The 57,671-nt window shown below is 71.4% G+C and carries 45 protein-coding genes, 1 pseudogene and 1 riboswitch (1 of these 47 running past the window's edge); of the genes and pseudogenes, 30 read left to right on the forward strand and 16 right to left on the reverse strand.

Annotation, left to right across the window (positions count from 1 at the left end; genetic code table 11):
* Together ABZ016_RS21265 and ABZ016_RS21270 are read right to left on the reverse strand one after the other, a co-directional pair.
* A partial coding sequence (locus ABZ016_RS21265) for a maltotransferase domain-containing protein (protein ID WP_356918205.1) occupies positions 1-1,139 on the reverse strand: 1,139 nt, incomplete at its 3' end.
* A gap of 215 nt (positions 1,140-1,354) precedes the next feature.
* Positions 1,355-2,575 (reverse strand): S8 family peptidase, encoded by a 1,221-nt coding sequence (locus ABZ016_RS21270; protein ID WP_356918206.1) that lies wholly within the window; start codon positions 2,573-2,575, stop codon positions 1,355-1,357.
* A gap of 286 nt (positions 2,576-2,861) precedes the next feature.
* Here ABZ016_RS21270 and ABZ016_RS21275 point away from each other — a divergent pair, with 286 nt between their 5' ends.
* A complete protein-coding gene (locus ABZ016_RS21275; protein WP_356918207.1) occupies positions 2,862-5,480 on the forward strand; it encodes a glycosyltransferase family 1 protein in 2,619 nt (872 codons plus the stop codon).
* Positions 5,481-5,530: 50 nt separating this feature from the next.
* Here ABZ016_RS21275 and ABZ016_RS21280 read toward each other — a convergent pair whose 3' ends face one another.
* From ABZ016_RS21280 to ABZ016_RS21300, 5 genes are all read right to left on the reverse strand, one after another.
* The gene (locus tag ABZ016_RS21280; protein ID WP_356918208.1) at positions 5,531-6,070 is read right to left on the reverse strand and encodes a DUF1990 domain-containing protein; all 540 of its coding nucleotides are present in this window, start codon (positions 6,068-6,070) and stop codon (positions 5,531-5,533) included.
* Positions 6,071-6,129: 59 nt separating this feature from the next.
* Complete coding sequence (locus ABZ016_RS21285; RefSeq protein ID WP_356918209.1) at positions 6,130-7,779, reverse strand: M4 family metallopeptidase; 1,650 nt, start codon at positions 7,777-7,779, stop codon at positions 6,130-6,132.
* 216 nt (positions 7,780-7,995) lie between these two features.
* Entirely contained in the window at positions 7,996-10,056 is a 2,061-nt protein-coding gene (locus tag ABZ016_RS21290; RefSeq protein WP_356918210.1) for a M4 family metallopeptidase, read from the reverse strand.
* Between the two features lie 237 nt (positions 10,057-10,293).
* Positions 10,294-12,198: an ABC transporter ATP-binding protein gene (locus ABZ016_RS21295; RefSeq protein ID WP_356918211.1), complete on the reverse strand. Its 1,905-nt coding sequence runs from the start codon at positions 12,196-12,198 to the stop codon at positions 10,294-10,296.
* Complete coding sequence (locus ABZ016_RS21300; protein WP_356918212.1) at positions 12,195-13,994, reverse strand: ABC transporter ATP-binding protein; 1,800 nt, start codon at positions 13,992-13,994, stop codon at positions 12,195-12,197. The genes ABZ016_RS21295 and ABZ016_RS21300 overlap by 4 nt, the downstream gene beginning before the upstream one ends.
* A gap of 222 nt (positions 13,995-14,216) precedes the next feature.
* Here ABZ016_RS21300 and ABZ016_RS21305 point away from each other — a divergent pair, with 222 nt between their 5' ends.
* From ABZ016_RS21305 to ABZ016_RS21320, 4 genes are read left to right on the forward strand one after another with little or no spacing between them, the layout of a single operon-like run.
* Entirely contained in the window at positions 14,217-15,128 is a 912-nt protein-coding gene (locus ABZ016_RS21305; protein ID WP_356918213.1) for an ABC transporter ATP-binding protein, read from the forward strand.
* Entirely contained in the window at positions 15,125-15,874 is a 750-nt protein-coding gene (locus tag ABZ016_RS21310) for an ABC transporter permease (RefSeq protein WP_356918214.1), read from the forward strand. Before ABZ016_RS21305 ends, ABZ016_RS21310 begins: the two co-directional genes overlap by 4 nt.
* A 44-nt stretch (positions 15,875-15,918) precedes the next feature.
* Complete coding sequence (locus tag ABZ016_RS21315) at positions 15,919-17,172, forward strand: sensor histidine kinase (protein ID WP_356918332.1); 1,254 nt, start codon at positions 15,919-15,921, stop codon at positions 17,170-17,172.
* Complete coding sequence (locus ABZ016_RS21320) at positions 17,165-17,809, forward strand: response regulator transcription factor (protein ID WP_356918215.1); 645 nt, start codon at positions 17,165-17,167, stop codon at positions 17,807-17,809. The genes ABZ016_RS21315 and ABZ016_RS21320 overlap by 8 nt, the downstream gene beginning before the upstream one ends.
* Here ABZ016_RS21320 and ABZ016_RS21325 read toward each other — a convergent pair.
* Both ABZ016_RS21325 and glgX read right to left on the reverse strand, forming a co-directional pair.
* Positions 17,806-18,414, reverse strand: a pseudogene (locus tag ABZ016_RS21325) (sulfatase-like hydrolase/transferase); the annotation flags it as partial. The gene ABZ016_RS21320 and the pseudogene ABZ016_RS21325 overlap by 4 nt on opposite strands.
* Positions 18,415-18,547: 133 nt before the next feature.
* Entirely contained in the window at positions 18,548-20,797 is a 2,250-nt protein-coding gene (gene glgX / locus ABZ016_RS21330; protein ID WP_356918216.1) for a glycogen debranching protein GlgX, read from the reverse strand.
* A 186-nt stretch (positions 20,798-20,983) separates the two neighbouring features.
* On the opposite strand from glgX, the gene ABZ016_RS21335 reads away from it, so the two are divergent.
* The 7 genes from ABZ016_RS21335 to ABZ016_RS21365 all read left to right on the forward strand — a co-directional run bounded on the left by ABZ016_RS21335 (position 20,984) and on the right by ABZ016_RS21365 (position 27,946).
* On the forward strand, positions 20,984-22,228 hold the full coding sequence (locus ABZ016_RS21335) for an Ig-like domain-containing protein (protein WP_356918217.1): 1,245 nt from the start codon (positions 20,984-20,986) through the stop codon (positions 22,226-22,228).
* A gap of 153 nt (positions 22,229-22,381) precedes the next feature.
* Positions 22,382-23,608, forward strand: coding sequence for an Ig-like domain-containing protein (locus ABZ016_RS21340; RefSeq protein WP_356918218.1), 1,227 nt, complete (start codon positions 22,382-22,384; stop codon positions 23,606-23,608).
* Between the two features lie 252 nt (positions 23,609-23,860).
* Positions 23,861-24,628: an enoyl-CoA hydratase-related protein gene (locus ABZ016_RS21345; protein ID WP_356918219.1), complete on the forward strand. Its 768-nt coding sequence runs from the start codon at positions 23,861-23,863 to the stop codon at positions 24,626-24,628.
* Positions 24,629-24,902: 274 nt separating this feature from the next.
* Positions 24,903-25,406, forward strand: coding sequence for an ATP-binding protein (locus ABZ016_RS21350; RefSeq protein ID WP_356918220.1), 504 nt, complete (start codon positions 24,903-24,905; stop codon positions 25,404-25,406).
* Between the two features lie 111 nt (positions 25,407-25,517).
* On the forward strand, positions 25,518-26,696 hold the full coding sequence (locus tag ABZ016_RS21355; protein WP_356918221.1) for a hypothetical protein: 1,179 nt from the start codon (positions 25,518-25,520) through the stop codon (positions 26,694-26,696).
* Between the two features lie 61 nt (positions 26,697-26,757).
* Positions 26,758-27,672 (forward strand): MerR family transcriptional regulator, encoded by a 915-nt coding sequence (locus tag ABZ016_RS21360; RefSeq protein ID WP_356918222.1) that lies wholly within the window; start codon positions 26,758-26,760, stop codon positions 27,670-27,672.
* A 61-nt stretch (positions 27,673-27,733) separates the two neighbouring features.
* Positions 27,734-27,946 (forward strand): EF-hand domain-containing protein, encoded by a 213-nt coding sequence (locus tag ABZ016_RS21365; protein WP_356918223.1) that lies wholly within the window; start codon positions 27,734-27,736, stop codon positions 27,944-27,946.
* 56 nt (positions 27,947-28,002) lie between these two features.
* Here ABZ016_RS21365 and ABZ016_RS21370 read toward each other — a convergent pair whose 3' ends face one another.
* Positions 28,003-28,794: an ATP-binding cassette domain-containing protein gene (locus tag ABZ016_RS21370; RefSeq protein ID WP_356918224.1), complete on the reverse strand. Its 792-nt coding sequence runs from the start codon at positions 28,792-28,794 to the stop codon at positions 28,003-28,005.
* On the reverse strand, positions 28,791-30,506 hold the full coding sequence (locus ABZ016_RS21375; RefSeq protein WP_356918225.1) for a 2-isopropylmalate synthase: 1,716 nt from the start codon (positions 30,504-30,506) through the stop codon (positions 28,791-28,793). The genes ABZ016_RS21370 and ABZ016_RS21375 overlap by 4 nt, the downstream gene beginning before the upstream one ends.
* 209 nt (positions 30,507-30,715) lie before the next feature.
* Here ABZ016_RS21375 and ABZ016_RS21380 point away from each other — a divergent pair, with 209 nt between their 5' ends.
* On the forward strand, positions 30,716-31,414 hold the full coding sequence (locus ABZ016_RS21380) for an FCD domain-containing protein (RefSeq protein ID WP_356918226.1): 699 nt from the start codon (positions 30,716-30,718) through the stop codon (positions 31,412-31,414).
* Positions 31,415-31,439: 25 nt separating this feature from the next.
* Here the strand turns inward: ABZ016_RS21380 and ABZ016_RS21385 are convergent, their stop codons facing one another.
* Complete coding sequence (locus ABZ016_RS21385; protein ID WP_356918227.1) at positions 31,440-31,997, reverse strand: GH25 family lysozyme; 558 nt, start codon at positions 31,995-31,997, stop codon at positions 31,440-31,442.
* Positions 31,998-32,637: 640 nt separating this feature from the next.
* On the opposite strand from ABZ016_RS21385, the gene ABZ016_RS21390 reads away from it, so the two are divergent.
* Genes ABZ016_RS21390 through ABZ016_RS21430 form a run of 9 tightly spaced genes read left to right on the forward strand, consistent with a single transcriptional unit; the run spans position 32,638 to position 44,147 of the window.
* On the forward strand, positions 32,638-34,392 hold the full coding sequence (locus ABZ016_RS21390) for a hypothetical protein (protein WP_356918228.1): 1,755 nt from the start codon (positions 32,638-32,640) through the stop codon (positions 34,390-34,392).
* Between the two features lie 3 nt (positions 34,393-34,395).
* A complete protein-coding gene (locus tag ABZ016_RS21395; RefSeq protein ID WP_356918229.1) occupies positions 34,396-35,616 on the forward strand; it encodes an ATP-grasp domain-containing protein in 1,221 nt (406 codons plus the stop codon).
* Positions 35,613-36,398 (forward strand): gamma-glutamyl-gamma-aminobutyrate hydrolase family protein, encoded by a 786-nt coding sequence (locus ABZ016_RS21400; RefSeq protein WP_356918230.1) that lies wholly within the window; start codon positions 35,613-35,615, stop codon positions 36,396-36,398. The genes ABZ016_RS21395 and ABZ016_RS21400 overlap by 4 nt, the downstream gene beginning before the upstream one ends.
* Positions 36,395-37,255: a hypothetical protein gene (locus ABZ016_RS21405; protein ID WP_356918231.1), complete on the forward strand. Its 861-nt coding sequence runs from the start codon at positions 36,395-36,397 to the stop codon at positions 37,253-37,255. The genes ABZ016_RS21400 and ABZ016_RS21405 overlap by 4 nt, the downstream gene beginning before the upstream one ends.
* Positions 37,252-38,409 (forward strand): hypothetical protein, encoded by a 1,158-nt coding sequence (locus ABZ016_RS21410; RefSeq protein WP_356918232.1) that lies wholly within the window; start codon positions 37,252-37,254, stop codon positions 38,407-38,409. The genes ABZ016_RS21405 and ABZ016_RS21410 overlap by 4 nt, the downstream gene beginning before the upstream one ends.
* Positions 38,406-39,074 (forward strand): hypothetical protein, encoded by a 669-nt coding sequence (locus ABZ016_RS21415; protein WP_356918233.1) that lies wholly within the window; start codon positions 38,406-38,408, stop codon positions 39,072-39,074. The genes ABZ016_RS21410 and ABZ016_RS21415 overlap by 4 nt, the downstream gene beginning before the upstream one ends.
* Entirely contained in the window at positions 39,071-40,384 is a 1,314-nt protein-coding gene (locus ABZ016_RS21420) for an MFS transporter (RefSeq protein ID WP_356918235.1), read from the forward strand. The genes ABZ016_RS21415 and ABZ016_RS21420 overlap by 4 nt, the downstream gene beginning before the upstream one ends.
* On the forward strand, positions 40,381-42,873 hold the full coding sequence (locus ABZ016_RS21425; RefSeq protein WP_356918236.1) for an ATP-grasp domain-containing protein: 2,493 nt from the start codon (positions 40,381-40,383) through the stop codon (positions 42,871-42,873). Before ABZ016_RS21420 ends, ABZ016_RS21425 begins: the two co-directional genes overlap by 4 nt.
* Before the next feature lie 2 nt (positions 42,874-42,875).
* On the forward strand, positions 42,876-44,147 hold the full coding sequence (locus tag ABZ016_RS21430; protein ID WP_356918237.1) for an ATP-grasp domain-containing protein: 1,272 nt from the start codon (positions 42,876-42,878) through the stop codon (positions 44,145-44,147).
* A gap of 2 nt (positions 44,148-44,149) precedes the next feature.
* On the opposite strand, the gene ABZ016_RS21435 is transcribed toward ABZ016_RS21430, so the two are convergent.
* The 4 genes from ABZ016_RS21435 to gcvT all read right to left on the reverse strand — a co-directional run bounded on the left by ABZ016_RS21435 (position 44,150) and on the right by gcvT (position 48,485).
* Complete coding sequence (locus ABZ016_RS21435; protein WP_356918238.1) at positions 44,150-45,517, reverse strand: L-serine ammonia-lyase; 1,368 nt, start codon at positions 45,515-45,517, stop codon at positions 44,150-44,152.
* An 86-nt stretch (positions 45,518-45,603) separates the two neighbouring features.
* Positions 45,604-46,866: a serine hydroxymethyltransferase gene (gene glyA, locus ABZ016_RS21440; protein ID WP_356918239.1), complete on the reverse strand. Its 1,263-nt coding sequence runs from the start codon at positions 46,864-46,866 to the stop codon at positions 45,604-45,606.
* A 14-nt stretch (positions 46,867-46,880) separates the two neighbouring features.
* Positions 46,881-47,258 (reverse strand): glycine cleavage system protein GcvH, encoded by a 378-nt coding sequence (gene gcvH, locus ABZ016_RS21445; RefSeq protein ID WP_003993100.1) that lies wholly within the window; start codon positions 47,256-47,258, stop codon positions 46,881-46,883.
* Between the two features lie 105 nt (positions 47,259-47,363).
* Entirely contained in the window at positions 47,364-48,485 is a 1,122-nt protein-coding gene (gene gcvT / locus ABZ016_RS21450) for a glycine cleavage system aminomethyltransferase GcvT (RefSeq protein ID WP_356918240.1), read from the reverse strand.
* 164 nt (positions 48,486-48,649) lie between these two features.
* Positions 48,650-48,749: riboswitch (glycine riboswitch) on the reverse strand.
* Positions 48,750-49,115: 366 nt separating this feature from the next.
* Here gcvT and ABZ016_RS21455 point away from each other — a divergent pair.
* The 8 genes from ABZ016_RS21455 to ABZ016_RS21490 form a co-directional block, all read left to right on the forward strand.
* Complete coding sequence (locus ABZ016_RS21455) at positions 49,116-49,784, forward strand: AAA family ATPase (RefSeq protein WP_356918333.1); 669 nt, start codon at positions 49,116-49,118, stop codon at positions 49,782-49,784.
* Between the two features lie 193 nt (positions 49,785-49,977).
* Positions 49,978-50,766, forward strand: coding sequence for an enhanced serine sensitivity protein SseB (locus ABZ016_RS21460; RefSeq protein WP_356918241.1), 789 nt, complete (start codon positions 49,978-49,980; stop codon positions 50,764-50,766).
* A gap of 164 nt (positions 50,767-50,930) precedes the next feature.
* Entirely contained in the window at positions 50,931-51,731 is an 801-nt protein-coding gene (locus tag ABZ016_RS21465) for an enhanced serine sensitivity protein SseB C-terminal domain-containing protein (RefSeq protein WP_356918242.1), read from the forward strand.
* A gap of 342 nt (positions 51,732-52,073) precedes the next feature.
* Positions 52,074-53,072, forward strand: a complete 999-nt coding sequence (locus tag ABZ016_RS21470; RefSeq protein WP_356918243.1) for an ABC transporter permease — start codon at positions 52,074-52,076, stop codon at positions 53,070-53,072.
* An 8-nt stretch (positions 53,073-53,080) separates the two neighbouring features.
* Positions 53,081-54,847 carry an ABC transporter substrate-binding protein gene (locus ABZ016_RS21475; RefSeq protein ID WP_356918244.1) on the forward strand — a complete coding sequence of 589 codons (1,767 nt, stop codon included), beginning with the start codon at positions 53,081-53,083 and terminating at the stop codon, positions 54,845-54,847.
* A gap of 90 nt (positions 54,848-54,937) precedes the next feature.
* Complete coding sequence (locus ABZ016_RS21480) at positions 54,938-55,948, forward strand: ABC transporter permease (RefSeq protein WP_356918245.1); 1,011 nt, start codon at positions 54,938-54,940, stop codon at positions 55,946-55,948.
* Positions 55,945-57,027, forward strand: a complete 1,083-nt coding sequence (locus tag ABZ016_RS21485; protein ID WP_356918246.1) for an ABC transporter ATP-binding protein — start codon at positions 55,945-55,947, stop codon at positions 57,025-57,027. The genes ABZ016_RS21480 and ABZ016_RS21485 overlap by 4 nt, the downstream gene beginning before the upstream one ends.
* Positions 57,024-57,671, forward strand: the 5' portion of a protein-coding gene (locus ABZ016_RS21490; RefSeq protein ID WP_356918247.1) for a dipeptide ABC transporter ATP-binding protein. Its footprint extends 486 nt past the window's final position; 648 of the gene's 1,134 nt are visible here — the first part of the coding sequence; the start codon lies at positions 57,024-57,026; the stop codon falls past the right edge of the window. The genes ABZ016_RS21485 and ABZ016_RS21490 overlap by 4 nt, the downstream gene beginning before the upstream one ends.

Raw genomic sequence — 57,671 nt, forward strand, 5'->3', positions numbered from 1 at the left:
GCATAGGCGATGGTGCCGTCGGGGCGGTGGTGGAACCACTCGGGGTGTTTGTGCACCCAGGGGTGGTCCGGGGAGCACTGCAGGGCGAAGTCCAGGGCCACCTCCAGGCCCAGGTCACGGGCCTGCTCCACGAAGCGGGTGAAGTCCTCCAGGGTGCCCAGGTCGGGGTGGACGGCGTCGTGGCCGCCCTCGGGCGAGCCGATCGCCCAGGGCACGCCGACGTCGTCGGGCCCGGGGGAGAGGGTGTTGTTCTTGCCCTTGCGGAAGGTGGTGCCGATGGGGTGGATCGGGGGCAGGTAGACCACGTCGAAGCCCATGGCGGCGATCGCCGGCAGCCGCCGGGCGGCGGTGGCGAAGGTGCCGTGGGGCCGGGCGGCCGTGCCCTCGGAGCGGGGGAAGAACTCGTACCAGGAGCCGTACAGGGCCCGTTCCCGCTCGACCAGCAGCGGCAGCGGCTCGGAGGTGGTGACCAGGTCCCGCAGCGGATGCCGGGCCAGGACCGCCACCACCTCCGGCGCCAACGCCGCCGCCAACCGCGCCGACGCCGGGCGCTTCTCGTCCCGCAGGGCGTCGACGGCGGCCGCGATCACGTCCCGCGGGCCGTCCTCGGGCACACCGGCGGCCGCGCGCTCGTACAGGCGCGCGCCCTCCTCCAGGACGATGTCGGTGTCCATGCCCGCCGGGATCTTGATCTCGGCGTGGTGGCGCCAGGTGCTGATCGGATCGCCCCAGGCCTCCACGGTGAACGTCCACAGGCCGGGTTCGCCGGCGGTGACCTCGGCGCCCCACCGGTCCGTTCCCGGGGCCAGCTCCCGCATCGGCGTCCACGGCCCGGGCCGGCCCTCGGGGTCTCTCAGGACGGCGTTGGCGGCGACCGCGTCGTGCCCCTCCCGGAACACGGTCGCCGAGATCTCGAAGGTCTCGCCGGTCACGGCCTTGGCCGGCCGGCGCCCCTGCTGGACGACCGGGCGGACGTCGAGGACGGGTATGCGCCCGACGGCGGTCGCCCCGCCCGCGGGGGGTGGTTGCGGGGCCGGTGGACCGGCGTCGGCCGGGCGCGCGGGGTGAGCTCCGCCGCCGGGCGCGCGCGCCCCGGTGCGGCGGGTCGGGGGTGGTGACGAATGGTGCTTGGCGGGCATGACCGCTCCTGTCCGCGTCAACGTGGGTGGGCGGATGTCTGTGGGGAGGTGGGTCCTGCGTGGTGCTCCTGAGAGGGGTACCCGGAGGAGCCTTCCCACCCTATTCGGGTGGGCAATCCGGCACTTTGTTAACTACTCAGGGGTATGTCGACACACAAGACCGGCCTCGTCCGTCACGGACGAGGCCGGCCCCTGGGCATGCCCGCGGCTTCGTCCTACCCGCCCGGCACCCGCAGCAGTTTGTCCGGCGAACCGGGACCCCCGCCGGAGATCCTCTTGGTCGCCGCCGACGCGGTCAGAGCCCTCCCGACCTGGTACGGAGTGGCCTTCGGATGATCCGCCAGATACAGCGCGGCCGCGCCGGCGGCGTGCGGGGACGCCATCGAGGTGCCCGAGTAGGTGGCCTGCGCGGTGTCGCTCGCGGCGGACGCGGAGGTGATGCCGACGCCCGGGGCGAACAGATCGAGGGCCGGGCCGTCATTGGAGAAGGCCGGTTTTGTATCCCTCCGGTCGGTCGCGCCGACCGTGATCGCCTGCTGGACGCTCGCGGGCGAGTACAGGCCGGCGGGCCGGCCGTCGTTGCCCGCGGCGACCGTGTACGTGACGCCGGAGGCGATGGAGGTGCGCACGGCGGCGTCCAGCTGCGCGTTGCGGGAGCCGCCCAGGCTGAGGTTGGCGACCGCGGGTTTCCTGGCGTGCCGGGTCACCCAGTCGATCCCGGCGATCACCCGGGCCGTGGTGCCCCCGCCCGCGGCGTCGAGGACGCGCACGGAGACGATCCTGGCCTTCTTGGCGACACCGTGGGTCCTTCCTGCGACCGTGCCCGCGACATGGGTGCCATGGCCGTTGGCGTCCGCCGCGACCCCGTCGTCCCCGACGAAGTCCCAGCCGTGGCTCGCCCGGCCGCCGAAGTCCCGGTGGGTCGTCCGGACGCCGGTGTCGATCACGTACACCGTCACCCCGGCACCTGCCGACGCGGGCGAGGTGTAGACGCGGTCCAGCGGCAGACCGGGCTGGTCCACCCGGTCCAGGCCCCAGGACGGCGGGTTGAGCTGGGTGCGCTGCTCGCGCCGGGTGCGCTCCAGGCCGACCCGGGTGTCCTGGACGACCGAGGCGACCCGGGGGTCGGCGGCGAGCTGCCGTGCCCGTCTCGCGTCCGCCCTGATCGCGTAGCCGTTCAGCACGATGCCGTAGGTGTGGCTGATGTCCACCCCGTACCGCTCGGCGAGGCTCGTTCCGGCCGCCGACCGAGCCGGGGTGCCCTTCTTCAGTGTGACCAGATAACTGCCCTGCACGGAGCCGGGCTCTCCGGCGCCGAGTATCCGTCCCTGCGGAACGGCGTGCGCGGGCGGGGTGATGGCCGAAAACGCCGCGGCGCAGACCGCCGCGGCCAGGCCCCCCGTCCAGCGCAGACGCCGGGTGCGCGTCCGTGCCATGCTCCGAGTTCCCCTCCTCGACTCGGCGTACCGGCCCCGGGCGCCGCCTGCGACGGGCGCGGGCCGGGCACGCCAGAGGCAGCCTCTCGTGGCGTGCGAAGCACCACAAGGACGCCTATGGGGGCGGAATCGGCCATATCCGGGATGGGCCGGTTCCGGCCGATCGGGCGTCCGGCGGCGGAGCCTCAGCGGCGGCGGGGCCGACGCCGGTACTGTCGTAGGAGACGTCGATGAAGCCCTGTGTCAAAGCCCTGCGTCAACCAGCGAACGCGCCGAGGTGGAACCCGTGAAGGCGATCCGTCGATTCACCGTCCGACCCGTTCTCCCCGAACCCCTCCGGCCGATCGGCGATCTGGCCCGCAACCTGCGCTGGTCGTGGCACGCGGAGACCCGTGACCTGTTCCAGTCCGTCGATCCCGAGCGGTGGGCCGTCTCCGGGGGCGACCCGGTCCGGCTGCTGGGCAGCGTGCCGCCCGCCCGCCTCGCCGAGCTGGCCCAGGACCGCCGGTTCCTGCGCCGCCTCGCCGCGGTCGAGGGCGATCTGCACGACTACATGACCGGCGACCGCTGGTACCAGACCCAGCCCGACGAACTCCCCGCCGCCATCGCCTACTTCTCACCCGAGTTCGGCATCACGGCCGCCCTGCCGCAGTACTCCGGCGGCCTCGGCATCCTGGCCGGCGACCATCTGAAGTCCGCCAGCGACCTCGGCGTCCCGCTGATCGGCGTCGGGCTGCTCTACCGGCACGGCTACTTCCGCCAGACCCTCTCCCGGGACGGCTGGCAGCAGGAGCACTACCCCGTCCTCGACCCGAACGAGCTGCCCCTGGTCCTCCTCGAGGAGCCCGACGGCACCCCCGCCCAGGTCGCCATCGCCCTGCCCGGGCAGAAACAGCTGCGCGCCCGGATCTGGCAGGCGCAGGTCGGCCGGGTCCCGCTGCTGATGCTGGACTCGGACGTCGAGGAGAACGACCTCGGCGAGCGCGGCGTGACCGACCGGCTCTACGGCGGCGGCAGCGAGCACCGGCTGCTCCAGGAGATGCTGCTCGGCATAGGAGGGGTGCGGGCGGTGCGCACGTACTGCCGGCTGACCGGGCACCCCGGACCGGAGGTGTTCCACACCAACGAGGGTCACGCCGGGTTCCTCGGCCTGGAGCGGATCGCCGAGCTCTGCGCCGACGGTCTGGACTTCGACTCGGCGCTGGAGGCGGTGCGCGCCGGGACCGTCTTCACCACCCACACCCCCGTCCCGGCCGGCATCGACCGCTTCGACCGCGCGCTGGTCGCCCGCCACTTCGGCCCCGAGGCCGAGCTGCCGCGCATCGACGTCGAGCGCGTCCTCCGGCTCGGCATGGAGACCTACCCCGGCGGCGAACCCAACCTGTTCAACATGGCCGTGATGGGCCTGCGCCTCGCCCAGCGCGCCAACGGTGTGTCGCTGCTGCACGGCAACGTCAGCCGCGAGATGTTCTCCGGGCTGTGGCCCGGCTTCGACGCCGACGAGGTGCCCATCACCTCCGTGACGAACGGCGTGCACGCGCCCACCTGGGTCGCCCCGGAGGTGTTCCGGCTCGGCGCCCGGCAGATCGGCGTCCAGCGTGCCGAGGACGCGCTGACGGTCGGCGGCTCGGACCGCTGGGACGCGGTGGCCGACATCCCCGACCAGGAGATCTGGGAACTGCGGCGGGGCCTGCGCGAACAGCTCGTGACGGAGGTGCGGGAGCGGCTGCGGGCCTCCTGGCGGCAGCGCGGGGCGGCCACGGCCGAGCTGGGCTGGATCGACGGCGTGCTCGACCCGGACGTCCTCACCATCGGCTTCGCCCGGCGCGTCCCGTCGTACAAGCGCCTGACGCTGATGCTGCGCGACCGGGACCGGCTGATGGACCTGCTGCTGCATCCCGAGCGGCCGGTGCAGATCGTGGTGGCGGGCAAGGCGCACCCCGCGGACGACGGCGGGAAGCGGCTGGTGCAGGAGCTGGTGCGGTTCGCGGACGACCCGCGGGTGCGGCACCGGATCGTGTTCCTGCCGGACTACGGCATGGCCATGGCGCAGAAGCTGTACCCGGGCTGCGACATCTGGCTCAACAATCCGCTCAGGCCGCTGGAGGCCTGCGGCACGTCCGGGATGAAGGCCGCGCTCAACGGTTGTCTCAATCTGTCCGTCCTCGACGGGTGGTGGGACGAGTGGTTCCAGCCGGACTTCGGGTGGTCGATCCCGACGGCGGACGGGGTGGCGACCGATCCGGACCACCGCGACGACATAGAGGCCGCGGCGCTGTACGACCTGCTGGAACAGCGGGTGACGCCCCGCTTCTACGAACGCGGCCGGAGCGGGCTGCCCGACCGCTGGCTCGAGATGGTCCGCCAGACGCTGAGCCTGCTCGGGCCGAAGGTGCTGGCCGGGCGGATGGTGCGCGAGTACGTCGAGCGGCTCTACGCGCCGGCGGCGCTCGCCCACCGGTCGATGGATCCGGACACGGCGCGGGATCTCGCGGAGTGGAAGGGGCGGGTGCGGGCGGCCTGGCCGGGAGTCACGGTCGACCATGTGGAGACGTCGGCGTCCGAGGCGCTGGCGGAGCTCGGGACGACGCTGGGGTTGCGTGTGCGGGTGGGGCTCGGGGATCTGGGGCCTGAAGACGTGGATGTGCAGGTCGTGTCCGGGCGGGTGGACGAGGAGGATCGGATCGGGGACGCGACGGTGGTTCCTCTGAAGCCGGTGGGGGCTCCTGACCAGGGTGGGCGCTGGGTCTATGAAGGGGCCTTGTCGCTGGATCGCACCGGGCCTTTTGGGTATACGGTGCGGATCCTTCCCGCGCATCGGCTGTTGGCTTCGAGTGCGGAGCTGGGGCTTGTGGCCGGGCCGTCCGAGGAGTTGGTGGAGGCTGCCGGGTTGCTTATGCGGTGAGTTGCCGTCTGCAGGTGCGTGGGGGCTGAGCGCGCAGTTCCCCGCGCCCCTCAGGTGTCCGCACTACCCTGCGTTGACAAGTTCCGTAGGACGGTGCCGCAGCGGCGGGCGTAGGCGTGCTGCAAGCCCCTCGTCGCCGGACCTCCGGCCCTCGCGTACCACTTGGTGGCTCGGCTGAAGGCGTTCACCGTGAGCCAGACCGTGCTGTCTCCTGTGCGGTCGACCACGAAGGACTCCTCGCCGGTCTCCGGGTGGCCGGGGAGGGTGCCGTAGGCCCAGCCCGCCCGACGGGGTTCCTCGACCGTCCAGACCACGCGGCAGGGGGCCTTGATCATGCCGGCCAGGGTGACGGTGACGTCGACGCCGGGGGCGGCCCGGTCCGCGCTCGTGTCGACACCGACCCCCATCGCCCGGTGCATCTCCCAGGTGAGCACCGCCTCCGAGGCCCGGCGAAAGACCTCCTCGCCCTCCCCGAGGCGGGTGCGCACGTTCATGGGGTGGAAGCCCGGGGGGCAGAAGCCCTGGTCACGGGTGGCGCCGACGTCGGCGTAGGTGAAGTCCTGCGGATCCGGATAAGACACGGTCACCAAGACTAGGGCGGTACCCGGACCTGTCGTGGATCCGGGTACCGCCCTCGGTCGGGCTTCGGTCAGCCGACGTTGACGGCCGACCAGGCGGCCGCGACCGCCTTGTACTCGGTGCTGCTCGCGCCGTACAGGGCCGAGGCGGCGTTCAGGGTCGCCGTGCGGGCCTGCGCATACTTGGTCGTCGACGTCATGTACGTCGTCAGCGCCTTGTACCAGATCTGCAGCGCCTTGGTGCGGCCGATGCCGGTGACCGTGGAGCCGTTGGACGTCGGCGAGTTGTAGGTCACGCCGTTGATGGTCTTCGAACCGCTGCCCTCGGACAGCAGGTAGAAGAAGTGGTTGGCGGGGCCGGAGGAGTAGTGGACGTCCACGCTGCCGAGGCTGGAGGACCAGGAGTCCTTGGACGCGCCGTCCTTGCTGGGCTTGTCCATGTAGCGCAGCGGGGAGCCGTCGCCGTTGATGTCGATCTCCTCGCCGATGAGGTAGTCACCGACGTCGGAGGAGTTATTGGCGAAGAACTCGGCGCCCGCGCCGAAGATGTCGCTGGTGGCCTCGTTCAGGCCACCGGACTCGCCGCTGTAGTTCAGGCCCGCCGTGGCCGAGGTCAGGCCGTGGCTCATCTCGTGCGCGGCCACGTCGAGCGAGGTCAGCGGGTTGGTGTTGCCCGAGCCGTCGCCGTAGGTCATGCAGAAGCAGCTGTCCGACCAGAAGGCGTTGACGTAGGCGTTGCCGTAGTGGACGCGCGAGTAGGCGCCCTTGCCGTCGTTGCGGATGCCGTTGCGGCCGAAGGCGCTCTTGTAGAAGTCCCAGGTGATCTGGGCACCGTAGTGGGCGTCGGCGGCGGCGGTCTCCGTGTTGGAGGGGTTGCCGTTGCCCCAGACGTCGTCGGAGCCGGAGTAGAGGGTGCCGGTTCCGGAGGTGCCGCGGTTGAGGTTGTACGTCTTGTGGCCGCCGCGCGTGCCGTCCGTCAGGTTGTACGTCGACCCGGACTTGGTGGTGCTGAGGGTGACGGTGCCGCTGTAGGTGGTGTTGCCGGTGCCGGTCTCGATGGCCTGGTGCTCGTAGAGCTTCTTGCCGGTGGCGGCGTCGGTGACGACGTGCAGTTCGTTCGGGGTGCCGTCCTCCTGGAGGCCGCCGACGACCGTCTCGTAGGCGAGGGTGGGCTTGCCGTCGGCCGCCCAGATCACCTTGCGGGGTGCGGAGTTCGCCTCGGTCTTCTCCGAGCCGTCCGCCTTGGCCAGGGTCACGGCCTGCTTCTCCGCCTTGGCGGCGGAGACCGCCGGCTTGAGCGAGGCGACCTTGAGAGCGGCCTTGGTCGCTCTGGTGACGCCCTTTGTCTCGCCGGACTTCGACTCGTGCACGACGAGGTCACCGCCGAGGACCGGCAGGCCCGCGTAGGTCCGCTCGTAGCGGGTGTGGACGGTGCCGTCCGCGTCCTTGACGACGTCCTTGACGACCAGCTTCTCCTGGGCGCCGAGGCCTATCTCCTCGGCGGTCTTCGTGGCGTCCGCCTGCTGCTCCTTGATGAGCGTGGTGCGGGCGGGCGCGGAGAGCAGGACGGGTGCGGCTGCGAGGGCCGGCTTGCCGGAGGCGGAGTCGGCCGCGGCGCTGGTGCCGGAGGTCAGTCCGGTGGTGAGGAGCGCGCCGGCGGCGACGGCGGTGGCGATGGCCAGCGTGGTGCGCTTGTGACGCGCGTAGAGAGGGGAGGTCACACGAGCTCCTAAGTGTGGGGGAACTGCTGGGGTGCTGTGCGGCGGGTGGAGGAAGAGTGGCACCCCGGACGCGTACATGTCAGGAGTGCGTGTGATGTTGGCCGGAAATCGACCACGTGGAGTGTGTGTCCGGGGAACGGCGCGGGCGCCGTCCCGGGGGAGTCGAACCCGCCGGGACGGCGCCCTGATTCGGAGCCGCGAACCGTGCGCCGCGGTCTACGGGAAGGTCAGCTTCCAGCTGTTGATGTAGCCGGTGTCGGCGGCCGCGTTGTCCTGGACCCGCAGCTGCCAGACGCCGTTGGCGGCCTCGGAGGACGCGTTCACCGTGTACGTGGTGTCGATGTTGTCCGAGCTGCCGCCGGTGCCGTACCCCTTCAGCGTGTACGCCGTGCCGTCGGGCGCGACCAGCTGCACCTGGAGGTCACCGATGTAGGTGTGCACGATGTTCACGGCCACCTGGAGGTTGGACGGTGCGTTGCCGGTCCGTCCGGAGACGGTGATCGGCGACGTGACCGCCGCGCCCCGGTCCGGGATCGCCACGTCGGCGGTGTTCTCGAAGGACGTTCCCCCGCCGCCCCCGCCGCCGGAGCGGGTGCCGACGTTGATGGCCGCCCACGCGTCCTGGACCGCCTTGTACTCGGCGCTGTCGGTGCCGTAGAGCTCACCCGTGGCCGCGAGGGTGCCGGTGCGGGCGGCCGCGTAGTTGGTGGTCGACGTGAACTTGGTGGTCAGTGCGCGGAACCAGATCTTCTCCGCCTTGTCCCGGCCGATGCCGGTGACCGGAAGGCCGTCCGAGGTGGCCGAGTTGTACGTGACACCGTTGATGGTCTTGGTGCCGCTGCCCTCGCTGAGCAGGTAGAAGAAGTGGTTCGCGGGGCCCGACGAGTAGTGCACGTCGATCGAGCCGATACCCGAGTACCAGCTGTCCTTGGACGCGCCGTCCTTGCTGGGCTTGTCCATGTAGCGCAGCGGCGTGCCGTCGCCGTTGATGTCGATCTCCTCGCCGATGAGGTAGTCACCGACGTCGGAGGAGTTGTTGGCGTAGAACTCGACGGTCGAGCCGAAGATGTCGCTGGTGGCCTCGTTCAGGCCGCCGGACTCGCCGCTGTAGTTCAGGCCCGCGGTGTTGGAGGTGACGCCGTGCGTCATCTCGTGGCCGGCCACGTCGATGGCCGTGAGCGGGTGGGTGTTGCCCGAGCCGTCCCCGTAGGTCATGCAGAAGCAGCTGTCGGACCAGAACGCGTTGACGTAGTTGTTGCCGTAGTGGACACGGGAGTAGGCACCGACGCCGTCACCCTTGATGCCCGAACGGCCGTGCACGTTCTTGTAGTAGTCCCACGTCAGCGCGGCACCGTAGTGCGCGTCCGCGCCGGCGGTCTCCGCGTTGGACGCGCTCCCGTTGCCCCAGACGTCGTCGGGGCCGGAGAACAGTGTGCCCGTGCCGGAGGTGCCGCGGTTGAGGTTGTACGTCTTGTGGTTGCCGCGCGCGGCGTCGGTGAGGTTGTACGTCGACCCCGACTGCGTGGTGCCCAGCGTGACCGTGCCGCTGTACATCGTGTTGCCGGTGCCGGTCTCGATGCCCTGGTACTCGAAGAGCTTCTCGCCGGTGGCGGCGTCGGTGACGACGTGCAGTTCGTTCGGGGTGCCGTCCGCCTGGAGGCCGCCGACGACCGTCTCGTAGGCGAGGGTCGGCTTGCCGCTCGCGGCCCAGATCACCTTGCGGGGCGCCTTGTCGACGTCGGCGCTCTTGGCCTTGTCCGCCTTCGCAGCGGACAGCGCCTGCCGCTCCGCCTTGGCGGTGGAGACGGCCGCGGTCGTGGTGGCCGGCTCGATGGCGGCGCGGGTGGCCTTCACGACGGAAGCGGTGGCGTCCGCCTTCGTGCTCTTCACGACCAGGTCGCCGCCGAGGACCGGCAGGCCGTCGTAGGTCCGCTCGTAGCGCGTGTGCACGGTGCCGTCGCTGTCCTTGAGGACATCGCGGACGACCAGCTTCTCCTTGGCGCCGAGGCCGAGGTCCTTGGCGGTCTCGGCCTTGCCGGCATCGGCTTCCCGGATCAGCGCGGCGCGCTGGGCGGGGGTGAGCCGGACCGACTCCGAGCCGGGCTTCGCCTTGCTCGCGGCCGCCGGTGCCGTCGTGGGGGCCGCGGTGGCGGTGCCGGTCTGCACGGCGGCGGCGATCAGCGCGGCGACGCCGGCGAGGGCCACGGCCGCGGTGCGGCGAGGGGTGTGGGGAGTGCGTCTGTGGGAGGTACCTCTTCGCGAGGAACTGCTTCTCAACACTGACTCCTTCTGCGGGACCGGGGGTCGCCCGGCCTGGGGAGGTGGAGGTGTTGCCGTGGGGTTGCCGTGGAGCAGTCGTGGGAAGCGTGGCAGGGGAGTGCGCTTGCTGTCAGGAGCGCGTCAACACTATGGCCGGAAACGGTTCGTTGACCGGAAGTTCATGTTCGTTAAACGGACGCTTCTCCTGTCACGCACGGCACTTCGCGCACCTCACACGGACGCTGCCCGCCCCCTCTACGCCAGACTGTCCCGCCAGGCCCGGTGCAGATCCGCGAACCTGCCCGTGCCCGCGATGAGTCCGGCCGGTTCGCCGTCCTCGACGATCCGCCCGTGCTCCATCACCAGCACACGGTCCGCGATCTCCACGGTCGACAGCCGGTGCGCGATGACCACGGCGGTACGGCCCTTCAGCACCGTCGCCATCGCCCGCTGCACCGCCCGCTCGCCCGGGATGTCCAGCGAGCTGGTCGCCTCGTCGAGGATCAGCACCGCCGGGTCGGCCAGCAACGCCCGTGCGAACGCGACCAGTTGCCGCTGGCCGGCCGAGATGCGGCCGCCACGCTTGCGTACGTCGGTGTCGTAGCCGTCGGGCAGGGCGCTGATGAAGTCGTGTGCGCCGATCTCCCTCGCCGCCCGCTCGATCTCCTCGCGGCGGGCGTCCGGGCGGCCGATCGCGATGTTCTCGGCGACCGTGCCGGAGAAGAGGAACGCCTCCTGCGTCACCATGACCACCCCGCGCCGCAGTTCGGGCGTGGCGAGGTCGCGCAGGTCGACCCCGTCCAGCAGCACCCGGCCGCAGTGGGGGGCTCCCCTGCTCGAACGCAGTTGAGAGCTTGGGGAAGGGTCATAGAACCGGGCCAGCAGCTTGGCCAGCGTCGACTTGCCGGCGCCGGTGGAACCGACGACCGCGACCGTCTGCCCGGCCGGGATCGTCAGGTCGAAGCGGGGCAGCACCTCGCCGCCGGTGCGGTAGCCGAAGCGGACGCCGTCGAAGACGACCTCGCGCCCCGGGTGCTCGCCCGCGAGCGGAGGGAGCTGCCGCGGGGTCTCCGGCTCGGGCACCGACGGGGTCTGCGCGAGCAGTCCGGCGATCTTCTCCAGTGAGGCGGCCGCCGACTGGTACGAGTTGAGGAACATCCCGAGCCGGTCGATGGGGTCGTACAGTCGGCGCAGGTACAGCACGGCCGCCGCCAGCACGCCGAGGGCGAGTGTGCCGTCCGCGACCCGGTAGGCGCCCCACAGCACGATCGCCGCGACCGCGGTGTTGGCGACCAGCCGCGAGCCGGTGACGTACCGGGCCATCTCCAGCAGCGCGTCGCCGTTGGTCCGCTCGTGCCGGTGGTTGAGCGCGCCGAAGTCCGTGTCGTTGACGGCCTCGCGGCGGAAGGCGCGCACCGGGCGGATGCCGTTCATGGTCTCGACGAACTTGACGATGACGGCGGCGATCGCGGTGGACCGCGCCCGGTACACCCGTCCGGCCCGCCGCTGGTACAGCCGCACCAGGGCGTACAGCGGCACGAAAGACGCCATCGCCACCCCGCCCAGGCCCGGATCCAGCCAGAGCAGCATCACCGAGATGTAGACGAACGACAGGATGACCGTCACGAGCTCCTGGAGGCCCTCGTCCAGCAGCTCGCGCAGCGACTCCACGTCCGTCGTGGAGCGGGAGATGAGCCGCCCCGAGGTGTAGCGCTCGTGGAAGTCGACGCTCAGCGCCTGCGCGTGCCGGAAGATCCGGCCGCGCAGGTCGAGCAGCACGTCCTGGCTGACCCGGGCCGCGGCGGCGACGAACGCGAACTGCAGACCACCGGCGGCCAGCGCGCACGCCAGGTAGCCGGCCCCGACCGCGATCAGCGGTCCGTGGTCCTGCGCCCGGAACGCCGGTACGGCACGGTCGATGGCGTACGCCACGAGCAGGGGGCCCGCCTGCACGACCGCCTGCTGGAGCAGCAGCAGGAGCGTCGTGACCGTGACCCGGGCCTTCAGGGGCGCGAGCAGGGAGCGCAGGAGGGCGGCGGTGGCGCCCGGGGGTGTCGGCAGGACGTCCTGGTCGAACGGGTCGCCGGTGGCGGAGATCCGGGCGCCGGGACTGTCGTCGTCGGGTTTCTCGTCGGCCGGTGTGGTGGTGGCCGCCGTCATCGTGCGCCCTCCTCTTCCCCTGACTGTTCGCCGGACATCAGATGCGCGTACTCGGCGTTCGAGCGCAGCAGTTCGTGGTGGGTGCCGACCGCGGTGATCCGGCCGCCGGACAGCAGGGCGACCCGGTCGGCGAGCAGCACGGTGGACGGGCGGTGCGCCACGATCAGGGCCGTGGTGTCCGCGAGGACCTGGCGCAGGGCGGCCTCCACGGCGGCCTCCGTGTGCACGTCCAGCGCCGACAGGGGATCGTCCAGGACGAGGAACTCCGGCTGTCCCACGACGGCTCTGGCGAGCGCGAGCCGCTGCCGCTGCCCGCCGGAGAGGCTGAGGCCCTGCTCGCCGACCTGGGTCTCCGTCCCCTGCGGCAGCGCGTGCACGAAGTCGGCCTGTGCGACGGACAGGGCGCGCTCCAGCTCCGTCTCTCCGGCTGTGCCGTCCGCGCCCATGAGAACGTTGTCGCCGACCCCGGCCGAGAAGAGCGTGGGCTCCTCGAAGGCGACGGCGACCTTGGCGCGCAGGGACTCTCTGGAGAGGGCGCCGATGTCGACGCCGTCCAGGGTGATGCGGCCCGAGGTCAGTTCGTAGAGGCGGGGGATGAGCGCGGTGAGCGTCGTCTTGCCGCTGCCCGTCGCTCCGACCAGAGCCATGGACTCGCCGGGGCGGATGTGGAGGGTGACGTCCTCCAGGACGGGCGCCGAGCCGGGCGGGGCGTCGGGGTAGCGGAACCGGACGTTGTCGAACCGCAGGCCCTTGTCCCCGTCTTTGTCCTCGGCGCTCGGTGCGGTCACGGTCGTCTCCGAGGACTCGACGCCCTCGTCCATCACCTCGAAGTACCGCTCCGTCGCCGTGGCCGCCTCCTGGCTCATCGCCAGTAGGAAGCCGATCGACTCCACCGGCCACCGCAACGCAAGGGCCGTCGACAGGAACGCCACCAGCGTGCCCGCCGACAACGCCCCGTCGGCCACCTGGATGACCCCCACGACCAGCGCCGCCCCGATCGCCACCTCCGGCAGCGCCACGATGACGCCCCAGATCGTCGCCAGCAGCCGCGCCTTGCGCAGCTCCGTGCCGCGCAGCGTCCCCGAGAGCTCCCGGAACGCCCGAGCCTGGCTGCGATGGCGGCCGAAGCCCTTGATGACGCGGATGCCGAGGACGCTCTCCTCGACGACCGTGGTGAGGTCGCCGACCTGGTCCTGGGCGAGCCGGGTCACCTGGGCATACCGCTTCTCGAAGATCACGCAGGTCACCATGACGGGCACGGCGGGCCCGAGGATGACCAGACCGAGGGTCCAGTCCTGGAGCAGCATGATGACCACACCGACGAGGATCGTCACCCCGTTGACCAGCAGGAACGTCAGCGGAAAGGCCAGGAACTGACGCAGCAGCATCAGGTCCGTCGTCCCCCGGGACAGCAACTGCCCGGACGCCCACCGGTCGTGGAAGGCCACCGGCAGCCGCTGGAGGTGCCGGTACAGAGCCGCCCGCATCGACGCCTCGACGTGGGACAGCGGCCGCGCCACGAGCCACCGCCGCAGCCCGAACAGCAGGGCCTCCGTGAAACCGAGGAGCAGCAGGTACAGCGCCCCGAGCCAGACCCCGGCCGGGTCACGGTCCGCGACCGGTCCGTCCACCAGCCACTTCAGCACGAGCGGGATGACCAGACCCACGCAGGAGGCGAGTATCGCCACGAACGCGGCGCTGAACAGCCGCGCCCGCACGGGCCGCACGTACGGCCACAGGCGCAGCAGCGTACGCACGGCGGAACGGTCCTGGGCGGGTTCGGGTGTCGTGGCCATCATCAGCGAGCCTACGGATCGCCACTGACACTGCCCACCGAGTTTCTGCCGGGTCCCGGTCGGCCGTTGGTCCTACGACCTGGGGGTATCTCCCTGCTCGAGCGAAGCCGAGAGCTTGGGGAATGCCCGAGGGGTCGTACGGTGGCATCGACCGATCGGATGATGCCGCTTCGAGCGCGTCGGCCGATGTGGCGGCCCCCGCGCCGCCGGGATGCTCGGCACATGCCGACCGCACCCGTCATCGAAGTCACCGAACTGCGCAAGAGCTACGCCGGACGACCCGCCGTGGACGGAGTCTCCTTCGCCGTGGAGGAGGGCGAGATCTTCGGGATCCTCGGCCCGAACGGCGCCGGCAAGACCACCACCGTGGAGTGCGTCGAGGGGTTGCGGGCCCCCGACTCCGGCCGCGTCCGTGTCACCGGCCTCGACCCCGTCGCCGACCACGAGCAAGTCGCCCTGGTTCTGGGCGCGCAGCTCCAGGAGAGTCGTCTCCAGCCCAAACTCACCGTCCGCGAGGCGCTGGAGCTGTACTCCGCGTTCTATCCACGACCCGCCGACTGGCGCCCGCTGGCCGAACGCCTCGGTCTGGGGGAGAAGCTCACCACCCGGTTCGCCAAGCTCTCCGGCGGCCAGAAGCAGCGCCTGTTCATCGCGCTGGCCCTCGTCGGAGGACCCCGGATCGTCGTCCTGGACGAGCTCACCACCGGCCTCGACCCGCGCGCCCGCCGCGACACCTGGCAGCTCATCGAGGACGTCCGCGCCCAGGGCGTCACCGTCCTGCTCGTCACGCACTTCATGGAGGAGGCGCAGCGGCTGTGCGACCGGATCGCGGTGATCGACAAGGGCCGGGTGGCCGCCCTGGACACCCCGGCCGGGCTGATCCGCCGTTCGGCGGGCGCCACCGTCATCAGCTTCACCCCGTCCACGCCCCTGGACGACCGTGAGCTGAACACGCTCCCCTCCCTGGTCGCCCTCGAGCACAAGGACGGCCGGATCACGCTGTCCGGCACGGACGACACGGTCGACGCCGTGCTGTCGCTGCTCGCCCGCCGGCACATCACCGCCCATCAACTCCGCGTCACCGACGCCACGCTGGACGACGCGTTCCTGGACCTGACGGAGGCCCCGGCATGAGCACCGCACTGATCAACCCCGCGGTTCTGCGGAGCGAGTTCCGGCTCTTCCGGCGCGAGCCGGGCAGTCTCTTCTGGATCCTGCTGTTCCCGGCCCTGCTGCTGGGCATCCTCGGTTCCGTGCCGTCCTTCCGCGAGGAGCAGGACGGGCTCGGCGGGCTGCGGATCGTCGACGTGTACGTGCCCGTGTGTGTGCTGGTCGCCCTCATCATGGCCGGCGTGCAGGCGATGCCGCCGACCCTCACCGGCTACCGCGAGAACGGCATCCTGCGCCGGCTGTCCACCACACCTGTCCGGCCCTCGGCGCTGCTGGCCGCCCAGATGCTGGTGAACGGCGTGGCTGCCCTGGCCTCCGCGCTGCTCGCGCTCGCCGTCGGACGGCTCGCCTACGGCGTACGGCTGCCCGAACAGCCCGCCGGGTACCTGCTCGCGCTGCTCCTCGCCGTGCTCGCCGCCATCTCGCTGGGCGCGCTGATGTCGGCACGGGCCCGCACGACGAAGATCGCGACCGCGATCGGGACCGCCGTGTCCTTTCCGATGATGTTCTGCGCCGGGGTGTGGGTGCCGGTGCAGGCCATGCCGGACCTGCTGGGCCGCATCGTCCAGTGCACCCCGTTCGGCGCCGCCGCACGGGCCCTGGACCAGGCCGCCGGGGGCGACTGGCCGAGCTGGGGTCACCTGGGCGTGCTCGCCGCGTGGACGGCGGTGCTCTCGGCGTCGGCCGCGCGCTGGTTCCGCTGGGAGTGACCGGAGCCCGGGGAGGGGACACGGCCGTGGCCGACACTGTGGGCATGACGGACGTGGCGGGTGTGGAGCAGCGGTGGGCGGCGTACTTCCGCTGGGGGCCGTACGGGATGCTGGCGGCGGGCACCGTGCTGTCCGCGGCCACGGTCGACGCGGTCGGCATGAGCACCGTGGAGCGGTACATCGCCGTCGTCCTGGTCGGTGCCGCGGTGGTCCTCCAGCTGTGGTGGGGGCGGTGGTCCCGCGGCCGGCCCCTGGCCCCGTCGGTGCCGGGCGCCTGCTACTACTTCGTGCGCTGGGCGCTGGCCTTCGCGCTCACCTGGTGCAACCCGTTCTTCGCGTTCTACGGCTCCGCCGGGTTCGTCGGCCCCGAGCGGCTGCTGCGAGGCCGCCCGCTCATGGTCGGGGTGGTGGCCACCGCAGTGATCCTCGCGAGTTCCCAGGCCGGTGGCATGCCCCTGCACGGGCCGCTGGACTGGGCGTTGTTCGGCGGGCTGATGTGCTTCTACATCGTGCTGCTGATCGTCTTCGGTCAGCTGGCCGGGCGGGAGGAGGAACGCACCCGGATCCAGACCGCGACCATCACCGAACTGGAGCGCACCAACGCGGCCCTGCAGCAGGCCCTCGACGAGAACGCCGCCCTGCACGCCCAGCTCCTGGTGCAGGCCAGGGAGGCCGGGGTCGCCGACGAGCGCCGACGGCTGGCCGCCGAGATCCACGACACCATCGCCCAGGGGCTGACCGGCATCATCGCCCAGCTCCAGGTCGTGGCGAACACCCCGGACGTGGACCTGGCCCGTGAGCACGTGACCCGCGCGACGGACCTGGCCCGGCACAGCCTCGGCGAGGCCCGCCGCTCCGTGCACAACCTCGCCCCCGTGGCGCTGGCCGACGCCGGACTGCCGGAGGCCCTGAAGAAGACGGTCACCGAGTGGGGCGAACGGGCGGGCGTGCGTGCCGAGTTCACGGTCACCGGTACCGACGAGCAACTCCACGAGGAGATCGCGGCCACGCTCCTGCGGATCGTCCAGGAGGCCCTCTCCAACACCGCCCGGCACGCCGCCGCCGACCGCGTCGGTGTCACCCTGTCCTTCCTCGGCGACGAGGTCATCCTCGACATCCGTGACGACGGCCGCGGCTTCGACCCCCTCGCCGTCCCCGAACGCACCAGCTCCGGCGGCTTCGGCCTCGACGGCATGCGCGCCCGCGCCGAACGCGTCGCCGGGTTCCTCACGGTCGAGTCCGAGCCTGGCCACGGTACGGCCGTCTCCGCTCGCGTACCGTTGGTCCGCCATGACTGAGGACGCCGCGATCACCCTGCTCATCGTCGACGACCACCCCGTCGTACGGGACGGTCTGCGCGGCATGTTCGAGTCCGCGCCGGGGTTCCGCGTCCTGGGGGAGGCGTCCAACGGCGTCGAGGCGGTCTCGCTCGCCGCGGGCCTCGACCCCGACGTGATCCTGATGGACCTGCGCATGCCGGGCGGCGGGGGAGTGGACGCCATCCGCGAACTGACCGGCGCCGGCGCCCGGGCCAAGGTCCTCGTCCTGACCACGTACGACACCGACTCCGACACCCTTCCCGCCATCGAGGCGGGCGCGACGGGCTACCTCCTGAAGGACGCCCCGAGGGACGAACTGTTCGCGGCGGTCCGCGCGGCGGCGGAAGGCCGGACCGTCCTCTCCCCGGCCGTGGCCTCCCGCCTGGTCTCGGCGGTCCGTGCTCCCCGGGCCCCCGGCCACGAGACGCTCTCCGCCCGCGAGCGCGAGGTCCTCGCCCTGGTCGCCAAGGGCACCTCCAACCGCGAGATCGCCCGTGAACTCTTCATCAGCGAGGCCACGGTCAAGACGCACCTCACGCATCTCTACGCGAAGCTGGGCGTGAAGGACCGGGCGGCGGCGGTGGCCACGGCCTACGAGCGAGGCATCCTGGGCTAGCCCGGGTACGGCAGCAGACCTGCCGCGGTCTTCTCCCAGGCGGCCTTCAGCTCGGTGAGCAACTCCGGCTCGTCCGGGGCGAGGTCGGCCTGTTCGCGGGAGTCGGCGGCCAGGTTGTACAGGTGGTCGGTGCCCTTGTCGTCCCGGTAGTACTTCCAGTCGCCCCGCCTGAGCGCCCGGTTGCCCCGCACCCGCCAGAACAGGTCCCGCTCGGGCAGTGGTTCGCCGCGGAGCAGGTACCCGGCGAGGCTGGTGCCGTCCAGCGGATACGCCGGGTCGGGCCGGGCACCGGCCAGCTCCAGCAGGGTCGCGGTCCAGTCGGGGGAGAAGTTCGGCTCGTGGCTGACCTGATGGCCGTCGATCCGGGCGGGCCAGCGCAGGATCGCGGGCACCCGGATGCCGCCCTCCTGGAGGGAGAACTTCCCGCCGCTCAGGGGCCACAGGTACGACCAGCGCTCCCCGCCGTTGTCGCTGGCGAAGAGCACGACGGTGTTCTCCTCCTGTCCGGAACGGCGCAGCGCGGCGAGCACCTCGCCGACGGACGCGTCCAGGCTCTCCACCATCTGGGTGTACTTCGCGACCGAGCCGCCGTCGTAGTGGTTCACGCGCCGCGTCGCGACGAGTTACGCCGAGCCGCACGACGACCCGCGCCGAGTCACGCCGAGCCGCGCCGACCCGCGACGCCCCGCACCCACTCGCGCCGAGCCACGATGACGCCCCGCCCGGCGAAACGATGCTTCAGCCGGTCACGCGCAGCAGCAGCACCGCCCGCGCCGGCATCGTGATCTCCGTCCCCGCCCGGTGCTCCACGCCCGGCGCCTCCCCCTGCTCCTCCAGGCTCGTGTCGACGACGACCTCGTACCGCTCCGCCCACGGCGGCCCGGGCAGCACGAAGTCCACGGGCTCCTCGCCCGCGTGCAGGACGGCCAGGAAACTGTCGTCGAGGATCTGCCGCCCGCGCTCGTCCCGGCCCGGGATGTCCCGGCCGGACAGGTACATCGCGAGGGTGGCGGCCGGCGCGTACCAGTCCCGCTCCGTCATCTCGGCGCCCCGGGAGGTGAACCAGGCCAGGTCGCGCAGCCCGTCCGCGGTCTGCGCCCGGCCCGAGAAGAACGCCCGGCGCCTGAGCACCGGGTGCCGGTGGCGGAGCCGGATCAGCCGGGAGGTCAGCTCGAACAGGGTCCTCCAGCCCGGGTCCTCCAGCAGGCTCCAGTCCACCCAGCCGATCTCGTTGTCCTGGCAGTAGGCGTTGTTGTTGCCGCGCTGGGTGCGGCCCATCTCGTCGCCCGCGACCAGCATGGGCACGCCCGTGGACAGCAGCAGCGTGGTGAGCAGGTTCCTGAGCTGCCGCCGCCTCAGCGCCCGTACGCCCTCGTCGTCCGTCTCGCCCTCGGCACCGCAGTTCCAGGCCCGGTTGTCGTCCGCGCCGTCCCGGTTGCCCTCGCCGTTGGCCTCGTTGTGCTTGCGCTCGTAGGACACGAGGTCGCGCAGGGTGAAACCGTCGTGCGCGGTGACGAAGTTGACGGACGCGTACGGCCTGCGCCCGCCCCAGGCGTACAGGTCGCTGGAGCCCGACAGGCGATAGCCCATCTCCCGTACGTCCGGCAGGGCGTGCCGCCAGAAGTCCCGCACGGCGCCCCGGTACCGGTCGTTCCACTCCGTCCACAGCGGCGGGAAAGCCCCCACCTGGTACCCGCCCGAGCCGACGTCCCACGGCTCGGCGATCAGCTTCACCCGCCGCAGCACCGGGTCCTGGGCGATGACCGCCAGGAACGGGGAGAGCATGTCGACGTCGTGCATGGAACGGGCCAGCGCCGCGGCCAGGTCGAAGCGGAAGCCGTCCACACCCATCTCGGTCACCCAGTACCGCAGGGAGTCGGTGATCAGCCGCAGGACGTGCGGCTGGACCACGTGCAGGGTGTTGCCGCAGCCGGTGTAGTCGGCGTACCGGCGCGGGTCTTCCTGGAGGCGGTAGTAGCCGCGGTTGTCGATGCCCTTCAGGGACAGTGTCGGGCCGAGTTCGCCCGCCTCCGCCGTGTGGTTGTAGACCACGTCGAGGATGACCTCGATCCCGGCCGCGTGCAGGGCGCGCACCATGCGTTTGAACTCGCCGACCTGCTGGCCGGTCGTCCCGGAGGCCGCGTAACCCGCGTGCGGGGCGAAGTAGCCGACGGAGTTGTAGCCCCAGTAGTTCCGCAGGCCTCTGCGCAGCAGATGGTCCTCGTGGGCGAACTGGTGCACCGGCAGCAGCTCCACCGCCGTCACGCCCAGCTCGACCAGGTGCTCGATCGCGGCCGGGTGCGCGAGACCCGCGTAGGTGCCGCGCAGTTCCCCGGGGATGCCGGGGTGCAGCCGGGTGAAGCCCTTGACGTGCAGCTCGTAGATCACCGAGTCCGCCCACGGCGTCTTCGGGCGGCGGTCGTCGGACCAGTCGTCGTCATCGTGGACCACGACACCCTTGGGGACGTACGGCGCCGAGTCCCGCTCGTCGCGCACGGTATCGGCGACGTGCTGCTGCGGCCAGTCGCGGACGTGCCCGTACACCTCGGGAGGCAGCGAGAAGTCCCCGTCCACCGCACGGGCATACGGGTCCAGGAGCAGCTTCGCCGGGTTCCAGCGGGAGCCCGTCCACGGGTCCCAGCGGCCGTGCACCCGGTAGCCGTACCGCTGCCCGGGCAGGGCGCCCGGGACGAAGCCGTGCCAGATCTCGTGGGTCAGCTCGCCGAGCCGGACCCGCGACTCCTTGCCCGCCTCGTCGAAGAGGCACAGCTCGACGCCCTCGGCACCGCCCGCCCACAGGGCGAAGTTGGTCCCCGCCACCCCGTCCGGGCCGACCCGGAACCGGGCGCCCAGCGGCGTCGGCGCGCCCGGCCAGGCAGGCACCGTGGGCGGCGGCGCGGCCCGCCGTACGCCGTTCGCGGCGGCCTGGCGCCCGTTCCCGGCGGCCTGATGACCGGCCACCGCCTCCTGCTCGGCTGCGCTGGACACCTGTCAGCCTCCCGCGGCTCGTGGGGCGACTGGGGACAGGGGGGTGCGGCCCCGTGCGCGGCTCGGTCGCGGCTCCCCTGCGCGTCGTCCTCCCCACTGTTCTGCCCAGAGCGTGGGTCGCACTCACGTTTCCCCGGGGGCGGGCATGGTCGTTTCCCGGGGACGCGGCCGGTCGTTGGGCACCTCGTGAGGCACGTACAAGGGCGCGCGCGGCGCGCGAGGGCCGCGCTGGCCGCCGTAGTGACATGGGCAGGGCTGCTGGCCGGGACGACGGGCTGTACCTCGGACGACGTGGGGGGTATCGCCGGGGCGTTCGGCGCGCCCCCGGCGCCCGAGGACGTCATCCGGATCTCGCCCGACGACGGCAGCAGGGGTGTGCGCCCCGGCAGGAAGCTGCGGGTGCGCGTGCCCGACGGACGCCTGGAGTCGGTGAAGGTCGTCAGGTCGCAGGACGCGCAGGAGACCCCGGTGCGCGGGCGTCTGTCCGCCGACCGGCTCACCTGGGAGCCGGAGGAGAAGCGGCTGGCGCTGGCCGCCAGGTACACGGTCGACGTGGTGGCCGTGGACGGCGACGGACGCCGCTCGGCCCGGCACACCACCTTCACGACGTACGTCCCCGAGGAACGCTTCATCGGCTACGTCACCCCGGAGAACCGCGCCACGGTCGGCACCGGCATGATCGTCTCACTGGAGTTCAACCGGGAGATCACCCGCCGCGCCGCCGTGGAACGCGCGGTGCGGGTCACCGCCAGCCCCGCCGTCGAGATCCGCCCGCACTGGTTCGGCAGGACCCGCCTGGACTTCCGCCCCGAGGAGTACTGGAAACCCGGCACCCAGGTCACCGTGGCCCTGCGCCTGCGGGACGTGGAGGGGGCCCGCGGGGTCTACGGCCTGCAGCACAAGACGTTCTCCTTCACCGTCGGCCGCAGCCAGGTCTCGGTGGTCGACGCCGCCCGGCACACCATGGAGGTGCGCCGCGACGGCGAGGCGCTCGCCACCGTGCCGGTCACGGCCGGCGCCCCCAAGATGACCACCTACAACGGCAAGATGGTGGTGACCGAGATGCTGGAGGTCACCCGGATGAACGGCGCCACGGTCGGCTTCAAGAAGCGCAACGGCAAGGGCGAGTACGACATCCCGGACGTCCCGCACGCCATGCGCCTGACCGACTCCGGCACCTTCCTGCACGGCAACTACTGGGCCCATCACTCCGTCTTCGGACACAGCAACGTCAGCCACGGCTGCGTGGGACTGCGTGACGTGAAGGGCGGCGGCTCGGCCACCCCGGCCGGCTGGTTCTTCGACCGCAGCCTCGTCGGGGACGTCGTCGAGGTCGTCAACAGCAAGGACGAAGAGGTCGCTCCCGACAACGGACTCGGAGGCTGGAACATGGGCTGGAATGCATGGAAAGCGGGCAGTGCGGTGAAGTAGCCCGACACCGGGGTGATGTGACCGGGCGTTCTGTTGGGACCGAACGGTGACAATCGCGGGCCGCCGGTGCCGTACCCCCTGTGGTTACTATTCGCCGGTGCGCGGGGGACGCGCAGGGGTGGGCCTGACCAGGCCCGGGGAGGGGAGAACGACTTGAACGGGCGACCGATATCGGGGGCGTCGGTTGGTGGGCGGAAGGGAGCGCGCGCGCTGATACTCGGCGCGCTGCTGCTCGCCGTCACGGCGTGCGGTGGCGGAGGGACCGGTTCCGGCGCCGGCGGGGGCGAGGGCAAGGGCTCGGACGCCGCGCAGAGCAAGCAGTCCGAGGCCGTCGTCAGCATCGCGCCGAAGGACGGCGCCAAGTCCGTCGACACCAGCGGCGCGCTGAAGGTCACCGCCGCCAAGGGGAAGCTGACCGAGGTCGAGGTCAAGGACGGCAAGGGCAGGAAGATCGCCGGGAAGATATCCGGCGACGGCGCCACCTGGACGCCGTCCACCCATCTGGCCGCGGCCACCGAGTACAAGGTCCACGCCATCGCCAAGGACTCCGAGGGCCGCACGGCCGCGGAGGACGCCGGCTTCACCACGCTGACGCCGAAGAACACCTTCACCGGCACCTTCACCCCCGAGGACGGCTCCAAGGTCGGCGTCGGGATGCCGTTCTCCATCCGCTTCGACCGGGGCATCACCAGCCCGGAAGACGTCGAGAAGGCCATCCGCATCAAGACGGAGCCGGCCGTGGACGTCGAGGGCCACTGGTTCGGCAACGACCGTCTCGACTTCCGCCCCGAGAAGTACTGGAAGCCCGGCACGAAGGTCACCGTCGACCTCGACCTCGACGGTGTCGAGGGACGCCCCGGTGTCTACGGCGAGCAGGACAAGACCGTCGACTTCACCATCGGCCGCAACCAGGTCTCCGTGGTCGACGCCAAGAAGCTCACGATGAAGGTCATGCGCGACGGCAAGACCATCAAGACCATCCCGGTCACCACCGGCAAGCCCGGCATGGAGACCTGGAACGGCCAGATGGTCGTCAGCGAGATGCTCACGGTGACCCGGATGAACGGCGAGACGGTCGGCTACGGCGGCGAGTACGACATCAAGGACGTCCCGCACGCCATCCGCCTCACCAACTCCGGCACCTTCCTGCACGGCAACTACTGGGCGGGCGGCGCCTTCGGCAACTACAACGCCAGCCACGGCTGCATCGGCCTGCGGGACGTGCGCGGCGGCTGGGACAAGAAGGTGCCGGCCGCGTGGTTCTTCAACCACTCGATGGTCGGCGACGTGGTGGTCGTCAAGAACTCCGAGGACCGGATCGTCGATCCGGACAACGGGCTCAACGGCTGGAACATGTCCTGGGAGAAGTGGAAGAAGTAGCTCTCGTTCGCGTACACCCTGAAGAGCCCGGCCGGTGTGACCCACCGCACCGGGCTCTTTCGCGTCAGCCCCCGTGCTGTGCTGCCCTGGGGGACGACCCCCAGACCCCCAGCCGTATGTGACCCACCGCACCGGCCCGATACCCGTCAGCCCCCGTGCTGTGCTGCCCTGGGGGACGACCCCCGGACCCCCAGCCGTATGTGACCCACCGCACCGGCCCGATACCCGTTAGCCCCCGTTAACCTGCTCCCTATGACCGTCTCTCTCGAAGTCGCTGAAGGTGTCGGCACGCTGCGCCTGGACCGTCCGCCCATGAACGCGCTGGACATCGCCACGCAGGACCGGCTGAAGGAACTCGCCGAGGAGGCCGCGCGCCGGGAGGACGTGCGGTCCGTGGTGGTCTACGGCGGGGAGAAGGTGTTCGCGGCCGGCGCGGACATCAAGGAGATGCAGGCGATGGACCACACCGCGATGGTCCTGCGTGCCCGCGCCCTGCAGGACTCGTTCACCGCCGTGGCCCGGATTCCCAAGCCGGTCGTCGCGGCCGTGACGGGCTATGCGCTCGGCGGCGGCTGTGAACTCGCGCTCTGCGCGGACTTCCGGATCGCCGGCGATAACGCCAAGCTCGGCCAGCCGGAGATCCTGCTCGGCCTGATCCCCGGCGCGGGCGGCACCCAGCGCCTGGCCCGGCTCGTGGGCCCCTCCAAGGCCAAGGACCTGATCTTCACGGGCCGGATGGTGAAGGCGGACGAAGCGCGCGAGATCGGCCTGGTGGACCGGGTCGTGCCCGCCGACGAGGTGTACACCCAGGCGCACGCCTGGGCCGCGAAGCTGGCGCAGGGCCCGGCGCTCGCGCTGCGCGCCGCCAAGGAGTCGATCGACGCGGGCCTGGAGACGGACCTCGACACGGGCCTGACGATCGAACGGAACTGGTTCGCTGGCCTGTTCGCCACCGAGGACCGCGAGCGCGGGATGCGCAGCTTCGTGGCGGAGGGGCCGGGTAAGGCGAAGTTCCTCTGAACATCCCTCCAGGGGCTTGCTGTTGACGCGGCGTCTAATCCCGGTCCCTCGATAGAGGGGTTTATGACAGCCTTAAGGCAGCCTTAAGCGTGTCCGGCCGAGGTGGCCTGCCGATTGCCCCGAAACGGGGCGTTGCCGCAGGTCAAACCGGCTGTGGGCGGCTCCGAAGTGCCGTCGGCATATGTCACCGGATCGTCGGGTGAGGACCCGTTTCCGGGGGTGTATTCCCCGGGAACGGCCCCCAAGGGCGACCCGGGCGGCCATGATGGGGGGCATGGCGGGGCTGGAGGGTATGGAACAGCCGCGGGGACACGCACATGCGTCCGCGGCGCGCTGGTCGCCGACCGTCGAGGACGAACACGCCCTGAAGGCGCTGGAGTTGTACGGCAACCCGACGGAGGCAGAAGTTCCACTGCCGTCCCGCCCCGAGTCCGCGGCCACCGCCAGACGGCTGACCCAGGTCGTGATCCTCCGCCACTGGGGGCTCACCCCCAAGACCACGGAGGACGCGGTCCTGCTCGTCTCCGAACTGGTCGGCAACGCCGTACGCCACACCGGCGCCCGCGTCTTCGGATTACGCATGCACCGGCGCCGCGGCTGGATCCGCGTCGAGGTCCGCGACCCTTCCCGGGGGCTGCCGTGCCTGATGCCGGTCCAGGAGTTGGACATCAGTGGCCGCGGCCTGTTCCTCGTCGACAAGCTGGCCGACCGCTGGGGGGTCGATCTGCTGCCCCGCGGCAAGACCACGTGGTTCGAGATGCGGGTCGCCGACCGCTGAGGACCGCCTCCGGGCTCGGCGCCCGAACGGCCGCACGGCCGGTGACAGGTCACTCGGCCGCCGGACAGGGGAATCACCGGTTTCCAGGTGAAGCACACCTTAAATGGTGCAATGCACCGCCATCTCGTCAAGAGCGCCCTCGTCGCGGGTGCCGCCCTCGCCGTACTCGCCGCCTGTGGCACCGCGGGCGGGGACCGGACCTCCGCAGCGCACGGCACCAAGGCCGCCGTGCCCGCACCGCCCGAGAGGAAGCCCGTCCGGGGGCTGCCGGGCATGCCACCGGTCCTCGACCCGGAGGACGTGTACGCGGCCGACCGCCCGAACAAGCTGTCGCCCGTGGTCAAGGACTTCCCGTCCCGGGTCTACGTCCCCAACACCGAGTCCGACACCGTCTCGGTCATCGACCCGAAGACGTACGAGATCATCGAGACGATCAGCGTGGGCCGTCAGCCTCAGCACGTCGTCCCGTCCTGGGACCTCAAGACGCTGTGGGTCAACAACAACCGCGGTCACACCCTCACCCCGATCGACCCGAAGACCGGAAAGGCGGGGAAGGATGTCGAGGTCCACGACCCGTACAACCTCTACTTCACGCCCAACGGCAGATACGCCGTCGTCATGGCCTCCCTCGACCGCGAGCTGGTCTTCCGCGACCCGCACACCATGGAGATCAAGAAGACGGTCCCGGTCTCCTGCTACGGCGTCAACCACGCCGACTTCTCCCTCGACGGGCGCTACTTCATCGTCTCGTGCGAGTTCAGCGGCGAACTGCTCAAGGTCGACACCGAGAAGATGGAGGTCGTCGGGCAGCAGCGGCTGCCGTTCGACGGTGCCATGCCGCAGGACGTCAAGGTCTCGCCCGACGGCAAGAGGTTCTACATCGCCGACATGATGGCCCACGGCATGTGGGTCCTGGACGGCGACCGGTTCACCGAGCCTACGCTGCTGCCCACCGGCAAGGGCTGCCACGGCCTGTACGTCAGCCGCGACTCCCGCGAGATGTACGTGTCCAACCGCGGCGAGGGCACGATCTCCGTCTTCGACTTCACACAGGACAAGCTGACCAAGAAGTGGCAGCTGCCCGACGGCGGCAGCCCCGACATGGGCGGCGTCTCCGCCGACGGCAAGGTGCTGTGGCTGTCCGGCCGCTACGACGCCGAGGTGTACGCCATCGACACCCGCACCGGCGAGCAGCTCGCCCGCATCCCGGTCGGCAGCGGACCGCACGGCCTCGCGGTCTACCCCCAGCCCGGCCGCTACTCGCTCGGCCACACGGGCATCTTCCGGTGAGCGCCCTCCGCCCCGGCCGGCCCTTGAGTCTCCCCCCACTGGAGGGTCCAGACTCCCGGACATGACCGACGACGGCACCGGACTGCTCACCATCGGCGAACTGGCCCGGAACACCGGACTGACCGTGCGCACCATCCGGTACTGGTCCGACGAGGGCGCGCTGCCCCCGGTGGGACGGTCCACGGGCGGTTACCGGCTGTACGACGCCGCGTCCGTGGCCCGTCTGGAGCTGATCCGGACGCTGCGCGAACTCGGGCTCGGGCTGGCGGACGTCCGGCGGGTGCTCGCCGGTGAGACGACGGTCGCGCAGGTCGCGGCCGCGCACGTGGTCGCCCTTGACGCCCGGATCCGGTCGCTGAAGGTGACGCGTGCGGTGCTGTCGACGGTCGCCCGACGTGGCTCCGGAGCGGAGGAGATGAAGCTCGTGAACAGACTGGCACGGCTGTCGGCGGCCGAGCGGCGGCGCATCCTGGAGGAGTTCGTGGACGAGGTGTTCCACGGGCTGGACACGGCGGACCCGGTGATCCGCGACCGCATGCGGAACACCGCGGCCGACCTGCCCGACGAGCCCACCCCCGAGCAGGTCGACGCCTGGCTGGAGCTGGCCGAGATGCTCCAGGACCCGGACTTCAGGGCCCAGATGCGCAAGGTCGCCGAGTTCAACGCGGCCGACCGCGGTCATGACACACCCGCCGGGGCGTCCCTGTGGTTCTCCCAGCGGCTCGTGCAGCTCGGTGCCGAGGCCCGCGAGCGCGGCATCGCCCCCGGCTCGCCGGAGGCGGACCGGGTGCTGCGCGAGCTGCTGGGCGACGCCGACCCCGCCACCGTGCTGGACCGGCTGCGCTCGCACGCCACCCACAGGGTCGCCCGCTACCGCGAGTTGCTCGCGATCGTGAAGGGCGCCGGACCCGAGGCGGCGTACCGGGAGGAGTTCGCGTGGGTGGTCGCCGCGCTGGAGGCCCGCGCGGGCGGCTAATCTGACCTGCGTCAGCACGACGCGTCAGTACGGCGCAGAACACGAGAGTAGGGGCGGATCGGTGGCGGACATCGAGGAAGCACGCAAGCAGTTCGAGCGGATCGATACGGACGGTGACGGCTACATCACCGCTGCCGAGTTCAAGGCCGCCCTGGCCCAGTCGGGCGACTGGAACGTCACCGAGTCGGTCGCCGAGGTCGTCATCAAGACCCGCGACCTCGACGGCGACAAGCGGCTGAGCTTCGACGAGTTCTGGGCCTACCTGAACAAGTGACGCCGGCTTTCCCGGTGCGGGGCCCGGACCGTTCGCGGGACGGACCGGGCCCCTCGTCATGTCCGGCGCGCCGTGCGGACGCTCCAGCGGCCGTCGTGACGTTCCAGTGCCAGCGGCAGGTCGAAGCACTTGCCGAGCTGATCGGCGGTCAGCACCCCGGGCACCGGGCCGCCGACGAGGGGCCGTCCCTCGCGCAGCAGCAGGGCGTGCGTGGTGTGAGCCGGCAGCTCCTCCAGGTGGTGCGTGACCAGGACTGTCGCCAGGTGCGGATGCTCCCGGCGCAGTCCCCCCAGAGCCCCGATCAGCTGCTCCCGGCCCGGCAGGTCCAGGCCGGTGGCCGGTTCGTCGAGCAGCAGCAGCCGGGGCTCGGGCATCAGCGCCCGGGCGATCAGCGTCCGGCCGCGCTGCCCTTGCGAGAGGGTGGGCCAGCGCGCCTCACGGTGCTCGGCCAGCCCCATCGTCCGGATCAGCCGTTCCGCCCGTTCGAGCTGCTCAGGCGCCGGACGCCACCGGGGCAGGGGCTCCACCGAGTTGGTCAGGCCGGTCAGCACGACGTCCCGTACCCGCAGCGGCGAGGTCAGCGGGTGCCGGGGGTCGACGTGCCCGACGTGGCTGCGCAGCTCCCGCAGATCGACCCGGCCCAGCCGGTGGCCCAGTACCTCCACGGCGCCCCGGGTGGGGTGGACGAGCGCGCCGAGCAGTCCGAGCAGCGTGGACTTGCCCGCGCCGTTCGCACCGAGCAGCGCCCAGTGCTCACCGGCCCGGACGGTCAGGGACACCTCCCGAAGGATCGGCCGGCCGTCGCGTACGACGTGCACGTCCTCGGCGCGCAGGACGACCGGCCTCACCGCAGCGCCCTGTTGACCGCGGACAGCACCGCCTGCACCGGCGCGGCCGGGCCGGGCCCGCCCCGGCCCGCGCCCCAGCACGTCGTACCGCCGACGCGGCACTCGGCGAAGGCGTCGGTGCCTTCGGCGCCCGCCTGCTCGTGGAGGTCGAGGACGTCCACGTCGATCCCCGCTCCGGCCAGCGCGTCGACGAACGCGGAGACGGGTCCGCTGCCGGTGCCCTCGTAGTCGCCGGTGCGCTCGCCGGTCCGCAGTGTGCACACGAAGCGGTGCCCACCGCCGGCCTCGTCCCGGTGTACGGACCAGGCGTCCAGGGCCACCTCCTCGTCCTCGACCAGGTACGTCGCCCGGAACAGCTCGTACAGCTCCTTCGCCGTCATCTCCCGCCCGCTGTCGTCGGTCGCCCGCTGCACGGCCCGGGAGAAGTCCGGGCGCATGCGCGCGGGGATGTCGACGCCGTGGTGGGTGCGCAGCAGGTAGGCCATACCGCCCTTGCCCGACTGCGAGTTCACGCGGATCACGGCCTCGTAGGAGCGGCCCACGTCGGCCGGGTCGATCGGCAGGTACGGCACCGACCAGGGTGCCTGCCGCTCGGGTACCCCCAGCTCCCTTGCCCGCTCGGCGTGCCGGGCCAGTCCCTTGCTGATCGCGTCCTGGTGGGTGCCCGAGAAGGCGGTGTGGACCAGCTCCCCGGCGTAGGGGTGGCGCGGGTGCACGGGCAGCCGGTTGCAGTGCTCGACCGTCTCCCTGACCGTGTCGACGTCACTGAGGTCGACCATGGGGTCGACGCCCTGGGCGTACAGGTTGAGCGCCAGGGTCACCAGGTCGACGTTGCCGGTGCGCTCCCCGTTGCCGAACAGGCAGCCCTCGACGCGCTGGGCGCCGGCCAGGACGGCCAGCTCGGCGCAGGCGACGCCGGTGCCGCGGTCGTTGTGCGGGTGCACGGAGAGGATCACGCTGCCGCGCCGGGACAGGTTCCGGTGCAGGTACTCGATCTGGTCGGCGTACACGTTGGGCGTCGCGATCTCCACCGTCGCCGGGAGGTTGTGGGTCACCGGCCGGTCGGGGCTCGCGTCCCACAGTTCGGTCAGTCCGTCGCACAGTTCCAGGACGAAGTCCGGCTCGGTGAGGTTGAAGGTCTCCGGGGAGAACTGGAAACGGACGGCAGGGCGGCTGTCCGCCCGGCGGGCCATGTGCTCGGCGGCCTCCCGTACGGTCCGCCACACCTCGGCCCGGTCCCGCCCGAGGACGACGTCCCGCCACACCGGCGAGGTCGCGATGTACAGGTGCACGACGGCCCTCGGCAGCCCCTCGATCGCCTCGAAGGTGCGGTCGATCAGGTCCCGGCGGGCCGGGGTGAACACGACGGGTGTGACGTCGTCCGGTACGGCACCGCTGGTCACCAGGTGCCGTACGAAGTCGAAGTCGGTGCGGCTGGCCGAAGGGTAGCCGACCTCGATCTCCTTGAAGCCCATGCCGGTCAGCAGGTCGAAGAAACGGCGCTTGCGCGGGGTGTCCATCGGTTCGGCGAGAGCCTGGTTGCCGTCGCGCAGGTCGACGGGGACCCACAGGGGAGCGCGCTCGATCCGGGCGGCGGGCCAGTCGCGGCCGGCGGCGGGTACGTGCACGCGGTCCTGGAAGGGACGGTAGCGGTGGAACGGCATGGGGCCCGGGCGCTGGGGGTTCCAGGCCGGGGCGGGAGTGGTGGTCATCGTCGGCTGTTGCCTTCGGCTCGGTCGGACGGTGACCGGCAGCACGGCGCCCCGCGGCGGGGTGCCGGTCGCGTCAGGCCCCGCCGCGGCAGCCGAGAAGAAGGAGACCGCGGAGTGTCATGAGCAGTACGCTAGCCACTCCTCAGCTCCTCAGACAAGTGGAATCGTCGGTAGAATTCCCCTACTCCTCAGACAGGTTGGTGACCCCCATGCCGCTCGGCGCCGTCCGCCCCAGCCCCCTGGTCGAGCAGGCCGCCGCCCGGCTGCGCGAGCAGATCACCGGCGGCGACTGGCCGGTCGGCACCAGGCTGCCCGGCGAGACGACCCTGGCGAAGGAGCTCGGTGTGGGCCGCTCCACCGTGCGGGAGGCGCTGCGCGTGCTGGCGGGCGCTGGGCTGGTGCGGCCCCGCCAGGGTGCCGGTGTCTTCGTCATCGCGGCCGAAGCGGTCGAGGACTGGTCCTCGAGGTTGCGTCGGGCGGCCGTGGCCGACGTCTACGAGGTCCGTATGGCGGTCGAGGTCCACGCGGCCCGGCTGGCCGCGCGTCGCCGCACCCCCGAGGACGTCACGGCGATAGGGGCCGCGCTGGAGGGCCGCCGGGCCGCCGCGGCGGCCGACGACGCCGCCTTCGTCGACGCGGACATCGCCTTCCACGCCGCGGTGGTCGCCGCCGCGCACAACCCGGTGCTCGCCGACCTGTTCACCGAGTTCACGCCGGTCCTGCGGGACGGCCTGACCGAGCTCCTGTCGCTGACCACCCTGCGCGCCGACGACCCGGGTACCGGCGACGCGGCGCACGAGGCGCTCCTCCGGGCGGTGCGGGACGGGGACGCGGAGGGAGCCGCGGAGGTGCTGCGGCGGGAACTGGAGGACCCGTTCGCCGCGGACCCGGCCGCACGCGCCACATGACGCGACCGCCTCATGGCGTGGGCGGTCAGGCGTCCTCCGCCCACTTCCGCAGCGCCGCCTTGCTCGGGAAGTCGGCCACGTTCTTGTCCAGCGGGTCGTCGGTGTACTGGTGGAAGCGCCACTTCGCCTTGATGCGGGGCTTTCCGGCGCTGACGTAGTCGGCGATCCACAGGCCGTCGCCCGCGTAGGACGTCGTGTCGATGTTCAGCCAGAAGTGCCGGTTCGCGTAGAGGACGACCTGGTTGTTCGGCCGCAGGTCCTTCAGCTTCCGGATGAACAGGTCCTTCTCCGCGTTGCTCGCGTGCGTCCCCTCGCTGGTCGTCTCCCAGTCGACGGCGAGGATGTCGCCCGGCCGGTCCGGGGCCTTGCCGACGAAGTACTCGGCCTGGGCGCTGAGGTTGCCGGGCCACAGGAAGTGGTAGAAGCCGACGACCAGCCCGTGGTCCCGCGCCCGTTTCGTCTGGGCGGCGAGTCTGGGGTTGACGTAGGAACGCCCCTCGGTCGCCTTGACGAAGGCGAAGGACAGGCCGTCGGTGTCGTAGGAGGAGGACTGGTAGGCACTCACGTCGATGCCGCGCAGCATGGGGTCTCCCTGGAGTGCTGGTGGGGGGAGGGGAGTGGGTGCCCCCACCATGGCACGGGCTGCTCTGGTCTGACGTGGGAATGTCAACTTCGAGGCCCGGGGGTGTGTCACGGTTTCCGCGGGACGTCCGACCCGACCACATGGTGGACAGTCAGAAACATTTTCTACGAAGGCCCTTGGCGGCACGTGACCGCGACGTCACTGCCGGTTCACCTGGGTTTTCTCCTGCTCATGGGCGTCCTGCGGAACCGAGTCGGCCGGCTCCGTGCTCTCCGGTTTCCGCTGCCGATGGTTGCCCGCGGATGTCGCCGAGGTTAAGGTCTGCTCGCGCGGTGGTTACCCGAGAAAGTCCGGGCCGCCGCAGTCGGAGTCGCAACGGGGCATTCCGGCATCACGGGGGAGGACCACCGGCGTTCCCTCTCCTTCTGTCAGGGGATTCTTGGCGGTGCGTGGCCGCTCGGCCATGGGCACGGCTCTTCACACTTTTCATTTCGCGTTCCGCATGGGCATGTGAGCGTTCGCCGAAGAACGTCTCGCTCGCATGCTGCATGCGCACGCCTTCATGCGGGGGAAATGCGCAATGGGGCTTTTGCGTACCGAGGGCTTCGAAAGACTCTTACAGACGGTCGCCTCGGAATCCGTGGCGCACGCGACCGCCGGTCCTGCCGTGCGGCACCTGGCCACGATCGGCGAGCGGCTCGCGCCCGAGGTGGCACTCGGCGCGCTACGACCGGCCGAACGCCACCTGCTCGACGCGATGGAAGCCGCAGGCGCCACCGTCACCCTCCCCGCAGCCGACCCGGACCACGCGGGCGGCTACCGCTTCGGCCAGCTCAAGGCGGGCAAGGTCTGCATCCTGCGCCCAGGCGAGACGGGCGGTCCCGAGCTGCGGATCGTCGCCGGCATCGACTGGCCCGCCGGGGCTCCGGAGGGCCTCGACACCGAGTGCGCACGCCTCGCCGCACACGAGGCCGCCGAGATCGAGACCTGCCGCCGCTGGCTCGTGGACAAGGGCGGAGAACACGCCGCGAACCTCGTGGACCGACTGCGCTTCCTGTTCCGGCACGTCGGGCCGATACGCCTCTACATCGGCGACTCCTGCTACACGAACCTGGGCCGCGAGGGCAACCTCGTCGGCAAGTCAGTGGGCCCGGAGTCCGACCGTTGCCGGATGAAGGTTCTTTCCGAAACGCCTTTAGGCCAGTGGAGCGCCGAAGACGCCTGCTTCGTCGTCTGCATGTCCGCGCTGATTTCTTCCGGTACACCTTCCCGGACCGAGGAGTTCAGCGGCACGCAGCTCACCCCGACCAGGCTTGCGGCGTTCCTGGATGGCCGGATTCTCGCGTATGACGGGAAGGCTCCCGACGCCGCCGAATCCGCGTCGCCGATCGGCAGGCTTTTCGAACTCGCGGATCTCGCCCGGGAACTGAGGGCGCGGAAACTGGAATCCGGAGCGGTGGTGTACCGCACGGTCCAGTCGATGACCATCAACAAGAAGGAACACTTTTTCGCCAATCCGGTGACCGGCGCGGACGTGCCGGAGAAGTTCCTCGAGACGCTTTCCGGCTTTGTGCCGTCCGCGCCCGAGACCATCCGCGGCGGCGCCCTGGACGTGGACTGGCAGCCGCTCCTCGACGGCGACCCACGACCCTCGCAGCCGGGCTTCGGCAGCCGCTTCGAGGAAGTGCTGCACCAGCTCGTCGGCGCCGCCGCGGCCGGCACCGGATCCGACGTCAGCATGTCCCGCGGCCCGCGCGACACCCTCCGGCTCAGCACGCTGCTGGCCGAGGGCAGCGTCGAACCGGGCCACTGGAAGACCAGCGAGTACTACTGCTGCGTCGTACCCGCCGAAGGTTTCCGCCGCCGGCTCACCGACGCGGGAGCCGCCGCCGAGGTACCCCAGGTGGTGCGCGCCATCGCCGCCCGCATGCGCTGGAACGGCTGGCACTTCATGCCGCACGCCGCCGCCGTCACGGACGACGAGAGCCTCGCCGAACGCGACTGGTTCTTCGCCCCGTCCATGCCCGACATGACGGAGTGGACGTCGCACCACCACCAGGGACACGTGGCGAACGGTGTGCGGCACGCCATCCGTGTCCCCTTCGGCATCACCCTCGCCGGCGCGCACCGCCCCGGTGTGCACGACCTGCGGCTGATGCGCAGCGAGGGCGATGTCTACACCCTGCGCGAACTGCGTGCCGCCATCGCGATGGGCGAGATCCTGCGCGGCCTCTACCAGGAACGCGCCCTCCGGCTGGAGAAGCGCGCGGAGACCGCCGTGGTCGACGACTTCACCAACGCCTGGTACCAGCATCGCTACGGTACGCAGACTCCCGAGGGCACGCAGGCCCCCGAGGGCACGCAGGCCACGACGGCGAAAGAGAACGGTGTCTGACAGATGACGACAGCCAGCAACACCCCCGCGGTGAACCCGACGACGCAGGACGGCGACGGCGCGGCCGGGAACGGCACGGTGCTCTACCTCGGCCTGCGGCGCTCCCCGCTGGAATGGCGTGCGGAACTCGACGCCGCCACGGCCCGGGGACTGAGCGTCCATGTCGCGTCCGACGCCGACGTCTCGCACACCGGGCTCCCCGACCACCGGCGCGGCTCCTTCGACCGTGGCTCCTCGCTCGCGGAACAGGCCACCCAGGCCTCGCCCGGCCGGCCCCCGGTCGCCGTCGCGTGCTGGGGTGACAAGTACGTCGGCCTCACCGCGCTGCTCGCCGAGCGGTTCGGGGTGCGCGGCATCGGTACCGCGGCTGCGGCCGTCACCACGGACAAGGCCGCCCAGCGCCGGGCCATGGAGCCGTACGGGCTCAACCCGCCGTGGCGGGCGGGCCGGACGGCGGACGACCTGCGGGCCGTCGTCGCCGAGCTCGGTGCGGCGGGACGCCCCCTGGTGTTCAAGCCCGCGCACTGCTCCGGCGGCCGCGGCATGGCGCTGATCACCGAGCACACCGGCCTGGACGAGGTGTTCGGGCTCACCGCCGCCAACTACTCGAAGACCAGCGACTTCCTCGTCGAGGAGTACGTGGACGGTTCGGAGCACTCCGTCTCCGGCGTCGTCTCCGAGGGCACGGTGCGGATCCTCGGCGTCACCGACAAGAGGGTCGACGGGCCGCTGTCCCCGTCGTGGGCCACGGCCGTCCCCTCCGCCCTGACGGACACCGAAGTCAAGGACCTGACGCGGGCCGCCGAACAAGCCGTGATCGCCGTCGGCCTCGGGACCGGCGGGTTCCACGTCGACCTGCGTCTCGGCTCCGCGGGGCCCGTCGTTCTGGAGGTCGGCGGACGGCTCGGCGGCGACCTGATCAACTCCCACCTCATCCCGTACGCGCACCAGGGGACGGTCCGGCCCTACGAGGCGCTGCTCGCCCTCCTCACCGACGGAGAACTGCCGGAGGAGACCCCCGCGCCGGTGCGAGGCGCCGCGATGGTGCTCCTGCCCAAGTCGGGGCGCCCGGCCGCCACCTTGGCCGAGGCCGCGCTCGCCCGGCCGCGGGTCGTCCTGGCCGAGGACTGGCCCGGCACGGACACCGTCGTGGCGGTCGTCGTCACCGACGACCCGGCCGACCTGCCCGCGGCCGTAGCCGACCTGCGCGAGTCGGCCCGGTGACCGCCGGGCCGCCGCACCTCCCGCTGGTCGGTGTCCTGGCCTGCCGGAAGGAACGGGCCAACGGCACCACGTACTCCCGGGTCAACGACCATCTGACCGAGCCGCTCCTGGACCACGCCGGCGTGGCCGCCGTACTGATCCACACCGTGCGCCCCGAACACGCCGGCAGCGTCCTGGCCCGCCTCGACGGACTGGTGCTGCCCGGCAGCGGCTCGTTCGTCCACCCGGTCCGCTACGGCGGGCGGGACACGGACGCCGTGCCCGGCAGGGAGTACGACCCGGCCCGGGACGAGACCGCGGCCGCGCTGCTGCGTGCGGCCGACGTCATTCCGGGCCTGCCCGTGCTCGCCAGCTGCCGTGGAATGCAGGAGCTCGCGGTGCACCACGGCGGCACCCTGGGCACCGTGCCGCACTCGGAGGTGAAGCACCGGTTACGGGCCGGCGTGGACGGTCCCGACCGGTGGGCGCCCGCCCACACCGTGGCCGTCCGGCCCGGTGGTCTCCTGGCCGGTCTGGGCGAGCCCGGACAGGACCCGAGTGGGGTGCCGGTCAACTCCCAGCACAGCGACCGGGTGGACAAGGTCCCGGGGGAGGTGTTCGTCGAGGCCGTGGCCCCGGACGGGACCGTCGAGGCGATCAGCGTCGGAGCGCCGGACCGCTTCGTCCTCGGGGTGCAGTGGCACTTCGAGCACCACACCGGCCGATCAGTTCTGGACCGCGCGGTCCTGGCAGCGTTCGGCAGCCGCTGCCGGTCCCGGATGACGTCGAGGGAACAGCAGTGAACGCACCAGGAACCACGACCACCTCCGCAGCCGCGGCGGTCGAGCAGCCGACCGACCTCGCGGCCCTCGCCGCCACCGCCCTCGAGGCGGTCGGCGGCAGCGGCGACGAGCTGCTCTTCCTCGCCGGCTCCACCACCGACGGACTCGCCAACCGCAACTCGGACCTGGACCTCTACGTCGTCGGTGACCTGCGGGTCACCGGCTCGGAGACAGCGGCCCGGCAGGGCGAGCGCACCGCGACCGTCGCCTACCACGAGGGCCGGGAAGTCAACGTCGCCGTCCTCGACCCGGCCGCACTGGGCGGGCTGCGGGACGCCTTCGGCGCCAGCGTGGCGAGCCTGTCGGGGGAGAAGGGCATCGCCCAGCTCGTCGACGAGGACAACCTCAAGATCCTGCACCGTGTCCGGACCGGCCGCGCCCTGCGGCACTCCGACCGGCTGCGGGAGCTGCGCCAGGACCTGGGCACCGATGACCTGCCCCGCTACCTGCTGAACGTGGCCGCCGTCGCCGCCGTCAACCGGCTCACCGACGTGTCGGGCGAACTGGCCGACGGGCACGCCGACTCGGCCGCGTGGATGTACCGCGAGGCCCTCGTGCACACCGGCCAGTGCGCGCTCGCTGCCGCGGGCGTGACCGTTCCGTCCGTCAAGTGGCTCGTCCGGCTGCTCCAGCGGGAGGCAGCGCGCCAGGACGACAGCGGCTGCGCCGCGCACGTCGCCCGGCACCTGCTCGCCCCGCCCGCCGACACCACCGCCGCAATGACCGCAACTCGTGCCCACCTCGCCGCCGTCATCGACGCCGCCGGCGACCAGGCGGGCCCGTACGTCCGCACCGTGGCCCGACGGAAGCTGGGATGACACCGATGACCCTCGTCGACCACGACGACCTGAACGAAGCCGTCGCGGCCACCGCGCGAAGCACCGAGACGGCACACGCCGAACGTGACGTCGGCGCCTCCGTCGCCACGGAGGTACGGGCCGGGACAGCGCCGGACGAGCCTGACCCGTCCGGTGCCGTCGACAACGCGGCACGGAGCCGAACGCCCCACACCGGGCGCGGTTTCGCGCCCGTCGAGCTGTACGACCTGCCCGACGGGCTGATACCCAGAGAGCCCCGGCTGGGCGGCATGTGTGTCCCGGTTCCCGCCGAGCGGCTCGCGGCCCTCGCGCGGTCCGGGCCCGTGGTGCTCGGACTACAGCCCGGTTTCGCCCACACCGACGGTTTTCTCGCGTCGCTCCTGAAGGAACTGCGCGCGCTGCTGCACCTGCCGGACGGACACGCCTGCGTCCTCGTTCCCGCCCCGCCGCACGCCGTGGCCCGGCTGCTCGCCGGGGAGGAGTGGGCCCGGGCGCACGGCGCCGTCCCCCGGCCGGTCGAGGGGCCCGGGCGGCCGACCGCCTCCCCGGGCATCGACGGATGGACCGCCGCGGACCTCTCGCGCACGTCCTGGCCGCTCGACCAGTCCCTCCTCGGCGAACTGGACGTGGCGTGCTTCTGCCCCAGCTGGCTCCTCGGCGTCGTGCCCGGCTCCACCGTCCTCACGCTGTCTCCGCGGGCCATCGCGGCTGCCCGGGCGGAAGGGCAGAGCGGCCCCTTCGGCGTCCGTGCCCTGCTGGACGCGGACGCGTCCGGCGCCCCGCGCCCCAGCGCCTCGGACCTGATGATGCTCGCCCACGGTGTGCGCACCCTCGCCGAGTCGCACCCCGAACGCGTGGACAGCGAGACCGAGGCCCGCATGGAGCTGCTGCGCGCCCACACGGCCGGCCGCTCCTGGCTCGCCGGCCCGCCCCGGCGCCCGGGACGCGACCTCGCCGCCGTGCTGCCCACCACCCTCACACCCGACGCCGTGCGCGGTGTGACCACCTTCCTGGAGACCTGGTCCCTGGCCTACGGGCTCGCCGACCCCGCGCGGCCGACGGCACTGCGGGTCGGTCTGTACCGCACCATCGCGGACGACGACCTCGTGCGGCTGCTCGGACTGCTCGACCTGCTTCTGGGGGAGGCCCGATGAGCGCAGGCGCACTGCTCATTCTGAAGCCCGACATACTCGCCGGCCCCTACGCGCGGTGCCCTGCCGCCTCGGCCCGGGACACGGTGCGCGGGCTCCTGCGCGTGTACGAGCCCGAAGCCACCCGCACCTTCGAGGTGGACACCTCCGAACAGGCCGTCACCTGGGCACTGACCAACATCGACCGCAAGGTACGCGCCCGGGACTGGTACGTCCGCACCCTCCACGCCCCCGGCCCGCGGCTCGCCGCCCTTCGGGACCTGCTGGCCGAACCGGTCCTCAACCCGCCGGGCGACGGCCACGTCGCCACGTCCGACCTGGTACGGGGCATCGCCGACGCGTTCGGCTTCACGGTCACCGACCGCCGGCGCACCCGGTGCACCCGGCGCGACTTCCTGGGCCTCTACGCGGACAACACCCACTTCACCCGGCTCGCCGGAAGCCTGTGCGGCTATCTGGTGGACCAGGAGGTCGAGATCTACCGGTACGCGGGGCAGGAAGAGCTGTCGACCCTGCACATCGCCAAGGAGATGGTGCGCCGGGTCGTCCGCTACCCCACCAGCCACTACGACGCGGTGGAAAACCTGCTGCACGTCTCCGACCCGGGCGCACGGGACTGGACGTACTTCCTCAACACGGCCTTCCGGGAACAGGACGCGGCCGCGTGAGCAGGCTCCAAGGTTCCGCGCGGCGCTTCACCGCGGCCGACGTGCTGATCCTCGTCAACGGTGTGTCGGCGTTCGGCTCCGGGCTGGTCTATCCGTACACCGCGCTCTACCTGTCCGACCTGCCCGCCATGGGCACGGCCGGCGTCAGCGTCTTCTACGGCGCCGCCGCGGCGGCGAACCTGGCGACCACCGGTGTGCTCGCGACCGGCTGGATCAAACCGCCGCCCGCGCTCCTCGGACTCGCCGGCACGCTGATGCTCGCCACGGGCTTCCTCGGCACCGCCGTCGCGGACTCCCTGGCCCTCCTGTGCGCGGCCGTGCTGTTCATCGGCTGCGGCCAGGGCTGTCTGCTGGTCGCGATGGTGCCGGTGCTCAACTCCCTGACGGCGCAGGAACAGCGACGCTCGGTCTTCGCCCGCCGCTACCGCGCGATCAACGTCGGTCTCGGACTCGGTGCCGTCGCCGCAGGCCTGACCACCGGCATCCTCACCACGTCGGCCGTGCCGTGGCTGTTCGTCTGCAACGCGCTGAGCTACCTGCCGCTCACCTACGCCTTCCACCGGGTCCGGGCACGGGAGCGCGACGAGGTGCCCCGGCCCGCGGACGCCGAGCACTCCACGGACCCCGGTGGGTCCGGGGACAAGGAGCGGTCCGGCGGCTCCGGCGGTGGCCGGCGGTGGCTCGGGGCGGCCGGTACGCTCGCCGTCCTGTTCCAGCTCGGCGCCTACCTCTTCGGGCACAGCCAGTTCGAGGCGACGGCGCCGCTCGTCGCCGTCCGCCTGATGGGCATCGGTCTGGGCACCGTCTCGGGACTGCTGCTCGTCAACACCCTGGTGGTGGCCCTCGGACAGACCTGGGTGACCCGCCTGCTGAGCAGCCGCGACGAGGCGTACGGGCTGCGGGCGGCCGTGGTGCTGTGGGCCGCCGCGTACGGCGTGGCCGCGACGTCGGCCTTCGGCCCGCTGCCCGTCCGTTACGCCGGACTCCTGCTCTTCGCCGTCGTCTTCGCGCTCGGCGAGTGCGCCTACTCCTGCTCGTTCCACCCGTGGCTGATCGACTCGGTACGGCCCGGGGACGTCACCCGGGTCTCGGCGCTGGCCGGGGGCGCCATGGGCATCGGCACGGCCGCCGGACCCTCCGTCGGCGTCGCGCTCACCCTCACCGGTGAGGCCACCGCGGTCTGGCTGAGCCTCGCCTCGTTCTGCCTGCTGCTGCTTCTCACCCTCGGCCGGCGGCGCCCGGCGGTGCCCGCGACCGCCGCCGGCGCACCCGCACAGACACCCGCGTCACACACAGGGGACACGACATGACGGACACACTGCTGCTGGTCGGCGCGGGCCTCATGGGACGGGGCTACGTCGACGCCGCCCAGGACCTCGGCCTGCACACCGTGCTGCTCGACGACGAGGCCTGGCGCGAGCAGCACGAGAGCCGCGTCGCGCACTTCGCGACCCCCTCGGGCCCTACCGAGACGCACTGGATCCGGGGCGCGCTGGACATGGCCGAACGACACCGTCCCCAGGGTGTCGTGCCCTTCGCCGAACCGCACGTGCTGGCCGCCGCCCGGGTGCAGGAGCGGCTCGGACTGCCCGGCCCCTCCCTCGCCGCCGCCGAGGCCAGCCGCAACAAGGCCGTCCAGCGCGCCCTGTTCGCGCATGCCGGACTCCCGCAGCCCGACCACGCCGTCGTCGACGACGCCGACCGGGCCGCGGCGTGGAGCCGCGGCCGCTATCCGGTCGTCGTGAAGCCGCTGCGCGGCATGGGCAGCGTCGGAGTCCACTGCGTCGCGAACGAGGACGAGCTGCGCGCCGACCTGGCCCGCCGGGACATGGGCCAGCTGGTGCTGGTCGAGGAGTACCTCGACGCTCCGGAGTACAGCTGGGAAGGGCTGGTCCAGGACGGCGAGGTGGTCTTCGGGAACCACACCCGCAAGGTGACCACCGGGCCGCCCGAGTTCGTCGAACTCCAGCACCAGCTGCCGTACGTCCCCGCCGACCGGGACCGCGCCGACGCGCAGACGGCCGCACTCGTGGCCGCCGCGGGCATCCGCACCGGCATCGTGCACCTCGAGTACCGCGACGACGGCAGCGCGCTGCGGCCCATGGAGTTCGCCGTGCGCACCCCCGGTGACCACATCATGGAACTGATGTGCCGGGCGTACGGGCACGACTTCTTCCGCAGTGTCATCGAACTGTCCCTAGGCAGGACCGTGAGCCTCCCGGCCGGGCGCCCCCGCACCGCGGGGGTGTTGTTCCTGCCCGCACCGCGCCCGGGTCGCATCGCCTCCGTGGACGGCACCCGGGAGGCCGCGGAACGCCCCGAGGTGGTGAGGGTGGGGCAGAAGAAGCACGCCGGGGACGTCGTCACCGGCCTCCACTCGTCCGGCGACCGGGTCGCCCACGTGCTGCTCCTCGCCGACGGCCCCGCCGACGTGGAACGCGCCGCCGAGCTCGTCCGCGGCGAGATCGAGATTCGCATGGAGCCCGGCACCGCCCCGGCACCGCATCCCGCCCCCGGCGCCGAAACGCCCCGGATCGCCGAGGACGGGCCCACGATCGTGCTCTGCAAGTGGCGTCCCGACATGGTGCGGGCGCTGCTCGCCGGCACCCCGCACCTCCACCTGGTGCTCGACGAGACCGAGGCGGCCCGCGCCGCCGCCTCCCCCGAACTCCTCGGTGCGGCCCGCGCCGTCTACCGCGTCGGCAGCACCGACTCGGTGGAGGAGATGACCGGCGTCGCCGTGGACCTAGCCGTGCGCGGCGTCCGGGTCGATCAGGTGCTCTGCTTCTCCGAGGACGGCCAGCTCGGCGCCGCCCAGCTGCGCCGCCTGCTCGACCGCGGTGGCCCGAGCGCGGCGCAGCAGGCGGCCGTCCGCGACAAGCGGATGATGAAACACCTCGTGGCCGCCGCCGGTGTCGCCGTCACCCCGTGGGCCTCCCTGCCCGTCGACGCCACCTTCGCCGACGGCGACGCCCTGCCCGACGTGGGGTACCCCGCCGTCGTGAAACCGGCGTTCGGCTTCGGCACCATGAGCACCGTCCGGGTCGACAGCGCGGCGGAGACCGCCGCCGTCCTGCGTGACCTGCCCAAGCCCGAGCGGCTCAGCTCCGGGCATCTCGTCGTCGAACGCTTCGTGCACGGCCGCGAGTTGCACGTCGACGCGCTCTGGTCGGCCGGCAAACCGCTGTTCCTGATCGCGAGCGCGTACTACGTGCCACGGCTCGACCACGTCGCGACGGAGGACGGACACGGCGCTCCGCGCACCCGGGACGGCTCGTACATCCTGCCGCGCGAGGACCACCCCGAGCTGTACGAACGCCTCCTCGCCATGTACACCACCGTCAACGAGGCGTTGGGCATCGAGACCGCCGTGACCCACATGGAGGTGTTCGAGACGCCCGCGGGCGAGCTCGTCTTCTCGGAGATCGCCACCCGCATCGGTGGCGGCTGGGTCTCCGACATGCTCTCCGTGGGCCTCGGACACAGCGTGTACGACACCGTCGCCACCGGCCTGCTCTTCGGGCGCGTCGAGGAGGCGGTCCCCCCGCGCCGGTACATCGGAGCGCTGCACCTGCGCCCGCCGCACGCCGGCACCATCACCGCCATGCCGACGGACCGTCGGATCCAGGCCGTCGAGGGGGTGCTCGACTGGCGCCGCGCGAAGCAGACCGGGGACACGTTCGGCTTCTCGCACGCCATGGACTGGTGCCTGCTCGTCGTCCTGGGGGCGGACACGGCCGAGGAGTTCGAGGCGCTCCTCGACCGAGTCGAGTCCGAGCTCGTGATCGAGGTGGAGTGACCGTGCCCGAGCCCGCCCCGCGTCCCGTCGTCGTCTTCGTCGGGCTGCGCAAGAACCCGCTCGAACACCGCCCCGCGTTCGAGGCCGCCCACCGGAGCGGCTGTTCCGTGGCGCTCCTCGCGGCGCGGCCTCCCGCCGGACTGCCGCGCGCGCTGCTCGCCGAGGCACGGGCCGTCGACCCGCACGACACCGAGGCCTTCGACGCGGCGGTGGACGCCGTCGCCGCCGCGCATACCGTCGCCGGCGTCGTCGCCTGGTCCGACGCGGGCGTCGAACCGGCGGCCCGCGCCGCCCGGCGCCTCGGCCTGCCCGGCATCGCCCCCGCCGCGGCTCGCCTGGCGCGCAACAAGTACCTGATGCGCCGCGCCCTCGCGGACCGGCCGCACCTGATACCGCGCTTCGCCCGGGTACGGACGTGGCGGGACGCCGTGCGGGCGCTGGACGACATCGGGGCCCCGGCGGTACTGAAGCCGGCCGCCGGCAGCGGCAGCAAGGGCATCTTCCTGCTGCGGGACGAACAGGAACTCCGCTCCGCCTTCGACGAGTTGACGCGCCTGACCGGGACGGACGGCGACAGCATCTTCCGCCACGACCGCGGCGACCTCGTCCTGGAGGAGCTGTTGCGCGGCAGCGAGCACAGCGTCGAGGGCTTCGTGCACCGAGGCGAGGTGACGGTCTGCGGCATCACCGACAAGACGACCACCGAGCCGTTCCGCCTGGAACTCGCCCATCTCCATCCCAGCGCCCTGCCCGCCGCCGCGCGCTCCGCCGTGCACGCACTCACCCGCGAGACCGTCCTCGCCCTCGGCTTCGACGACTGCGCCTTCCACCTGGAGTGCATGTACGACCCGGGGAAGGGCGTCCGGCTGATCGAGGTCGCCGCCCGTGCCGGCGGGGACTTCATCGGCTCGCATCTGGTGGGACTGGCGACCGGGGTCCCCTTCCACGAGAACGTGATCCGGGTCGCCACCGGCCGGGCCCCGCGCCTGCCCGATCAGCCGCCGCTGCACGCCGGCCTGCGGAAGATCATGGCTCCGGCGGCGGGCAAGCTCGTACGGGTCGACGGCCTCGACACCGCGCTCGGCGTCCCCGGCGTCCAGCACGTCGTGCTCGACCGCGCCCCGGGCACGACCGTCAGGCTGCCGCCCGAGCACTTCTCCTCCAGTCTGCTCGGCGCGGTGATCGCCACCGGTGACACCGGTGAGGCCGTCGAGGGCGCCCTGGAGGCCGCGGTGGAGGCGCTACGAGTGGAGATCGACCCCCGGCCGGCGTGACGTCAGCACTCGATGATGTTCACCGCGAGCCCGCCCCGGGCCGTCTCCTTGTACTTCACCGACATGTCCGCGCCGGTGTCCTTCATGGTCTTGATGACCTTGTCCAGGGACACCTTGTGGGAGCCGTCGCCGCGCATCGCCATGCGTGCGGCCGTGACGGCCTTCACCGCCGCCATGCCGTTGCGTTCGATGCACGGGATCTGGACCAGGCCCCCGACCGGGTCGCAGGTCAGACCGAGGTTGTGCTCCATACCGATCTCCGCGGCGTTCTCGACCTGTTCGGGCGAGCCGCCGAGGACCTCGGCCAGCGCGCCCGCCGCCATCGAGCAGGCGGAGCCGACCTCGCCCTGGCAGCCGACCTCGGCGCCGGAGATGGAGGCGTTCTCCTTGAACAGCATGCCGATCGCGCCAGCGGCGAGCAGGAAGCGGACCACGCCCTCCTCGTCGGCGCCGGGCACGAAGTTGACGTAGTAGTGCAGGACCGCGGGGATGATGCCGGCGGCGCCGTTCGTGGGGGCGGTGACGACCCGGCCACCGGCCGCGTTCTCCTCGTTGACCGCCATCGCGTAGAGGGTGATCCACTCCATGGCGAGGGCCTGCGGGTCACCCTCGGAGCGCAGCTTGCGCGCGGTGTTCGCGGCCCGGCGGCGCACCTTCAGGCCGCCCGGCAGGATGCCCTCCTGGGACATGCCGCGCGCCACGCACGCCTCCATCACGCGCCAGATCTCCAGCAGGCCCTCGCGGATCTCCTCCTCGGTCCGCCACGCCCGCTCGTTCTCCAGCATCAGGGCGGAGATGGACAGACCCGTCTCCTCCGTCAGGCGCAGCAGCTCGTCCCCCGTGCGGAACGGGTGCTTCAGCACGGTGTCGTCCAGCTTGATGCGGTCCGCGCCGACCGCCTCCTCGTCGACGACGAAGCCGCCGCCGACCGAGTAGTACGTCTTCGTCAGCAGCTCCGCGCCCGAGGCGTCGTACGCCCACAGGGTCATGCCGTTGGCGTGGTACGGCAGGGCCTTGCGGCGGTGCAGGACCATGTCGTCGTCGAAGGAGAACGCGATCTCGTGCTCGCCCAGCAGCCTCAGCCGGCCGTCCGCCTTGATCGTCTCCACTCGCTCGTCGGCGGACTCCACGTCCACGCTGCGCGGCGAGTCGCCCTCCAGGCCGAGCAGCACCGCCTTGGGCGTGCCGTGGCCGTGGCCCGTGGCGCCGAGCGAGCCGTACAGCTCGGCGCGGACCGAGGCGACCGACTCCAGCACCTTTTCGTTGCGCAGCCGCCGGGCGAACAGCCCCGCCGCCCGCATGGGGCCGACCGTGTGGGAGCTGGACGGGCCGATGCCGATCGAGAACAGGTCGAAGACCGAGATGGCCACGGGGGTACTCCTGACTACGGGGTGGTGCACAGGGTGCGGGTCGCCGTGACCGCTTCTGGCGGCACGGCGACCCCGAGCGGTGTTCGTTACTTGTTCAGGCCCGGGTACAGCGGGTGCCTGTCGGCCAGGGCCTTCACCCGGGCCTTGAGCGCCTCGGTGTCGTAGGACGGCTTCAGCGCCTCGGCGATGACGTCCGCGACCTCCGCGAAGTCCTCGGCCGTGAAGCCCCGGGTCGCCAGGGCCGGGGTGCCGATCCGCAGCCCGGACGTCACCATCGGCGGGCGCGGGTCGTTCGGGATCGCGTTGCGGTTGACCGTGATGCCCACCTCGTGGAGGCGGTCCTCGGCCTGCTGACCGTCCAGCTCCGAGTGGCGCAGGTCGACCAGGACGAGGTGCACGTCCGTGCCGCCGGACAGGACGTCGACGCCCACGGCCCGGACGTCGTCCCGCACCAGACGCTCGGCCAGGATGCGGGCACCCTCCAGCGTACGGCGCTGGCGCTCCTTGAAGTCCTCCGAGGCCGCGACCTTGAAGGCGACCGCCTTGGCCGCGATCACGTGCTCCAGCGGACCGCCCTGCTGACCGGGGAAGACAGCGGAGTTGATCTTCTTGGCCAGTTCGGCCGTGGAGAGGATCACACCGCCGCGCGGTCCGCCCAGCGTCTTGTGGGTGGTCGTCGTCACCACGTGCGCGTGCGGCACGGGGTTCGGGTGCAGCCCCGCCGCGACCAGCCCGGCGAAGTGCGCCATGTCGACCATCAGGTACGCGCCGACCTCGTCCGCGATCCGGCGGAACGCGGCGAAGTCCAGCTGTCGCGGGTACGCCGACCAGCCGGCGACGATCAGCTTCGGCCTGGACTCCTTGGCGAGCCGCTCGACCTCGGCCATGTCGACCCGGCCGTCCTCGCCCACGTGGTAGGCGACGACGTCGTAGAGCTTGCCGGAGAAGTTGATCTTCATGCCGTGGGTCAGGTGCCCGCCGTGCGCGAGGTTCAGACCCATGATGGTGTCGCCCGGCTTGAGCAGCGCGAACATCGCGGCGGCGTTGGCCTGGGCGCCCGAGTGCGGCTGGACGTTGGCGTGCTCGGCGCCGAACAGCTCCTTGATGCGGTCGATCGCGATCTGCTCGACCACGTCGACGTGCTCGCAGCCGCCGTAGTAGCGGCGGCCCGGGTAGCCCTCGGCGTACTTGTTGGTGAGGACCGAGCCCTGCGCCTCCATGACCGCGACCGGAGCGAAGTTCTCCGAGGCGATCATCTCGAGCGTGGACTGCTGGCGGTGCAGCTCGGCGTCGACCGCCGCCGCCACGGCCGGGTCGAGCTCGTGCAGGGGGGTGTTCAGGACGGACATACGGCTACGACTCCTCAGCCGGCGGAGAACGCGGTGTACTCGTCGGCGGAGAGCAGGTCGCCCGGCTCGTCCGTGACGCGCACCTTGAACAGCCAGCCGCCCTCGAAGGGGGCCGAGTTCACCAGCGACGGATCGTTGACGACGTCCTCGTTGACCTCGGTGACCTCACCCGCGACCGGGGAGTACAGGTCGGACACCGACTTGGTCGACTCCAGCTCGCCGCAGGTCTCGCCCGCGGACACCGTGTCACCGACCTCGGGGAGCTGGACGAAGACGACGTCGCCGAGGGCGTTGGCCGCGTGCTCCGTGATGCCGACCGTCGAGACGCCGTCCTCGGCGGCCGACAGCCACTCGTGCTCCTTGCTGTAGCGCAGCTGCTGGGGGTTGCTCATGGCCTGGATTCTCCTGTACGCGCGGGAGTGCTGATGAAGGGGACCGCTGGTGAGCGGGGTGATGGGTGATGGGCCCGGGACCGCGGGGCGGCCCGTGGTCAGTGTCTACTTCTGGCGCTTGTAGAACGGCAGCGCCACGACCTCGTACGGCTCGTGACTGCCCCGGATGTCCACGGCCACACCGGGCGTGCCGGGGGCGGCGTGCGCGGCGTCGACGTAGGCCATCGCGATCGGCTTGCCGAGCGTGGGGGAGGGGGCGCCGGAGGTCACCTCGCCGATCACCTCGCCACCGGCGACGACCGCGTACCCGGCGCGCGGCACCCGGCGGCCCTCGGCGACCAGGCCGACCAGGACGCGGGGCGGGTTCTGCTCTGCACGGGCGGCCGCCCCGGCCAGCGCCTCGCGCCCCACGAAGTCGCCCTCCTTCTCGAACTTCACCACCCGGCCGAGCCCGGCGTCGAACGGCGTGAGGGAGGTGCTCAGTTCGTGCCCGTACAGCGGCATGCCCGCCTCCAGGCGCAGGGTGTCACGGCAGGACAGCCCGCACGGGGTCAGGCCGGCGCCCTCGCCCGCCTTGGTCAGGGCCTGCCACAGCTCGACCGCGTGCTCCGGCTTCACGAACAGCTCGAAACCGTCCTCGCCGGTGTACCCGGTACGGGCGATCAGGGCCGGGACCCCCGCGACCGTGCCGGGCAGCCCGGCGTAGTACTTCAGGCCGTCGAGGCCGGCGTCGGTCAGGGACTTCAGGATCCCCGGCGACTCGGGGCCCTGGACGGCGATCAGGGCGTAGGCGTCCCGGTCGTCGCGCACCTCGGCGTCGAACCCGGCGGAACGTTCCACCAGCGCGTCCAGGACCACCTGGGCGTTGGAGGCGTTGGCGACGACCATGTACTCGTGCTCGGCCAGCCGGTAGACGATCAGGTCGTCGAGGATGCCGCCGTCGGCCCGGCAGATCATGGTGTACCGGGCACGGCCGGGCTTGACGCCGCCGATGTTGCCGACCAGCGCGTGGTCGAGCAGGGCGGCGGCCTGCGGGCCGGTGACGGTGATCTCGCCCATGTGGGAGAGGTCGAAGAGCCCGGCCTTCGTGCGCACGGCGTGGTGCTCGTCGCGCTCGGAACCGTAGCGCAGGGGCATGTCCCAGCCGGCGAAGTCGGTCATCGTCGCGCCGAGCGAGCGATGCAGGGCATCGAGCGCGGTGTGACGGAGTTCTCCTGTACTGCTCACGGTCGGTTCTCCCAGATGCATGACGGCGAGGTCGTTCCTCCCCATCTGTCATCGGAACCTGAGAGGTTCGCCATGACCGCACGGGACACGGCTTGCACCTTGGGTGGAGCCACGCCGCCTCCCGGTACATCCGGAGGAGGGTGCGGCCCGCTTTTCAGATGTGCCTCGCCCGCGCGGTAACGGGGCCTGAGAGATTCAAGGGAGGGACTTGCTCCTTCGGCGCCCCAGCGTCAGCGGTGCTGGGGACTCTCCCGCGCGGATTCAAACGGCCGGTATGCAGTTGGCGCGCACATCATTGCACGCATCCTGCCGGGGTGGCAGGGGGATCACCCTTTGCTGCATGACGATCACACTAGGCACGTCGAACCCACGTCGTCGCCGGGAACATGTGAACGACCCATCACCGTCACGAAGCAGGGGCCGACTCCGCCGGAACGAGACTGCGACGCTCCGCGTCGCAGCCACACGATTCGCCTCACCCCCGGCCTGAAGGCCGGAGCACTGCGCATGATGTCCGGTAGCAGGCCTGTTACAGGACGAGGACTGAAATAAGAGAGACCGGGCATTACCTTCTCTTTACACTCGGCGGGGATGGGACTCCGTACCTGGCCCCAGGGGAGGACGATCACGGTGAACAGGACCACCGCGTACGCCACGACGTCGGGCATCGCGCTGCCCGAGCAGCCGGCCGCTCCGGCCCGGGCGGTCTGCGGCCCGCTGCCCGTGCCGGTCGTCCGCGACCTGCGCGACCGCGCCGGCCGGGGCCCGCAGGCGCTGCTGTTCGGCCCCCGCGACCTGGTCGTGGTCACGGGCCTGCCCGGTAGCGGCAAGTCCACGCTGATGCGGCGCACCGTGCCGGGCCGGCGCGTCGACTCCCAGGACACCCGCGACCGCTGGGAGGGCCGCATGCCGCGCTTCCTGCCGTACGCGGTCTACCGCCCCCTCGTCCGCCTCGCCCACTACGCCGGGCTGCGCCGCGCCCTGCGCACCGGCGAGGGCGTCGTGGTGCACGACTGCGGCACCCAGACCTGGGTCCGCCGCTGGCTGGCCCGCGAGGCCCGCCGCCGGGGCGGCACCCTGCACCTCCTGCTCCTCGACGTCACACCGGAGCAGGCCCTGGAGGGCCAGCGCGACCGCGGCCGCGGCGTCTCGCGCTACGCCTTCCTGCGCCACCGCGCCGCCGGCGCCCGCCTGCTGCGCTCGGTGGAACGCGGCGAACTCCCCACCGGCTGCGGCTCGGCCATCCTCGCCGACCGCAACACGGCGAACACCCTGCACCGCATCGGCTTCACATCCTGACCGCGCAGCGGTGCATCACCCGCCGGCAACCCGTTGGGTGCTTGTACCCACCGGCACCTCGGCCGTCCGCGGCCCACCCACCGCGTGCTCCACGAGCCGGCCGTACTCGCCCCCGCCCTGTGCTCACCGCTCGCCGCGCATGAGCCGCTAGCCTTCTTAGCCACAGCAGTGGTTTCAGGCAGGCGGTAGGCAGATGGACTTCCCGGCGGACTTCTCCGCGGACTTCCCGGCGCAGACACAGACCCACCCGCACGGTGGATGGCCCGGCAACGAGCTGGAGGAGGTGCTCTCGGCCTCCCTCGGCGCCGGGCCGTCGGCCGCCGGGCGGGTCGTCGAGGTGCTCGGCCGGAGTTTCGTCTGGATCCCGCTGCCCAGCGGCGGCGGCCCGAACAGCGGCCCCCTCGACCTGCCCGCCATCGAGATCGACGGCCAGGCGTTCGTGCCGGTGTTCAGCTCCGAGGAGCAGTTCCGCCAGGTCGTCGGCTCCCACATGTCGTACACCATCGCCCCAGCCGTGGAGTTCGCCCGCGGCCTGCCCCCGCACGCCGGGATGGCCGTCAACCCGGGCGGCGTGGTCGGCATCCCCCTCCCGCCGCCCGCCGTCGCCGAGCTCTGCAGGGCCGGCCGGACCCCGCTGGACGGCCCCGCGAGCGGCGGCCGGGTCCGCCTCTTCGAACCCGACTGGCAGGACGACCCGGTGGACTTCCTCGCCGCCGCCTCCGCCGAGTTCGAGGCGATCGGCGTCGTCCTCACCGCCCGCCGCTGCCTCGCCGCGATCGAGACCGCCGACCCGGTGATGTTCGTGGGCGTCGAACTCTCCCAGTGGGAAGGCGACCTGCGTGCCCTGCCCCTGGAGGCCCTGACCCGGGCGGTGACCAGGTCCCCGGCCCCGTGGCCGGTCAACCTCGTCCTCCTGGACGTGACGGACGACCCGGTGGGCAACTGGATGCGCGACCGGGTCCGGCCCTTTTTCCAGCGGTAGGGCGACGCACCGAGGGGCGCGAGGCTGTGGCACCATGCGGCTTCGCCACGTGGGCGCGACAAGCCACAGACGGACCCGCACCCGCCGGACGAGGGCAAGTCCCGAGTCGGCGCGCGGGCTTAAGCTAGGTCACGGTCGAGGCGTTGTACGAAGGGGCGGTAAAGGTGAGCGCGAGCGGCACGGCCGCGGCCGGACAGGTCGAGCACATGCTGCGCCAGGTCACGCCCGGGCGTTACGACGCCTACGAGGCGCTCCTGCGCGCGCTCGCCACCCCGCACTCCGGTCAGATCTGGATGCTGCTGTGGCACGGTCAGGCCGGCTCGCCCGACGCCCAGTACGGGAACATGGAGGTCGACGGGTACGGCTACGCGCCGTGCGTCACCTCCGCCCAGGAGCTCTCGGCCAGCGGCTGGAACCGCTCGTACGAGGTGGTCGACGGGGTCGACGTCGCCCGCGCCCTCTACCCCGACCACTACGGCCTCTGGCTCAACCCGCACGCCCCCGGCGGCGGCGTCGGCATCCCCTGGCTCGACCTGCGCCGGATCGCCACGGGCCTGGACCGCCAGCCCGCCGGCCCCCTGCGGCTGTCCGAACCGGCCATCGAGCTCCCGCAGTTCTACGCCCTGCTCGCGCAGAACGCCCACCGCACCCCGGCCGTCCGCTCGCTGCGCCGCGCCTGGGTACAGCCCGCGCTCGGGGCGCCGTACCTCGCCATCGGACTGGATGTGTACGACACCTCGCCGCCGGCCGTGGACTCCGTGCGCGCGATGATGCAGCAGTCCCTCGGCGCCGTACCGGACGGCCTGCCCGTGTCGACCGTCGCGATGTCCGACGAGCACGACCCGGTCGCCATGTGGCTGCGCGCGAAGGCCCGCCCCTTCTACGACCGCGAGGCCCACGTCACCGCCCCCGTCCAGGCCCCGGTCTCGGGCTACGGCTACCCGCCCGCGCAGGGCCGGTACTGACCCGTCCCGGAAAGGCCCCGCACACCTCTCCCGCGCCACCCCGATGGTGACGACCACTCAGCTCTCCGCGCGTAGATAAGGGTGAAAAGGAGGGGTGTGTCCTAAAATCCACCAAACGCAGCGCGTCCGACCCCCGCTACCCGCTGTCCGGATAACGGAACCCCGCAGACAGCATCACGTTTACGCATCCTTTCACCGCCAAGTCTGGCAACAGATCGCCAAAGCGTTGAAGACTCCCCGCAAGACACGGGCCGGGTCGGTCTTGTGTACGAGACAAACAAAACCGCTACAGCGGCAGCCAGGGGCTCGGCGATCGCCGGCCCGAGAGGGGTCAATCGCACCGTGACCGCACCCATCGAGACCACCGGGGCGGAAGCCGGAGCACAGCCCGAGGCCGTGCTCTCCGGGGTCAAGAAGAGCCAGATCGAGGGTCGCTCGCTCACCCAGATCGCCTGGATGCGCTTCAAGCGGGACAAGGTGGCGATGGCGGGAGGCGTCGTCGTCGTCCTGCTCACGCTGCTGGCGGTGTTCTCCAAGCCGATCCAGTGGATCTTCGGCCTCGATCCCAACAAGTTCAACCAGGACCTCATCGACCCCGCGCTGCTCGCCCCCAAGGGCGGCTGGGGAGGCATGAGCTGGGACCACCCCCTCGGCGTGGACCCCCAGTACGGCCGGGACATGCTCGCCCGCATCATCGACGGCTCCTGGGTCTCCCTGCTGGTCGCGGGCGGCGCCACCCTGCTGTCGGTGTGTATCGGCACCGTGCTCGGTGTCGTCGCCGGCTACTACGGCGGCTGGGTCGACAGCATCATCAGCAAGCTGATGGACACCTTCCTCGCCTTCCCGCTGCTCCTGTTCGCCATCTCGATCTCGGCCTCCGTGCAGGACGGGTTCTTCGGTCTCGACGGGCTGTCCCTGCGCATCTGCGTGCTGATCTTCGTGATCGGCTTCTTCAGCTGGCCGTACATCGGACGCATCGTGCGCGCGCAGACCATGACCCTGCGCAAGCGGGAGTTCATCGAGGCCGCCACGAGCCTCGGCGCACGCGGCCCGTACGTGCTGTTCCGGGAACTGCTCCCGAACCTCGTCGCGCCGATCCTCGTCTACTCGACGCTGATCATCCCGACGAACATCCTGTTCGAGGCCGCGCTGAGCTTCCTCGGCGTCGGTATCGCTCCGCCGCAGGCCTCCTGGGGCGGCATGCTCAGCAACGCTGTGGATCTCTACACGGCTGATCCGCAGTACATGTTCGTGCCCGGACTGGCGATCTTCATCACCGTCCTGGCCTTCAACCTGCTGGGTGACGGGCTGCGTGACGCCCTCGACCCTCGCAGCAAGTGATCCATCGAATGAGGGGGCTTCCTCAGGTGAAGACGAGAAGGGTGACCGCCGGCGTTGCGTCGGTCCTGGCACTGTCGCTGGGTGCTGCCGCGTGCGGCGGCGGAGGTGACGACAACGACGGGGGAGGCAGCGGCAAGAAGGACGCCGCGCTGAACTCGATCGTCAACGCGTCGAGCAAGAAGGGCGGGACGGTCTCGTACGAGCACTCGGACGTGCCCGACTCCCTCGACCCGGGCAACACGTACTACGGCTGGGTGCAGAACTTCTCCCGCCTCTACGGCAGAACGCTCACCACGTTCAAACCGGCGGCGGGCAAGGACGGCCTGACGGTCGTGCCCGACCTCGCCGAGTCCCTCGGCAAGTCCAGCCCGGACGCCAAGACCTGGACGTACAAGCTGCGTGCGGGTGTGAAGTTCCAGGACGGCAAGGAGGTGACGTCCAAGGACGTGAAGTACGCCATCGAGCGCTCCAACTTCGCGCCCGAGGCCCTGTCCAACGGGCCGACGTACTTCAAGTCGTACTTGGAGGGCGGCGACAAGTACAAGGGTCCCTACAAGGACAAGTCGCCCGACGGCATCAAGTCCATCGAGACGCCGGACGACCGGACCATCGTCTTCAAGCTGAAGCAGCCCTTCGCCGACTTCGACTACCTGGCGACGTTCTCCCAGACCGCGCCGGTGCCGCAGGCGAAGGACGACGGCGCGAAGTACGTGCAGCACATCGTGTCCTCGGGCCCGTACCAGTTCCAGTCCTACGAGGAGGGCCGCGGCGCCACCCTGGTGCGCAACCCGCAGTGGGACCCGAAGACGGACCCGATCCGCAAGGCCCTGCCGGACAAGGTCACGATCAAGTTCAAGGTCAACCAGGTCACCATCGACAACGACCTGCTCTCGGACAAGATCACGGGTGACGCGGCGGGCACCGGTGTGGCTCCGCAGACCCAGCCGAAGGTGCTGGCCGGCAAGAACGCCGGTCAGACGGACAGCTCGTACGCGGGCGCCACGCAGTACATCGCGCTGAACCTGCACGTGGCCCCGTTCGACAACATCCACTGCCGCAAGGCCGTGCAGTGGGGCCTCGACAAGCAGTCCGTGCTCGACGCCATGGGCGGCAAGCCGAAGGGTGACGTGGCGACCACGCTGCTGCCGCCGTCGGTCAACGGCTACACCAAGTTCGACACCTACGCGACCGAGGGCAACAAGGGCAACGCGGCGAAGGCCAAGGCGGAGCTGAAGGAGTGCGGCAAGCCGAACGGCTTCAACACGATCCTGACCGCTCGCTCCGACCGCCCCGCCGAGGTCGCCCAGGCCACCGCCGTCCAGGCGTCGCTGAAGAAGATCGGCATCAACGTCGAGATCAAGCAGTTCCCGGCCGGTAAGTACTTCTCCAACTTCGCCGGTGTCCCGAGCTACGTCCACGACAACAAGCTCGGCATGCTGTCGATGGCGTGGGGCGCCGACTGGCCGACCGGCTACGGCTTCCTCGACCAGGTCGTCAACGGTGCCGCCATCAAGCCCTCGGGCGGCAACAACCTGATGGAGCTGGACGACCCGAAGATCAACAAGGCCCTGACGGACGCGATCGCCAACACCGACGACGCGGCCCGCACCAAGGCCTGGGGCGAGATCGACAAGATGGTGCTCGACAACGCCTCGGTCGTCCCGGTCGTCTACCGCAAGAACCTGCTGCTCCGGCCGAAGTCCGCGACCAACGTCACGGTCACGCAGGCCTACCTCGGCATGTACGACTACCTGCTGATGAGCTCCTCGAAGTAACCAGCAGGCCGGAACCTCTGAAAGGCAGGTGAAGGCACCGGGTGGCCGCGGCGGACACATCCCGCCGCGGCCGCCCGGAGCCGTACAGCTGTGGCTGCGTACATCCTCCGACGCGTCATGGGCGCGGTGCTGTTGCTGCTGGTGGTCAGCGCAGTCACCTTCGCCATCTTCTTCCTGGTGCCCCGCCTCGGGGGCCAGACGGCCGACCAGTTGGCCACCCAGTACGTCGGCAAGGACGCGAACCCCGAGTCCGTCGCCGCGATCAAGCAGAACCTGGGACTGGATCAGCCCGTCTACGAGCAGTACTGGCACTTCCTCAAGGGCCTCGTGGTGGGCGCCGACTACACGTTCGGTCCCGACGCGACGCACTGCAGCGCACCCTGCTTCGGGTACTCCTTCAAGAGCCACATCGAGGTGTGGCCCCAGTTGGAGCAGCGGATCCCGGTCTCCTTCTCCCTGGCCATCGGTGCCGCGGTGATCTGGCTGGTCTCCGGTGTGACGACCGGCGTCATCTCGGCACTGCGCAAGGGCAAGCCGATCGACCGCATCTCGATGTTCATCGCGCTCGCCGGCGTCTCGCTGCCGATCTTCTTCACCGGCCAGATCCTCAACGCGCTCTTCGTCTACGAGATCCCGATCTGGGACAGCATCGACTACGTCCCGTTCACCGAGAACCCCGCCGAATGGGCCTGGCACCTGCTGCTGCCCTGGGTCAGCCTCGCCTTCCTCTTCTCCGCTCTCTACGCACGGCTCACCCGGGCGGGCATGCTGGAGACGATGAGTGAGGACTACATCCGAACGGCCAGGGCCAAGGGTCTGAAGGAGACCACGGTCGTGTCCAAGCACGGCCTGCGCTCCGCGCTCACCCCGATCGTCACGATCTTCGGCATGGACTTCGGCACCCTGGTCGGCACCGCGGTGCTCACCGAGACCGTCTTCTCCCTCCAGGGGATCGGCGCCTACTCGGTCCAGGCCATCAAGGACAACGACCTGCCCATCGTGATGGGCGTGACCCTGGTCGCCGCGTTCTTCATCGTCCTCTGCAATCTGATCGTCGACCTGGTGTACGCCGCCATCGACCCCCGGGTGAGGTACTCGTGAGCAAGCTCGACAAAGCCGCGCTCGGCGAACCGGACTCCGTCGCCCCGTCCACGGGGGACGACGCGTTCCTGTCCGTACGGGACCTGCGCATCCACTTCGACACGGACGACGGTCTGGTCAAGTCGGTGGACGGCGTCAGCTTCGACGTGCGCAAGGGCAGGACCCTGGGCATCGTGGGCGAGTCCGGCTCCGGCAAGTCCGTCACCTCGCTCGGCGTGATGGGCCTGCACCGCTCGGCGCGCGCCAAGGTCTCCGGCGAGGTGTGGCTGGACGGCCAGGAGCTGATCGCGGCCGACCCCGACCACGTACGGCGGCTGCGCGGCCGGAAGATGGCCATGATCTTCCAGGACCCGCTGTCGGCGATGCACCCCTACTACACGGTCGGGCACCAGATCGTGGAGGCCTACCGGGTCCACCACGACGTCAGCAAGAAGGTAGCCAAGCAGCGGGCGATCGAGATGCTGGACCGGGTCGGCATCCCCGAGCCCGGCAAGCGCGTGGACGGCTACCCGCACGAGTTCTCCGGCGGTATGCGCCAGCGCGCCATGATCGCCATGGCGCTGGTGAACAACCCCGAGCTGCTCATCGCGGACGAGCCGACCACCGCCCTGGACGTCACCGTCCAGGCGCAGATCCTGGACCTGATCCGCGATCTGCAGAAGGAGTTCGGCTCCGCGGTCATCATGATCACCCACGACCTGGGCGTGGTCGCCGAGATGGCGGACGACCTGCTGGTCATGTACGGCGGCCGGTGTGTGGAGCGCGGTCCCGCCGAGGAGGTGTTCTCGGCGCCCCGGCACCCCTACACCTGGGGTCTGCTCGGCTCGATGCCGCGTCTGGACCGGGAGGAGACCGACCGGCTCATCCCGATCAAGGGCGCGCCGCCCTCCCTCATCAACCTCCCGTCCGGCTGCGCCTTCCACCCGCGCTGCCCGTACGCGGACATCCCGAAGGACAACGTCACCCGCACGGTCCGCCCCGAGCTGACCGAGGTCGGCGGCTCGCACTGGGCCGCCTGCCACATGACCCAGGAGCAGCGGGAGCGTATCTGGACCGAAGAGATTGCGCCGAAGCTGTGAGCGACGACAAGACGGTCAGCGAACCGGACACGAGCGGGAGCACCCTCACCAAGGACACCACCGCCGACGGTGACGTCCTGCTGAAGGTGACCGGTCTTCAGAAGCACTTCCCGATCCGCAAGGGCCTGCTCCAGCGGCAGACCGGAGCGGTGCGCGCCGTCGACGGCATCGACTTCGAGGTCCGCAAGGGCGAGACGCTCGGCGTCGTCGGTGAGTCGGGCTGCGGCAAGTCCACCATGGGCCGGCTGATCACCCGGCTGCTCGAACCGACCGGCGGCTCGGTGGAGTTCCAGGGGAAGGACATCACGCACCTCGGCACGGGTGACCTGCGCCCGATGCGCCGTGACGTGCAGATGATCTTCCAGGACCCGTACTCCTCGCTGAACCCCCGGCACACGATCGGCACCATCGTCGGCGCCCCCTTCAAGCTCCAGGGCGTCGACCCCGAGGGCGGGGTGAAGAAGGAGGTCCAGCGGCTGCTGTCGGTGGTCGGCCTCAACCCCGAGCACTACAACCGCTATCCGCACGAGTTCTCCGGCGGTCAGCGCCAGCGCATCGGCATCGCCCGGGCGCTCGCGCTCAACCCCAAGCTGGTGGTGGCGGACGAGCCGGTCTCCGCGCTGGACGTGTCGATCCAGGCGCAG

Source organism: Streptomyces sp. NPDC006372 (assembly GCF_040612515.1).
Lineage (GTDB): Bacteria > Actinomycetota > Actinomycetes > Streptomycetales > Streptomycetaceae > Streptomyces.

Bases quoted from the DNA above. Each gene is read 5' to 3' on its own strand.
- ABZ016_RS21270 (WP_356918206.1), bottom strand. From the start codon at position 2,575: ATGGCACGGACGCGCACCCGGCGTCTGCGCTGGACGGGGGGCCTGGCC.
- ABZ016_RS21295 (WP_356918211.1), bottom strand. From the start codon at position 12,198: ATGACGGCGGCCACCACCACACCGGCCGACGAGAAACCCGACGACGAC.
- ABZ016_RS21300 (WP_356918212.1), bottom strand. From the start codon at position 13,994: ATGGCCACGACACCCGAACCCGCCCAGGACCGTTCCGCCGTGCGTACG.
- ABZ016_RS21305 (WP_356918213.1), top strand. From the start codon at position 14,217: ATGCCGACCGCACCCGTCATCGAAGTCACCGAACTGCGCAAGAGCTAC.
- ABZ016_RS21310 (WP_356918214.1), top strand. From the start codon at position 15,125: ATGAGCACCGCACTGATCAACCCCGCGGTTCTGCGGAGCGAGTTCCGG.
- ABZ016_RS21315 (WP_356918332.1), top strand. From the start codon at position 15,919: ATGACGGACGTGGCGGGTGTGGAGCAGCGGTGGGCGGCGTACTTCCGC.
- ABZ016_RS21320 (WP_356918215.1), top strand. From the start codon at position 17,165: ATGACTGAGGACGCCGCGATCACCCTGCTCATCGTCGACGACCACCCC.
- ABZ016_RS21345 (WP_356918219.1), top strand. From the start codon at position 23,861: ATGACCGTCTCTCTCGAAGTCGCTGAAGGTGTCGGCACGCTGCGCCTG.
- ABZ016_RS21350 (WP_356918220.1), top strand. From the start codon at position 24,903: ATGGCGGGGCTGGAGGGTATGGAACAGCCGCGGGGACACGCACATGCG.
- ABZ016_RS21355 (WP_356918221.1), top strand. From the start codon at position 25,518: ATGCACCGCCATCTCGTCAAGAGCGCCCTCGTCGCGGGTGCCGCCCTC.
- ABZ016_RS21360 (WP_356918222.1), top strand. From the start codon at position 26,758: ATGACCGACGACGGCACCGGACTGCTCACCATCGGCGAACTGGCCCGG.
- ABZ016_RS21375 (WP_356918225.1), bottom strand. From the start codon at position 30,506: ATGACCACCACTCCCGCCCCGGCCTGGAACCCCCAGCGCCCGGGCCCC.
- ABZ016_RS21380 (WP_356918226.1), top strand. From the start codon at position 30,716: ATGCCGCTCGGCGCCGTCCGCCCCAGCCCCCTGGTCGAGCAGGCCGCC.
- ABZ016_RS21385 (WP_356918227.1), bottom strand. From the start codon at position 31,997: ATGCTGCGCGGCATCGACGTGAGTGCCTACCAGTCCTCCTCCTACGAC.
- ABZ016_RS21395 (WP_356918229.1), top strand. From the start codon at position 34,396: ATGACGACAGCCAGCAACACCCCCGCGGTGAACCCGACGACGCAGGAC.
- ABZ016_RS21410 (WP_356918232.1), top strand. From the start codon at position 37,252: ATGACACCGATGACCCTCGTCGACCACGACGACCTGAACGAAGCCGTC.
- ABZ016_RS21415 (WP_356918233.1), top strand. From the start codon at position 38,406: ATGAGCGCAGGCGCACTGCTCATTCTGAAGCCCGACATACTCGCCGGC.
- ABZ016_RS21425 (WP_356918236.1), top strand. From the start codon at position 40,381: ATGACGGACACACTGCTGCTGGTCGGCGCGGGCCTCATGGGACGGGGC.
- glyA (WP_356918239.1), bottom strand. From the start codon at position 46,866: ATGTCCGTCCTGAACACCCCCCTGCACGAGCTCGACCCGGCCGTGGCG.
- gcvH (WP_003993100.1), bottom strand. From the start codon at position 47,258: ATGAGCAACCCCCAGCAGCTGCGCTACAGCAAGGAGCACGAGTGGCTG.
- ABZ016_RS21460 (WP_356918241.1), top strand. From the start codon at position 49,978: ATGGACTTCCCGGCGGACTTCTCCGCGGACTTCCCGGCGCAGACACAG.
- ABZ016_RS21475 (WP_356918244.1), top strand. From the start codon at position 53,081: ATGAGGGGGCTTCCTCAGGTGAAGACGAGAAGGGTGACCGCCGGCGTT.